Genomic DNA, 57,671 nt, shown 5'->3' with positions numbered 1-57,671 from the left:
CACTCATACCTCTAGGATTAGGAATTTTTTCTCTATTCCAATTGAATACATAACGTTTATCATTAATTGATGTATATCCTGAAGAAAGTTGAAATGAATCACATGGAATATTATGAATTCTGCATAAATCTACAAATTTCTTTAATTGTTCTTGCGCATCTGGTGCATCAGTATAATGCATTGTTGAACCACTATAACCTAGACTCCATTTAGGTCCGAAAATAGTTCCTCCTGTTAATGCACAATATTTTTTAGTTACATCTAAGATTTTAGGACCTAATATAAAATAATAATCTAAATCTCCATCTTCTGAACGATATGAACGATATGCTGCATGATAATTATCTAACTCATTTCCTAAATCAAACCAACAATTAGCCAAATTATCATAATAAATGCCATAACTAATATTAGAGATATTAGTGATATAAAAAGGAATATGTTTATATAATGGATCCGTTTTTTCTGCATTATATCCCATCGCATCTAAATTCCTCATTTCAAAACGACGGCCTTGACGATTTAGATTTCCAGCTTTCTCTCCTAAACCATAATAACGATCCATTGCTGTTCTTTGCATAAAATGAGAAATTTTATTTTGAGATACTCCTAATAAATAAGCACCACTCTTTCTATCTTGAGCAAATGTTTGCCATCCGTTTTCTGTATAACATTGCCATTCAAGCCACAAAGGTTTATGAATTATTACTTTCAACCTATGTGTTGAAATTTCAATACTAGATTCATCATGATGAAATTTATATTCTGGTAAAGTGAATCCATCTGTTGTCCATTTATCTCTACCCGTCCATGCAATATCTTTTTTATTTGGAGTTATTGCCCAAGTGTGTGGTACACGAAATTCATTATTACGAGAAAATGCAACTCTGAAAATATCTTCTTCTAACACAAAAATATGTAATTTAAAATTATGTTCACATTCAATATCAATTTGATTATTAGCTTGTTTTTGATATATCCAATTTTTCAATGTTTTCATTTTTTCTGCCTCTTATAAATTAATAACCTAATAAAACTCTTGGTAAAAAGAGACTAATATCAGGAATGTAAGTTACTAAGAATAATGTCAGTACCAAAACAGCATAGAAAGGTAAAAGAGGTTTAATTACTTGATTAATCTTAATTCCACCAACAGAACATCCTATAAATAATGCACTACCGACTGGTGGTGTGCATATACCAATAGAAAGATTAAATGCCATTAGAACGCCAAAATGGACAGGATCCATACCTAGTTCTGTAACAATAGGCAGAAAAATTGGGGTAAAAATAAGAAGTGCTGGAGTCATATCCATGAAGACACCAACAACTAATAGAATCACATTAATAATAAGTAGAATAATAATTGGATTATCAGAAATAGATAATAATGCATCACTAATAGTATAAGGAATATCTGCATTCGCCATAGCCCAAGACATACCCATTGAAGTCCCAATTAACAACAATACGATTGCAGTAGTAATAACAGAATCAAGGATAATTTGAGGTAATTCTTTTAATTTAACTTCACGATATACTACCATTGCTAGAATAAGAGTATAAACAACTGCAAAGGCGGAAGCTTCTGTAGCCGTAAAAATACCTCCTATAATTCCTCCCATAATGACTACAATCAATCCCAAACTCGGCAATGCATCTAATGTTTTCTTTAATGCTTCACTATACGTTGGTTTAGGTGATACTGGATAATGACGTTTTTTAGCAATAAACCCTATTACTAACATGATAGATAACCCCATCAATATCCCAGGTATATATCCTGCTAAAAATAACGCACCTATTGAAGTTCCACCAGAAATTAAAGAATAAACAATAAATGTGTTACTTGGTGGAATTAGTAATCCTGTAGGACAGGATGCAATATTAACTGCTGCAGAAAATGCGGGATCATATCCCTCTTTTTTTTGCAATGGAGACATAATACCACCCATTGCAGCACCAGAAGCTACAGCTGATCCTGAAATAGACCCAAACATCATATTAGCTAATACATTCACATGAGCAAGAGAACCAGGTAGTCTTCCACCAATCACTTTTGCAAATTCAATTAACCTCAATGCAATTCCGCCTCGATTCATAATATTTCCAGCTAAAATAAAAAACGGAATTGCTAATAAAGAAAAACTATCTAATCCTGAAGCCATCTTTTGTGCAATAACAGCAATTGCCGAATCTACAGGAAGTGACAGCATAATTGTTAGTAATGATGCGATACCAATTGAGAATGAAATTGGTACACCAATAAATAAAAATACAAAGAAACTACCACTAAGAACAAGGACTGTTGACCATTCCATAATAATATTCCTTATTAATGAGAGAATTGTTTAAAGTTTTCTAAAATATCTCGAACCAAATAAATCAGCATAAATATTCCACTAATAGGAATAGCCAAATAAACTATTCCCATCTGAATACCTATGACTGGAGAAATTTGGCCATTAGCAATAGTGTCTTGTACTAATCTCATACCGCCATAACACATAATAGAAAGCGTAAAAACAACACCAACAATATTGATACACAAATTCAATACATTTTGTTTACTTGGAGATGCTTCCAATTTTGTAGCTAATAAATCTATCGCTAAGTGTTTTTTCTGTCCTAATGCGTAAGCAGCGCCAATTAACCCTACCCAAATAAATAAAAATCTAGCCATTTCATCTGTATAAGTACTTGGTGTATTTAAGACATATCGAGAACATACTTGCCACACTATGCAGATAACTAGCACTGAACATAGCACTACACACATACTAGAAAGAATTCGATTAATAATATTAATGAATCTATTCATATCATTTACCTCTTTATATCAATTTTGGTACTCCAATTTTGATTAAAATAAATCAAATATCAATAAAATTATCTCGAATTTGTGATCTGGTTCACCAGTTAAGAAAAATTGGATTGAACTATCTAATCTTATGGCTATATTTACACCAACAATATGAACGATATTGTGAATAAACGAAAATTGGTTTACCTATTTTCAAAATAGTTAAATCATCTTATTTATTAACTGGCAGGAGATCTTTTTATGAAGAAGACTATTATTTCCGTAGCTTTAACTTCTTTACTCTCTATGGGAGTTGCATTTTCAGTTCAAGCTAAAACTATATTAAAACTTAGCCATAATAACGACAAAACACATCCTGTACACATCTCAATGCAGCATATGGCAGATGAAGTCAAAAAATTAACTAATGGAGAAGTTATTATCAGAATTTATCCAAATAGCCAGTTAGGTACACAACGTGAATCAATGGAGTTATTGCAATCTGGTTCACTTGATATGGCTAAATCAAATGCAAGTGAAATGGAAGCATTCGAACCATCTTATACTGCATTCAATGTACCTTATCTATTTAAAGACAGGGAACACTACTATCGTACTTTAAGTGATTCAGAAGTCGGTCAAAAAATTCTTCTAGTATCTAAAGATAAAGGTTTTATCGGTTTAACCTACTATGATGGTGGCGCTAGAAGTTTCTATGCTAATAAACCAATAAAAACCCCAGCAGATCTTAAAGGGATGAAGATTCGTGTACAACCTAGCCCTTCAGCTGTAGAAATGATGAAATTAATGGGGGCATCACCAACACCTTTGGCATATGGTGAACTCTATACTGCATTACAACAAAAAGTTGTAGATGGTGCTGAAAACAATGAAACTGCTTTAACTTTGGCTCGTCATGGCGAGGTGGCTAAATATTTTAGTGAAGACCAACATACTATGATTCCAGATGTTTTATTAATCAGTCTAAAATCTTGGAATAAACTTACTCCTGAACAACAAGCTGCATTAAAGAAAGCTGCTGATGAATCAATGTTATTCCATAAAGAACTTTGGACAAAAATGATTGCAGAAGAAGTTGAAAAAGCAAAAAAACAATTGAATGTTCAATTTATACAAGTGGACAAACAACCATTTGTGGAAGCAGTAAAAAGCATGCATGATGCCGCTAGACAAAATCCTACAATTAAATCATATATTGAAAGAATAGATGAATTAGGTAAATAAACTTATTCAATCTAATCACCTATTAGCGGCATTTACCAAAATGCCGTTTATTTTAATAAAAACAAGGAGTTGAATCATGAATATAGCAAAAAATCATAATTTGAAAAATAAACTGATCGTTATTTCTGGTGCTGGTGGTGTACTTTGTGCTTTTTTAGCTAAAGAACTGGCAAAAACACAAGCAAAAATTGCTTTGCTAGATATTAATTATGATGCAGCAAATAAAGTAGCGGAAGAGATTAATCAAAATGGGGGTTGTGCAAAAGCCTATAAAACAAATGTTTTAGAATTGGAAAGTATTCAAGCAACCAGAGATCAAATTCTTACAGATTTCGGTACTTGTGATATTTTAATTAATGGTGCAGGCGGTAATAATCCAAAAGCAACAACCGATAATGAATTCCATTTATTAGATTTACCAGAAAATACCAAAACCTTTTTTGAATTAGATAAATCTGGTATTGAATTTGTATTTAATCTTAATTACTTAGGTACTCTATTACCAACCCAAGTATTTGCCAAAGACATGATCGGTAAGTCTGGCGCGAGCATTATCAATATTTCTAGCATGAATGCATTCACTCCATTAACAAAGATTCCTGCTTATTCTGGTGCAAAAGCTGCAATTAGTAATTTTACTCAATGGTTAGCGGTTTATTTTTCTAAAGTGGGTATTCGTTGTAATGCAATTGCACCAGGATTCTTGGTTAGCAATCAAAATCAAGCTTTATTATTTGATGAAAATGGTAAACCAACAGCCAGAGCCAATAAGATTTTAACTAATACTCCAATGGGACGTTTTGGAGAACCGGAAGAATTACTAGGTACCTTACTATTTTTAATTGATAGTGAATACTCTAGTTTTGTAAACGGTGTTATTGTCCCTGTTGATGGTGGTTTTTCTGCTTATAGTGGAGTGTAAAATGAAACCTTTTATGGATGAAGATTTTTTATTATCAACAGAAACTGCAAAACAGTTATATCATCAATATGCAGCACCTCAACCTATTTTTGATTACCACTGTCATTTAAGTCCTAAGGATATTGCTGAAAATAGACAATTTAAGGATTTAACAGAAATATGGTTAGCTGGAGATCATTACAAATGGCGTGCAATGAGAACAGCTGGTATTGATGAAGAACTGATTACAGGTACAGCTAGCAATTATCAGAAATATCTTGCATGGGCAAAAACTGTTCCACTTTGCATTGGAAATCCGATTTACCATTGGACACATTTAGAATTACGTCGTCCTTTTGGTATCACAAATATATTATTTAACCAAGATTCTGCTGAAAAAATTTGGCATCAATGTAATGAGTTATTGCAACAACCTGAATTTTCTACACGAGGTATCTTGCAACAGATGAATGTCAAACTGATAGGAACAACTGATGATCCTATCGATTCTCTTGAATATCACCAGAAAATTACCAAAGATTCAACATTTGGAATTCAGGTTGTTCCAAGCTGGCGACCAGACAAAGTATTTAAGATCGAATTACCTAACTTCATAGATTATATTGCTGATTTGTCGGAGATAAGTAATGTAAATATCCACTCTTTTTCTACTTTGAAACTAGCACTAATAAAACGATTAGATCATTTTGATAAACATGGATGTAAATCAGCAGATCATGGTATCGAAATCGTCCGTTTCGCTTCTATCCCTAACGAACAAACATTAGACCATATTTTACAAAATCGTTTACAAGGGAAAGAACTGTCTGACTTACAAATAGCTCAATTTAATACTGCAATTCTAGTTTGGTTAGCACAACAATACTCAGAACGTAATTGGGTTATGCAAATGCACATTGGTGCTCTACGTAATAATAATACGAGAATGTTTAAATTACTTGGACCAGATAGTGGTTTTGATTCTATTGCAGATCGATGTTATGCAGAATCATTATCCCATCTTTTAGATCTTATGGATCAAACAAATTGTCTTCCTAAAACTATTCTGTATTGTTTAAATCCTAGAGATAATGAAATGATCGCTAGTATGATTGGTAATTTTCAAACTGGAGGAATCCCTGGAAAGATCCAATTTGGTTCAGGTTGGTGGTTCAATGATCAGAAAGATGGTATGGAACGACAACTACAACAATTGTCTCAATTAGGTCTATTGAGCCAATTCATTGGTATGTTAACTGATTCTCGTAGTTTCTTATCTTACACTAGACATGAATATTTCAGGCGTATTCTCTGCGAGATGATCGGCAAATGGGTAGAAAATGGAGAAGCACCAAACGACATTAACCTATTAGGAACAATGGTAAAGAATATCTGTTTCAACAATGCTCAGAAATATTTTAAATAATACTTCTAACAAAAAAACCGCCATTCCGGCGGTTTTTTATTGCTAAATGATTAATTATTTAGAGATATGAGCAACTAAGTCTAATACTTTGTTTGAGTAACCAGTTTCGTTGTCATACCAAGAAACAACTTTAACGTAAGTATCAGTTAATTGGATACCTGCTTTAGCATCGAAAATAGAAGTTAATGAGCAGCCATTGAAGTCTGTAGATACTACGTCATCTTCTGTATAACCTAAAACGCCTTTTAATTCATTTTCAGAAGCACGTTTCATTTCTGCACAGATTTCAGCATAAGTTGCTGTTTTTTCTAAGTTAACTGTTAAGTCAACAACAGATACGTTTGGAGTAGGTACGCGGAATGCCATACCAGTTAATTTACCATTTAATGCTGGGATAACTTTACCTACTGCTTTAGCAGCACCAGTTGATGAAGGGATGATGTTTTGAGAAGCACCACGACCACCACGCCAGTCTTTAGCTGATGGACCATCTACAGTTTTTTGAGTAGCTGTAGTTGCGTGAACAGTTGTCATTAAACCGTCTTTGATACCCCATTTGTCATTTAATACTTTAGCAATTGGTGCTAAGCAGTTAGTTGTACAAGATGCGTTAGAAACGATATCTTGACCAGCATAGCTATCAAAGTTAACACCATTTACGAACATTGGAGTGCTGTCTTTTGACGGACCAGTCATAACAACTTTTTTCGCACCTGCAGTGATGTGTTTACGAGCTGTTTCATCAGTTAAGAATAAACCTGTTGCTTCAACTACTACATCAACACCGATTTCGTTCCATTTTAAGTTTGCTGGATCACGTTCAGCAGTAACACGAATTGTTTTACCGTTTACTACTAAGTTACCATCTTTAACTTCAACAGAACCGTCGAAACGACCGTGAGTTGAATCATATTTCAACATATATGCCATGTAATCAACATCGATTAAGTCGTTGATACCAACAACTTCGATGTCATCACGATGTTGAGCTGCACGGAAAACGATACGACCGATACGGCCAAAGCCATTAATACCAATTTTAATTGCCATAGTATTTTTACCTATATTAAATGTTAAACAAAAATCTAATTAAACCACGTTTAATCCTATAAAAATAAAATTAACCATGGTGTAACTGCGGCGAATTATAGCATAAACTTCTTTTTTACGAAAATCCGCCATTGTGCAATCGCAAGATAACAGATAACTTTTTTGTGATCTACATCAAATTTTATTCATTAAAGTTTTCTGGCAAATGTTGTTGCATAGATGACCAGATTAATCCACTTTCAATTCCATATTGACGGATACATGGTCTGACCTGTTCTACCTCGCCAGCCTGACAAATTGCATGTAGCTGATGATAAAATTTTAAGGCCAATTCGCGACTTAATGGATTAGAAAAATAAAAACGTCCTACACGCTCATATAAGCTTTTTAAACTATTTAAAATTAAGCCATACACTGGATTATGAGATGCAAACGCCAATTTGCGAAATAAATCATAATCAAATGCAGTATAAGCTTCTGCTGTATCTTTAAGCTTAGCTAATGGTTCAAAAATCGTGAGAGATTCTTCCTTAGCAATACGAAATGCTTTACTAATATAAATTGCAGAGATATTCGTTCTTGCAGAGAGAATATTGGCAATAATTGTTGGTACACGCGTACCGTCCAATTTAATCAAGGCTTCTAAAATATTCAGCCCTGAAGTTTCCCAAATATCATTAACTCGAGTTGGCTTACCATGCTGAATACTTAGCCAGCCATCGCGCGCTAAGCGTTGCAAGACTTCACGCAACGTTGTACGTGTTACGCCGATTTTATCCGCTAATTCTCGTTCCGCTGGAAGATCGCTCCCCGGTGGGAAATGATTATTCCAAATACTTCTAATTATGTACTCTTCCGCCAATCCAGCTGGACTATGTGCTTTGATGACATCATTATTTACTGCCGCCATTACCTTACCTTGTTGTTCTATTTCAACATAGAGAACTGATAAAACCTTTTTCTTTACAACTATTACTAAAAAAGGATTATATACTGCTCTTTATTACTTATATTTTGTGCGTTTCACACTATAAATTGCTCATAGTAAATGAAAAAGATAAAAATCTTTGATCATTCACAAATAAACCTAACATCGAGTGAAATAAATTTGCAAGATTGTATTACAATCGGGCCAGTTGTAAATTAAAAAAACACAACATTTTGAGAAATATAATCTAAAGTCTATGGAGATGACGGTATGACCTATTTGCAAGCAGGTATGCAAAATTTTTTAGGGCAAAGTCCAAATTGGTACAAATTACTAATTATCGGCTTCTTAATTATTAATCCTCTTATTTTCTACGTTGATCCCTTTCTAGCTGGATGGCTGCTTGTAGCAGAATTTATCTTCACGCTTGCCATGGCATTAAAATGTTATCCATTACAACCTGGCGGCTTACTTGCTCTAGAATCGGTCATTATTGGAATGACGACACCAGAACATATCAAACATGAAATTATGGCCAATTTTGAAGTGATTATGTTATTGATGTTTATGGTGGCTGGTATCTATTTTATGAAGCAATTATTGCTGTTTCTCTTCACTAAATTGTTACTCGCTATTCATTCTAAAATCACCTTATCTTTAGCTTTCTGTATTAGTGCCGCTTTCCTCTCTGCTTTCCTTGATGCTCTAACCGTTGTCGCTGTTGTTATTAGTGTATGTATGGGCTTTTATGGTGTTTATCACAAAATAGCTTCAGGAAATAAATTTGATGATTCCACTGATATTACTAATGATGACAAAATTACTAGCGCTAAGAAAACATTAGAAGAGTTCCGCGCATTTTTACGCAGCTTAATGATGCATGCTGGAGTAGGGACAGCATTAGGTGGCGTAATGACAATGGTGGGCGAACCACAAAACTTAATTATCGCTGAACAAGCTGGCTGGCATTTTGGTGAGTTCTTCTTCCGTATGGCACCAGTCACCATACCCGTATTAATTTGTGGTTTATTCACCTGTTACATTTTGGAAAAATTTAAATTATTCGGTTATGGTGCACATTTACCGCGTCGTGTTTGGTTAGTGTTAGCAATTCTAGATCGCAGCCAAAGTGAAAAAATGACTCGCAACGATCGTATTAAATTGGCAATCCAAGCCATTATCGCAGTTTGGTTGATTATTGGTCTTGCTTTCCACCTTGCTGCAGTAGGCTTAATTGGTTTAACCATTATTATTCTTACTACTTCATTCTGTGGTATTACCGATGAACATACTATTGGTCGTGCCTTCCAAGAATCATTACCATTTACTGCATTACTCGTTGTCTTCTTCACAGTTGTTGCAGTAATTATTGACCAACATCTTTTCGGTGGCATTATTCAATTTGTATTAAGTGCTAATGAAAGCTCACAATTAATGTTGTTCTACATTTTCAACGGACTATTATCCTCTATTTCAGATAATGTTTTCGTTGGTACCGTTTATATTAATGAGGCAAAAGCGGCATTAGAGGCTGGCAAAATTACCCTTTCCCAATTTGAAAACATTGCCATAGCTATCAACACTGGTACTAATCTACCGTCTGTTGCAACACCAAATGGGCAAGCTGCATTCTTATTTTTATTAACTTCATCATTTGCCCCATTAATTCGTTTATCTTATGGTAGAATGGTGCTTATGGCGTTACCTTATACTATTGTGTTATCTCTTGTAGGCTTAATTGGCGTTGAGTTCTTCTTACCGGAACTTGCTGCATTATTTACACAATGGGGATTAATTCCAGCACCACATATTCCACCAGTACATTAAAAAGGATAGGCGATGCTCACTTTATTTAAATCTTGGTCTTTAACACGAACAGCTTGGCTAATTATGGCGCTATCCGGTTTAGCGCTTGAGGGTACAGCCCTCTATTTTCAACATGGTATGGGATTACATCCTTGTGTTATGTGTATTTATGAACGTGTTGCATTGCTTGGCGTAATTTTTGGTGCATTAATTGGTGCTATTTATCCTGCTTCTTTATTAGTTAGGATCGCAGGCATTGTTGTCGGAGCGTGGGGTGCAATTAAAGGTCTATTATTAGCATTAGAACATGTTGATTTACAACTTAATCCTGCGCCTTGGAAACAATGTGAATTCCGTCCTGACTTTCCACAAACCTTACCGCTAGATCAATGGTTTCCACAAATTTTCCAAGCTAGCGGTTCTTGCAGTGATATCACATGGCGTTTTCTTGGTTATACTATGCCGCAATGGTTAGTAGTTGTTTTTGCTATCTATATTGTTATCTGGCTATTCGTTGCATTAAGCCAATTTAAACGTGGTTATTCAACACGCCAAAGACGCCTATTTAAATATTAATATTCCTAAAGAGATAAGGATAAATTTCATATATGAATTTATCCTTTCTTTTTATGTTTTCATTGCCAAGGATAAAATATGATTGATGTCAGACACTCAGTACAAAAATATATTGATTGGGTTATTCGGTTAGGACGTTTACGTTTTTCCATTCTCGGTATTGCGGTATTAGCTGTCTTTGCGCTCTGTGTGCAAATTCTGCTTAGCATTTTTGTTACTGGACAAATCTATTGGATGGACATCATTCGCTCCATTAGCTTTGGTTTAATTTCAGCGCCTTTTGTTATCTATTTTTTCAATGTTATCGTAGAAAAATTAGAACGTTCTCGTCAGCGTTTACATGAATCCAATCAAGAACTCTCTAGAACTCTCGTACTATTAGAGAAAGAGATCAAGGAAAAAAATAAAGCACAACTTGCCTTGCAACAAAAAGCTGATTTTCTACGCTCATTTATTGATGCTTCACCCGATCTAGTCTTTTCTCGTTCAGAAAATGGTAAATTTCTCGAATGTAATCGTGCCATGGAATTATTGACTGGAAAAAGTGAAAGTGACTTAAAAGGTTTAACCATTGCCGAAACCTTTCCAAAGGATATTGCAAAATATATTGAAGGTACTGATAAAGCCGTATTAGAAAATAATATTGGTATGACTTATGAACAATGGTTTAAATATCCAAATGGCAAATTAGCCTGTTTTGAAATTAGGAAAGTCCCTTATTATGACCAAATTAATCAGCAGCACTGCTTGCTCGGTTTCGGTCGTGATATTACCGAACACAAACGCTACCAAGAAACTATCGAAAAGGCGAATCGTGATAAATCGACACTGATGGCAACCATTAGTCACGAATTACGTACTCCATTAAATGGTATTATCGGTTTAAGCCGTATTCTTTTAGATAGCCAGCTTAATGAAAAACAACGTAATTATTTGCACACTATCAATGTAAGCGCCGTTTCACTTGGTCATATTTTTAGCGATATCATTGACTTAGAAAAATTAGACTCACGCCGAATTCAGCTCTATAAAAAAGAAACGGATGTATTACGTCTATTAAGCGATATTGATAATTTTGCTACCTTTATGGCAAACCAAAAAAATCTCTATTTCAAATTAGAGTACGATGATAACTTGCCAAATTTCTTAATGTTGGACTATGCACGTATTTCACAAATCCTATGGAATTTAATCAACAATGCCGTTAAATTCACTACGGTGGGTGGTTTAACATTACGTTTTTCTCGTTTAGATCAACAGACTTATAGTTTTGCACTCACCGATACCGGCGTTGGTATCCCACAATCTGAACAGAAAAAAATCTTTGCTATGTATTATCAAGTCCGAGCCGGTAATCAAAAAGCACTTGGTAGTGGTATTGGACTATCGATCTCAAAACGTATTGCCAAACTAATGAATGGTAATTTGACGGTACAGAGTGAACCAGGCAAAGGTTCCACATTTACCTTTACCTTCAAAGCGGAAGAGGCGATTAAATTGCCGCCGATTGTCACTATTCCGGAATTACAACATCTCTCTATCTTATTAGTGGAAGATATTGAAATTAATGTTATTGTTGCTCGCTCGGTCTTAGAGAAACTAGGTTATCAAGTTGATGTAGCTATGACGGGTAAAGATGCCATCAAAATGTGCGAAGAAAAACAATATGATTTGGTATTACTGGATATTCATTTACCAGATATGACCGGTTTTGAAGTTGCAGAATATTTACATCAACAATATGAACAAGAAAAATATGATTATCTGCCACCATTAGTCGCCCTCACTGCAAATGTTGTTGCAAATAAACAAGACTACTTTAAGCATGGTATGGATGATGTATTACAAAAACCACTTTCACTCGATGCACTCAACCAATGTTTGCTTTCTTTATTTGATTTACAACCACAAACTGTCGAATCAGAAGAATCTGTTACAGAGCCTACAATACTCAACAAAACTAAAGATTCAGAACTTTGGCAAAAATTAGATGTAATGATGTTGAATGAGTTATCCAATATTCTTGGTAAAAAGACGATTCAAAACAATCTCAATTTGTTCTCATCAATGATGCCAGACTATATGCAAGAGTTAGTACATTTAGCAGAAGCTTACCGTCAAGATCAGCAGCATAAACAAGCGCTTTGTGAAATTGCGCATAAAATTAAAGGCGCAGCTTCGTCCGTAGGTTTAAAACAGTTACAAGAAATTAGTAAACATATTCAAGATGGCGAAGAGCCTGATTGGGAACAGCATTTAAACGAACGTATTGAGCAATTACAGCAATGGCAGCAACATACTGAATACTTACAACACTGGCTCGATCAAAAGTATTAAGTGAAATATGCAAAACTTTATTTTTTTACATGGTTTTCTTGGTTCCAGTGAAGACTGGAACGCTGTTGTAGCACACTTACCTAATAAGGTACGTTGTTACTGTTTAGATTTACCAGGACATGGCAAAAATACCCATATTCAAGTCAAAGATTTTGCCAACACCGCAGCGTGGTTATCGCAACAAATTTACCAATGCGTGCAACAACAACCTTATCATTTGATAGGATACTCTTTGGGTGGGCGCTTAGCTGCCTACTTTGCGACACAAACTGCCTTTCCAGTATATGCTTTACAAAAAGTGTGTTTAGAAGGGGCGAATTTAGGGCTTACTTGCCAACAAGAACAAGATTTACGTTGGCAAAATGATCTATCTTGGGCTACTCGTTTTGCTGAAGAACCAATTTATACGGTATTACAGGATTGGTATCAGCAAGCTGTATTTGCTGATCTTAACGATCAACAACGCCAACAGTTAATTCAATTAAGAGCGAATAACCAACCACAATCCTTGAGTAAAATGTTATTAGCAACATCATTAGCTAAACAACCTAAATTATGGCAAATCATTCGTTCACAACCAGAAAAATTTCACTATTTATGTGGTGAAAACGATCAAAAATTTCGCCAACTCGCCGAAAAACAACAATTAAACCTAACATTAATTAGTAAAGTTGGGCATAATGCGCATGTTCATCAGCCAACCGAGTTTGCTGCTAAGTTGGCTACCCTATTTTGTCAATAAAAAAGGAAAATCTATGTTATATCCAAGTGAAGACTTTTTATATGCACCAGTTGAATGGCAAGATTGCAGTGCAGGTTATACCGATATTTTGTATCACAAATCTACTGACGGTATCGCTAAAATTACGATTAACCGTCCTCAAGTTCGCAATGCGTTTCGTCCACAAACCGTTAAAGAGATGATCCAAGCTTTTGCTGACGCACGTTTTGATGAAAAAATCGGTGTAATTGTACTAACTGGACAAGGTGAAAAAGCCTTCTGTTCAGGTGGCGATCAAAAAGTGCGCGGTGATTACGGTGGTTATAAAGATGATCAAGGGGTACATCATTTGAATGTACTTGATTTCCAACGTGATATTCGTACCTGTCCAAAACCAGTAGTCGCAATGGTAGCTGGCTATGCGATCGGCGGTGGTCATGTTTTACATATGATGTGTGATCTAACCATTGCTGCAGAAAATGCCATTTTTGGTCAAACAGGTCCAAAAGTAGGTTCTTTTGATGGCGGTTGGGGTGCTTCTTATATGGCTCGTATCGTAGGACAAAAGAAAGCTCGTGAAATTTGGTTCCTTTGCCGTCAATACAATGCGCAAGAAGCGCTAGATATGGGGCTCGTTAATACTGTGGTGCCATATGCTGATTTAGAGAAAGAAACGGTGCGTTGGTGTCGTGAAATGTTACAAAATAGCCCGATTGCATTGCGTTGCTTAAAAGCTGCACTTAATGCAGACTGCGATGGACAAGCTGGCTTACAAGAGCTGGCAGGTAACGCAACAATGTTATTCTATATGACTGAAGAGGGACAAGAAGGCCGTAATGCCTTTAATGAAAAACGCCAACCTGACTTTAGTAAATTTAAACGTAATCCTTAATCTGATAAGTGGTCAGCAAATGCTGACCATTTATTTTCTATAATTTTCATACAAAGCAAGGATCAACTATGACTATACGCAAATACTTATCCTATCAACCACAACTTGGTGAACATGTTTATATTGATGAAGCCGCCACAGTAATCGGGAAAGTATGGTTAGCTGATCAAGTATCAATTTGGCCAGGTGCAGTATTACGCGGCGATGTTAATGATATTCGCATTGGTGCGCGCAGCAATGTTCAAGATTTAAGTGTTTTGCATACTACGAGAAGCAGTGAAAGCAATCCGCAAGGCTCGCCTTTACATATCGGCGAAGATGTCACCATTGGTCATCACGTGACACTACATGGCTGCACCATAGGCAATCGCGTATTAGTCGGTATGGGAACGATTATTCTTGATGATGCAATTATTGAAGATGATGTCATTATCGGCGCTGGTAGTTTAGTACCACCAAGAAAACGTTTAATAAGTGGTTATCTTTATCTAGGTTCACCAGTTAAACAAGTGCGACCATTAACAGAGAGTGAGCGTGCCTTTTTACCTATTTCAGCACAAAATTATGTGACTACTGCCGCTGAATATCAGCAAACTGATCAATAAAATTTATCACTGAAATTTTCTAAAAATGCTAAGTACCTTAACTACAAAATACTTAGCATTTTTACCATTATTTATTCCTTACCTCGCAAAGAGATCTCTCCAATCGCAAAAGCTTTAATCTCTCCTTGTTCAGTTTGCAACAACAATTCTCCTTGTGCCGTAATACCTTGTTCAATACCGCTCAATTGTTGCTTCTCCAATAATAATTTTACTGGTTGCTGATAAAAAAGATCATATTGCTGCCATTCTGCTAACAACGGTGTTAACCCCTGTTCACTAAATAGATCCAACACACTATTTAACTGCAAAATTAACTCTTTAATCACTAGATTACGATCGATTTTTTGCTGCTGGCTCAACATTGCAATCGGTTGATCTAAAGTAATTTCCGTTGGCAAAGCTACATTCAAACCTATACCAATCACTACTTGGTAATGTGATAAATCGGAATGTTGCTTCATCTCAATCAGAATTCCACCCAATTTCTTTCCCGCTAGCCAAATATCATTTGGCCATTTTAATTGCACTTGTTGGAAATTTAACAGTGTCAACGCTCTGGCTACCGCAATTCCAATTGCTAGGCTTAAGCCTGATAAAGGAATATCTTTAGCAAAGGTACGATAAAAACTTAAAATCACTTGTCCTGCAAAAGGTGAAAGCCATTTACGGCCACGCCGGCCACGCCCTGCTGTTTGATATTCTGCTAAACAGACACTGTTATTTGCTAATTCCCGTAAATGATCTAAAACATACTGATTAGTCGAATCAATTACCGGTTTAATAATAAGATGATTGTGTGGTAATGCTTGTTGTAAAAAATCGCGATCTAATAATTCAGCGGTTGGTAACCAATAACAATGTTGCTCTTCTTTGATTAGCTGAATTCCCGATTGTTGTAATTGTTCCAACTCCGTCATTAATGTTGCACTGTCTAGCGCTAAAGTTTGACAAATTTGCGAATAAGTATGTGGTTTAGCGTCTGCCAATAAAGTTAATAGGGCTATATTCATTATCTATTTTCACTCGTCCAGCTTCTAACAATGCAGAAGCTATAATTCCTATCGAAAATGCGTATAATACATGGCATTTGTGTTTATCTCTAACAATTATGAATAAAGTATCACAAACCACATTAGTACCGCATAGCGCTGAACAAATGTATCACTTAGTGAATCAATATCAACTCTATCCTCAATTTCTACCTGGTTGTGTTGCTAGCCAAACCTTGCAACAACAAGGTAATGAATTGGATGCAGAGTTAGTGGTAAGTAAAGCAGGGATTCGTTTAGCCTTTACTACACATAATACAATGACTCCTTACCAATCAATCCAGATGAAATTGGTTAAGGGGCCATTTAAACAACTACAAGGCGAATGGCGTTTTTTACCCTTAGATGAATTTTCATCACAAATCAGCCTGCAATTACAATTTGAATTCAGCAACGCTTTAGTGGAAAAGATGTTTGGCAAAATATTCCAACAACTTACCTCACAAATGGTGCAAGCCTTTAAGCAACGTGCCAAGGAGATTTATCATGGCTGAAATTAATGTTGAAGTCACATACGCACTACCACAACAATTTTTCTTAAAAAAAGTCCGTTTGCCAGAGGGCTGCAATGTACAATCAGCCATTTTACAATCCGGCGTATTACAAGTATTCCACGATATTGATCTACGCGAAAATAAAGTCGGCATTTTCGGTCGCTTAGCGAAATTAACTGACATTTTGCAAGAAGGAGATCGCGTCGAAATTTATCGTCCTTTATTAGCCGATCCAAAAGAAATTCGTCGTAAACGTGCTGCACAGCAACAATTAGAACAACAGCAACAGAAAGAATTGGAAAAACAACAACGTAAAGAAGAAAATGCTAAGGGAAATGCCTAAATGTCTAAGCAAAAAAACGCTTCTCTACATAAACCGGCGATGATTATTTTTGTCATATTGTTACTCATTATCATCGTACCTTATGCAATATCAATTCAACTTGGCTGGTTATTACCGGAATGGCTGGCCTTTATTTACAGCATTGTCATTGTCTTATTGACTGCTCCGACATTAATGTTTCATTTACCATTACAATCCGCAAACTTAATTCCTTTACCACACTCGGTTTTAGGCTGGAGCTTAGGTATTTTCCTATTATTATTCTGCCTTTATAGCCTTAGTTTAGCGCTAACACTTATGACCAGTTTTAAAATATCAAAAGAGAAAAAATAATATGAATACTATTCCTTTTTGCCTACCAAAACAGATTACTCCAGAAATTTTCTTACGCGATTACTGGCAAAAACAGCCATTACTCATTCGACAAGGGTTACCACAAATTGTCGGTATGTTTGAACCACAGGATATTATCGAATTAGCACAAGAAGAAGAGGTAACAGCACGTTTAATTCAAACGCACCAACACAACGGTGAAGAAAAATGGCAATTGAAAACCAGTCCGCTGAAGGCAAAAGATTTTAAAAATTTACCTGAAAAGTGGTCAGTATTAGTACAAAATTTAGAACAATGGTCGCCAGAGCTTGGCAAATTATGGCAAGCCTTTGCCTTTATTCCGCAATGGCAGCGTGATGACATTATGGTTTCCTTTGCCCCGAAAGGCGGTTCAGTGGGTAAACATTATGACGAATATGATGTTTTTCTAGTACAAGGTTATGGACAACGCCGTTGGCAATTAGGTAAATGGTGCGATCCTTCTACTGAATTTAAAGCGAATCAGCCTATCCGTATTTTTGATGAGATGGGTGAATTAATCCTTGATGAAGTGATGCAACCCGGTGATGTGCTATATGTGCCATCTCGTTTATCGCATTACGGTGTGGCAGAGAGCGATTGTCTTACCTTCTCTTTTGGTTTACGTTACCCAAATGCTAGCGACATTTTAGAAAATTTCTGCAAAGCACTAGAACATCATAGTGAACAACTTAACAGCAGTGATTTTGCCATCCCATTTCGTTTAGCACCGAATCTACAAAATAATGGCTTACTCTCTCCAGAAAATATCGCAACATTAAAACAACAACTTATTTCACTCTTACAAAACTCTTCACAATTTGATGACCTATTTAGTCAAGCGGTAGCAACCACAGTCAGTACGCGCCGTTACAATTTATTAGCGACAGAAGATGAATATTATCCGGAAGAGTTACAAGAAGCCTTACAACAAGGCGATATCATTATCCAAGATGCGAATAGTAAGATTATCTATACCGACAATGGCAATATTTTTATTAACGGTGAATGGATTGATGAATTAAATGACACCGAGTGTCAGCTATTAGCTTATCTTGCTGATGGCAACGCATTAGATTGGCAGACTTTACAACAATATGTCAGCCAAGATATTCCGCTCAATTTATTATTAGATAGCTTGTGTGACTGGCTTGACAATGGTTGGTTGCTATTAGATACGGAATAACTACGATGATGCTGAACCAAACTAATCCGCCAATTTTATCTATTAGCCAACTTAACCGTTGTGCAAAAGAGTTATTGGAACAGCAATTAGGATCATTATGGCTTACTGGTGAAATTTCTAATTTTACGCAACCTGTATCAGGGCATTGGTATTTCACGTTAAAAGATAATGATGCACAAGTGAGAGCGGCAATGTTCCGTATGCGTAACCTGCGTGTTGCATTTAAACCGCAAAACGGTATGCAAGTGCTTGTCAAAGCTAGTGTTAGTTTATATGAACCCCGCGGCGATTATCAGATTATTGTTGATAGTATGCAGCCAGCAGGCGAAGGTTTATTGCAACAACAGTTTGAACAACTGAAAATGAAATTAGCCGCTGAAGGATTATTTGCACAACAATGGAAAAAGCCATTACCTTCTGTCTGCCAACGAATTGGTGTGATTACTTCTTCTAGCGGTGCAGCTTTACACGATATTTTGCAGATTTTGCGAAGACGTAACCCGAGTTTAGAAGTAGTGATTTATCCAACTCTGGTACAAGGTAAAGAAGCAGCACAAGATATTGTACGCAGTATTGAAATTGCTAATGTTCGTCAAGAGTGTGATGTTTTAATTGTTGGACGCGGTGGCGGTTCATTAGAAGATCTTTGGTGTTTTAATGAAGAAATTGTAGCTCGTGCGATTTTTACTTCATCTATTCCGATTATCAGTGCTGTTGGACACGAAACAGATGTGACGATTGCTGACTTTGTCGCAGATTTACGCGCCTCAACACCATCAGCTGCCGCTGAATTATTAAGTCGTGATCAAAAAGAACTATGGCAAAAAATTGATTATTTACAGCAACGACTTGAGATAGCGTTTAATTACCTTATCAATCAGGCTCGCCAACGCCTAGAAAAATTGCAACTACGCTTACAAAATCAACATCCTCAAACTCGTTTAGCATTACAAAAACAGCAATATCAATATCTGAATGATCGTTTGTATAAAGCTATCCAACTTTACTTGCAAAAACGACAACAACAGCAACAACGATTACAACAACGTTTATGGCAAATTCGCCTTAGTGACAATATTTTGTATCAACAACAGAACTTACAACAATGGCATTATCGTTTAACCGCTGCAATGAATATGCTGTTACAACAACAACGTTATCAGTTATCTCAACTTAGCAGTCGTTTAGACAGTATTAGTCCATTAAAGGTGCTACAACGTGGTTATACTGTGACAACAACAGAAAACCATCAACTTATTACGAGTGCAAAACAAGTTGCCATTGGGCAGATGTTGGTGACCAAAACCAATAATGGAGAGATCTTAAGTGTAGTAAAACAGATCAAGGAGTGATCAAACTACATTTTTTCAAATGACTATCGCTTAATTAAGCAAGGAGAGCACAATGTCAAAGCCTTATTACCAAATCGCTTTATTCTTTAATGCAAATAAAGTTTACGATCGTGAAGTAATGGCAGGAATTGGCGAATACATTCAAGCTTCTCGTGTTTCTTGGAATGTTTTCTTAGAAGATGATTTTATTCATCGCGAATTAGCTTTAGATCCACAAAATTTAGATGGCATTATTGCTGACTTTGATGATCCAGTCTTAGTCCAAAAACTCATTAATAGCGATATTCCTGTGGTAGCAGTGGGTAGCTCTTATCAAGATGAAAATAATTATCCGAAAAATATTCCCTATGTTGCCACTGATAATAATGCCATCCTTCAATTTGCATTTGAGCACCTGCAACAAAAAGGGATTAATAATTTTGCCTTTTACGGTTTACCCGATCCGGGATTTCAACATTGGTCCACTGAACGCAAAATGGCGTTTGAACGTATTATGGCTAAAAACAATTATCAACCAGAAATTTATCTTGGTCATGAAACACATTCCCAAAATTGGCAGCAAGCCCAACAAGAATTAACCGAATGGATTCTCTCCTTACCTAAACATACCGGAATTATTGCGGTTACCGATGCTCGCGCTAGACATTTACTGCAAACCTGCGACTTATTAGATATTCCAGTACCTGATCAACTTTGCATTATTGGTATTGATAATGAAGAACTCATTCAAGCATTTTCACGTGTTCCTTTATCATCAGTTCGTCAAGGAACAAAAAATATGGGATATCAAGCTGCTAAATTACTACATGCATTAATTGAAAATCGTCCAATTAAGCATAGCCCATTTTTAATTCCACCAATCAATGTTGAAGCCAGAACCTCAACAGATTATCGCTCTATTCAAGACCCTTTAATCATTCAAGCACTACATTATATTCGCTTAAATGCTTGTTCTGGGATCAAAGTGGAACAAGTTTTAGACTACGTTAAGGCTTCACGTTCTAATTTAGAAAATCGTTTTCGTATCGAAATGGGGAAAACTATTCATCAAGTTTTACATGATGAAAAAATGAATAAAGCAAAACAGTTATTAAATGACACCCAAATTCCAATTCAAGAAATTGCTGAAATTTGTGGTTATCCCTCTGTGCAGTATTTTTATTTTGTTTTTAAGAAAGAGTTTCAACAAACCCCAAATGAGTATCGAGCAAAGTATAATTCAGAGGCATTAGCTTAAATCGTAAAAAACATACTGGCTACTGTCAGTATGTTTTTTATCTATCTTCTTTAATTACAAATACTTAACACGTTGATATAGCTGTTTAAACTTCTCGTACTTTTCACGATAATGTTTAAATTGTTGTGGATCAGGTGTATAGCGTGCTTCTAATTGTAATGGTGGACAAAAATCGGCAACATCTTGTTCTGGATGTAATGCCATTTGTGCTAATTTAGCGGCACCTAATGCCGGCCCTACATCGCCACCGACTCGATATTCAAAGGTTTTACCACTAATATTCGCTAATAACTGGCGCCAAAAATGACTCTTCGCACCGCCACCAATTAAAGTGATGGATTCAGCAACAACACCTGTTTCATGTAATACTTCAATCCCTTCTGTTAATGCAAAACTGACCCCTTCAACCACAGCTCTTGCCATTTCTGCTTGAGTTGTATCATGATGCAATCCCCAAAAAACACCCGTTGCATAAGGATCATTATGCGGTGTACGTTCTCCGGAGAGATAAGGTAAAAATAACACATCCTTACTACTTTGTGCTTGTTCAGCCAATGCAAAAAAGCGAGAAATATCATTAATGCCCAACGCTTTATTTGCCCAGTCAATGCAAGAAGCAGCACTCAACAAAACAGACATTAAATGCCAGCGATTTGGTAATGCGTGGCAGAAACTATGCACTGCTTTACTTGGATTACTCAAATATTTATCAGTAACTACAAAATAAACACCTGATGTTCCTAACGATAACATCGCCTGTCCAGCTTGATATAATCCAACCCCTATTGCTCCTGCGGCATTATCACCACCACCAGCAACGACAGGTACCGAATTCATTCCCCATTGTTGTGCTAATTCAGGCAATAAATAACCTGTAACCTGATTTCCCTCAACTAAACGAGGCATCTGTTGTTCAGTTAAATGACAAGCCGACAATAATGTTTCACTCCAACATCTTTTTCCGACATCTAACCACATTGTTCCGGCTGCATCAGACATTTCACTCACATAATCGCCCGTCATCAACAATCGCAAATAATCTTTTGGCAATAAGACTTTCGCAATTTTCTGAAACACATCAGGTTCATGCTTTTCAATCCATTTCACTTTTGGCGCAGTGAATCCTGGCATCATTAAATTACCTGTAATTTCTCGAGAATTTGGTACTAGTTGCTCTAACTCATGACATTCAGCAAAACTACGACCGTCATTCCATAAAATCGCAGGATAAAGCACTTCATCATGCTGATCCAACATCACTGCACCATGCATCTGTCCAGTTAAACCAATCGCTTTTACTTTAGTAAGATCTTGTTCCAAGGCTAATTGAACAAAACATTGTTGTACTGCTTGCCACCAATCAGCAGGATCTTGCTCCGACCACAATGCTTGTCGCCGAGTTACTGTCAATCCAACAGTACTAGTCGCAACAATCTGTTGTTGTTCATCCAATAATACTGCTTTAATACCTGATGTTCCTAAATCAATACCGAGATACATAAGTACCCCCTCATCTCTACCCAAACCAATAACAAAAATAAAGGGAAAGAAACCGCCATTATTCTTTCCCTGATCTCCTTTTATTATTTATAAATATAAGAGTTCACAATATTTTCTAATAATTCTTGGCGTCCAGAAACTGGTGCTGGTGCAAGATCTTTCTCAGTAACATATTGGGCCAAATCAGCTAATGAAAGTTTACCATTAAGAATGTCTTGACCAAATTGTGCATCCCAACCAGCATAACGTTGATCTTTTAATGCTTGTAAACGGTCATTTTCGATCATCTCTGCAGCAATCAATAAAGATTTAGCTAAGACATCAATACCACCGATATGAGCGTGTACAAGATCATAACGATCAATACTTTGTCTGCGGATTTTCGCATCGAAGTTGAAACCACCGGTACCTAAACCACCAGCTTTCAAGATTTCATAAATGACTAATGCATTTTCTTCAACACTGTTAGGGAATTGGTCTGTATCCCAACCAAGTTGTGCATCACCACGATTCGCATCGATTGAACCCAGAATACCTAATGCAGCAGCAGTTGCTACTTCGTGTTGGAAAGTATGACCTGCTAAGGTTGCATGGTTGGCTTCAATATTAACCTTGATTTCTTTTTCTAAACCAAATTGTTTTAAGAAGCCATAAACTGTCGCAACATCATAGTCGTATTGGTGTTTAGTTGGTTCTTGTGGTTTTGGTTCAATTAACAATGTACCGTTGAAACCAAGTTTATATTTATTTTCTACTACTAACTGCATAAAACGGCCAAGTTGTTCACGTTCACGTTTTAAGTCAGTATTTAACAAGGTTTCATAACCTTCACGTCCGCCCCATAACACATAGTTTTCACCGCCTAATTTATGAGTCGCTTGCATAGCGTTGAATACTTGAGTTGCTGCACAAGCAAATACTTCCGGATTCGGATTACTTGCTGCGCCTGCCATATAACGTTTATTGGTGAAACAGTTCGCTGTACCCCATAACAATTTAATGCCAGTTTCTGCTTGTTTTTGTGCTAATAAATCAACAATAGTTGAGAAATTATAGATATATTCTTTAAAAGAATTGCCTTCTGGTGCTACATCTACATCATGGAAACAGTAATAAGGCACACCTAATTTTTTAATAAATTCAAAAGCAATATTCGCTTTTTCTTTTGCTGCTTCTAATGCAGTTGGATTTTTTTGCCAAGGTCTATCCAATGAAGCAGTACCAAACATATCTGTACCATTCCAACAGAAAGTATGCCAATAACATACTGCTAAACGTAAATGTTCCGCCATTGTTTTACCCAGCACCACACGATTTGTATCGTAATAACGATATGCGAATGGATTGGTTGATTGAGGGCCTTCGTATTTTACTTGTTCAATTTGATCGAAATAAGTTGTCATTTTTGATTCTCCTTGCATGAGTAATGAATTGAGATGTGCAAAGAGTAAATATGAAAAAATATCTCTTCAATTACGTTATTTTCTTTTGCCATTTAGATAATTGTTTTTTGTGATAAATATCACACAATCAATAAAATAGACTTATTTTCAATATTGTGAGAGTTATCACAGAAACTAAAAATCGTAATTGCAAAACAAAATTTATAAATTGTTCCGCATGTAGAAATTATGAATAGTAATAGCCGCTGTAATACTTATCCCTTTAATTAATATGAGGTGGCTCAAATGAAATTGAAAAAAACTTTATTATCTATTGCAATTATTTTAGGTTGTATGAGCAGTGTATCTAATGCAAAAGATTTAACTATTGGTATGTCTATTGATGATTTACGCTTAGAGCGTTGGCAAAAAGATAGTTCAATATTTAGTAAAAAAGCGGAAGAGTTAGGTGCAAAAGTATTTGTACAATCTGCAAATGGTGATGATAGTGTCCAAATTTCTCAAATCGAAAATATGATTAATAGAAATGTCGATGTATTAGTCATTATTCCACATAACGGTGATGTATTAAGCAATGTAATTGAGGAAGCTTCTCGTTCTGGAATTAAAGTATTGGCTTACGACCGTTTAATTAATAACGCTAATATTGATTTCTATGTTTCATTTGATAATGAAAAAGTTGGGGAATTACAAGCAGAAAGTTTAGTTAAATTAAAACCTAAAGGAAATTATTTTTTAATGGGTGGTTCACCAACTGATAATAACGCAAAACTTTTCCGTAAAGGACAAATGAAAGTTATTCAACCATTAGTTGATAAAGGTGATATTAAAATTGTTGGTGACCAATGGGTAGATTCTTGGTTACCAGAAAAAGCATTACAAATTATGGAAAATGCACTCACTGCAAATAATAACAAAATTGATGCGGTAGTCGCTTCTAACGACGCGACTGCAGGCGGTGCAGTACAAGCATTACAAGCTCAAGGATTGGCTGGTAAAGTTGTTATCTCAGGACAAGATGCTGACCTAGCTGGTATCAAACGTATCGTTGCTGGTACCCAAACTATGACCGTTTATAAACCAATCGCTAAATTAGCGGCAACTGCAGCAGAAATTGCAGTGAAACTTGGTAAAGGTGAAAAAATTGAAAGTAATGCGGTCTTAAATAATAGCCTTAAAGATGTCCCATCTTATTTATTAACACCAATTGTAGTCACTAAAGATAATATTGATGAAACTGTCATCAAAGATGGTTTCCATACTAAAGATAGTGTTTATAAATAATAAATTATGAGGGAGTTTCTTCTCCCTCAATTTATTTAAGGTGGTTCCTATGGATGTTTTATTAGAAATGAAAGGAATAGTAAAAAAATTTGGTGATGTAAAAGCACTAGATGATATTTCTATTTCTGTTTCACCTGGTGAAGTTCTCTCTCTTTGTGGAGAAAATGGATCAGGAAAATCAACTTTAATGAAGGTACTTTGTGGTATTTATCCTTATGGTGATTACGAGGGCGATATTTATTTTTCCGGTGAATTATTAAAATCAAAAAATATAAAAGATACGGAAAGCAGAGGTATTGCCATTATTCACCAAGAATTAGCTTTAGTGAAAAATATGACTATTATGGATAATATTTTTCTTGGCAATGAAATTACTAATTATGGTATTGCAGATGAAAATGAAATGTACCTTCGTTGTCAGAAAATGTTATCTCAAGTACAACTTAATGTTGATCCTTATACTGTTGTCGGAGAGCTAGGCTTAGGAGAACAACAATTAGTCGAAATAGCAAAAGCATTAAATAAAAATGTACGTTTATTAATATTAGATGAACCAACTGCTTCTTTAACTGAAAAAGAAACTGATATATTGCTCGATTTAATTCGTAATTTAAAAGCTCATAATATTGCTTGTATTTATATTTCTCATAAATTAAATGAAGTAAAGGCAATTTCGGATGAAATTTGTGTAATTCGTGATGGTAAACATATTGGGACTCGTTCAGCTTCTGAAATGACAGAAGACGATATCATTACTATGATGGTAGGTCGTGAAATTACTTCTCTCTATCCACACGAACCTCATCAAATTAGTGAAACGATTCTAGAAGTAAAAAACTTAACAGCTTGGCATCATGTTAATACTCATATCAAACGCATTGATGATGTTAGTTTCCAACTCCATAAAGGCGAAATTTTAGGTATCGCTGGATTGGTGGGTTCAGGTCGTACTGAAATTGTGCAATGTATTTTTGGCGCTTACCCAGGTAAATTTACAGGCGAATTTATCTTAAATGGCAATACGGTAAAACATAAAAATTGCGCTGAAGCGATCAAAAATGGCATTTTTATGGTACCAGAAGATCGTAAACGCCACGGTATTATTCCAATTATGGGCGTTAATAAAAATATTACCCTTTCAGCATTACCAAAATATTGCAGCAAAGGTGCAGTTATTAATGAGGCCTTGGAAGAAACTGTGATTCAACAATCAATTCAAGATCTTAAAGTAAAAACTCCAACTCCTGAATTAGCTATCGCTCGTTTAAGCGGTGGTAACCAACAAAAAGCGATTTTAGCGAAAGCGTTATTACTTAATCCACAAATTCTTATTTTGGACGAACCAACTCGCGGTATTGATGTGGGGGCAAAATATGAAATTTATAAATTAATCAACGAATTGGCGCAAAAAGGTGTTGCGATTATTGTGATTTCATCTGAATTACCTGAAGTATTAGGAATCAGCGATCGTGTGCTCGTTATGCATCACGGCAAATTAAAAGGAAATCTAATCAATGATCATCTTACTCAAGAAAAAGTAATGGAAACTGCACTCAAGGAGTAGTCTATGAAAAACCTTAAATCCATTAATTTACAAGTTTATATTATGCTGATTGCAATTATTGTAATTATGCTATTTTTCTCTTTTGCCACTGATGGCGCATATCTTAGTGCAAGAAATATTTCCAATTTATTACGTCAAACTTCCATTACCGGGATTCTGGCCATTGGAATGCTCTTTGTCATTATTGCTGCTGAAATTGATCTTTCAGTTGGTTCATTAATGGGCTTATTAGGCGGTTTTGCTGCTATTACCAACGTATGGTGGGGTTGGCCATTACCAGCAACTATTTTCGCAACGTTGATTCTTGGTGTTATTTTTGGTGTTTGGAATGGTTATTGGGTAGCTTATCAACGTGTACCTTCATTTATTGTTACTTTAGCTGGTTTGTTAGCGTTTCGTGGTATTTTGATCGGTATTACTGATGGTTCAACTGTTTCACCAACTACACAATCAATGACTTTAATTGGACAAGGTTACATTCCTGATGTGTGGGGACTTGGTATTGGTTGCTTAGCTGTAATTGCCTTTATACTTTGGAACAGTCGCCAACGCCATGCACGCCAAAAATTGCAATTGCCTGTTCCAACTATGTCAAAAGATTTTCTCACCTATGCAGCACTTGCAGTTTTACTACTTGGTTCTATTTATTTACTAAACGATTATCGTGGTATTCCATTCCCTGTTTTACTGTTAGCTATCCTTGCTGTTATTGGTTATTTTGTTTCCAAGAAAACAGCCTTCGGACGCTATATTTATGCAATCGGTGGAAATATTGATGCAGCGCGTTTATCAGGTATTAAAGTAGAAAAAATTAAATTAGCCATCTTTTCAATCAATGGCTTAATGGTTGCAATAGCAGGTTTGATTTTAAGTGCTCGTCTTGGTGCAGGTTCACCTTCTGCTGGTCAAAATGCTGAATTAGATGCTATCGCGGCTTGTGTTATCGGTGGTGCAAGTTTAGCCGGCGGTGTTGGTAGTATTTTTGGTGTCATTATCGGTGCATTAATTATCGCTGCTTTGGATAATGGTATGAGTATGTTAGACGTACCAACCTTCTGGCAATATATTGTCAAAGGTGGAATTTTATTACTAGCAGTATGGGTTGATTCTATTAGTAAGAAAAAAGAATAATTGAAATTCCCTCTTCTCTAAAAAATATATAATACCCTGTGTTATAACAGGGTATTATTATTTATAATAAAGTTAATTTAAATACTATATTAAATATAACCCCTATCTAAACTAAAATTAGTTACCCTTCCTCTCACATTATTTAATTTAATTTAATTTAATTTAATTTAATTACTATATTAAAAAACCACTTTTAAAGAGTACATATTTACTTATCTTATACTATATTTTTATTGTGACATTCATCACAAAAACCAAAAAACGTAATCGAGAAGAAAAATTTATAAATTGAGGATAAAACATAAATAACAATAATAAAATTATCTTAATATTTTAACATAGGAGATATTTATGTCAGACACTCCAAGTCTTAATAACGAATTTGCTAAACTTTCATTAAAAGAAAAAATAGCATATGGTTCTGGCGATCTAGCACAAAATTTAATATTTGGGACTATTGGTGGTTTCTTATTAGTTTATTTAATCACCGTAAATACACTTTCTACTGCTGCAGGTGCAACTATCTTCTTCATTGTAAAATGGATTAACGTCTTTTGGGATCCTTGGGTTGGTACTGTTGTTGACAAAAGTAAAATCACTAAAAATGGAAAATATAGACCCTATATTTTAAGATTTGGTATTCCATTAACAATTATTGCTGCATTTTTATTTTTACCAATAGAGGCAACTAAAGGTAGTTTCTTATATGCCTTTCTCTCTTACTTAGCAACTGCATTAATTTATTCTTTTGTGAATATCCCATATGGCTCATTAAATGCTTCCTTAACCAGAGATAATAGTGAAATTACCGAAATTACAACAATTAGAATGACAATGGCTAATGTTGCAAATTTATTAGTTTATACATTGTTCCCATTATTTATCCAATTAGCTTCACCACATCAATCTTTACGTGATATTGGATTTTTTGGCATTCAATTAAATCTTGGTAATTATATGACACCAGATGCCGGTTTTGCCTGGTTCAAAGTATATGCTGTTTATATGACCATTGGTTTTATTGCTTTAATATTCTGCTATTTTGGTACTAAAGAGCGTATTTTCCCTAAGGAAAATAGTGAAAGTAAAATTAGATATATTGATCTTATTTTAGAGTTAAAAAATAATTATCCACTCCGTATATTAGGATTATTCTTTCTAATTTCTTTCATATTTATGTTCTTTGGTAATACTGTTTGGCCATTTTATATGAATTATAATATTGGACATCAAGAATGGATGGGAACTATAGGCTTAATTGGTTCATTACCCGGTATCTTTCTTGTTGCATTATGGCCTTATTTAAGAAAAACCTTAGGCAAAAAAAGATTTTTCTTTGTTTTCTTAGGCATCTTTATTATTGGACAATTATTACTCTATATTTGGCAATTTGATTCCTTCAAAGATTCTCCAACACTTGGTTATATCGGTAGATTCTTCCAACAATGGGGATTAACTTCAGCTACTGGATTTATGTGGGCTCTTGTTCCGGAAGTTATCAACTATGGAGAATTTAAATCGAAAAAACGTGTCGCAGGAATTATCAATTCATTGATGGGATTATTCTTTAAAATTGGTCTGGCTTTAGGCGGTATTATTCCTGCTTATATTAATGCTTTCTTTGGCTTTGATGGTACAAAAGAATCACAAACTCTCCAAGCTTTATCTGGTATCAATATTTCAATGATTTGGATGCCAATTATCCTTGCCATTATTGCTGGTTTTGTTATCTCTCTTTATCCATTATCCGATGAAGAAATTGAAAAAATGAATATTAACATTACAACAAATAAATAATTCAGGAGATATGCTATGAAAATAAAAAACCCAATACTTACTGGATTCCATCCAGATCCTTCGATTATTCGTGTTGATGATACTTATTACATTGCAAATTCTACCTTTGAGTGGTTTCCCGGTGTTCGTTTACATCAATCAAAAGATCTATTGAATTGGGAATTACTACCTTCCCCATTATCAACAAAAACATTACTCGATATGAAAGGAAATCCCTCTTCTGGCGGTATTTGGGCGCCGGATCTTTCTTATGCAGATGGTAAATTTTGGCTTGTCTATACTGATGTAAAAGTCACAGAAGGTGCATTTAAAGATATGACCAACTATCTCACAACTGCAGAGAATATTTTAGGGCCTTGGTCAGATCCAATTAAATTAAATGGCGTTGGTTTTGATGCTTCTCTCTTTCATGATGATGATGGTAGAAAATATTTAGTCCAACAAACTTGGGATCATCGTGAATATAAACATCCATTTAACGGTATTACTCTTACAGAATTCGATACCGCAACGATGAAACTAAAACCACAGACAGCAAGAACCATTTACACCGGCACCGATGTAAAATTAGTTGAAGGTCCTCATTTATACAAAATTAATGGCTATTACTATCTTTTTGCTGCTGAAGGCGGTACTGTATATACTCATCAAGAGGTGGTTGCAAGATCCAAAACTCTTGATGCATATAGTTTTGAAACCGATCCTGATGGTGCATTTATTACGAATTTTGATACACCTAAGTTTGAATTACAAAAACAAGGACATGGTGCATTAGTAAACACACCTGAAGGCGAATGGTATTATGCTAGTTTATGCGGTCGTCCATGGCATCATAGTACAGAATCCATTACAGATCCTCGTGGCTGGTGTACTTTAGGTCGTGAAACTTCTCTACAAAAAGTGTATTGGAATGATAATGGCTGGCCAAAAGTAGAAGGTGGCACTGGCGGACAAATTTATATTGATCTACCACAGGGTGTTACAGCTCAAACAAAATCTACTGTAAATGATCAATTTGATGACTTCACTTCTTCCGAATTAAGTCCAAATTGGAATACATTACGCGTACCATTCTCTGATTATTTTGGTGAAGTAGGTAATGGTAAACTCTCATTAATTGGTCGTGGTTCTCTTGCCAATACACATGAAGTATCAATGATTGCAAGACGTTGGCAGCATTTCTATTTTGAAGCTGAAACAAAAGTCAAATTTGATCCTTTTAGTTATCAACAAATGGCTGGTTTGACTAATTTCTATAATGATCGTCATTGGTCTTTTGTCTTTATTACATATGATGAGCAAAAAGGTCGTGTGATTGAGGTAGCAGAAAACAATCGAGGACAATATCGGTCATTATTACAAGAAAATGCTATCCAAGTTCCAGATAACATTGAATACATCTGGTTAAAAACCATTGTAGAAAAACAATTTTATCACTATGAATATTCATTCGATGGTCAGCAATACACCCGAATTCCAGTAAAACTAGACGCTAAAATACTCTCCGATGATTATGTTTTACAATCTTATGGCGGATTCTTCACAGGTGCATTTGTCGGTCTAGCTTGTATAGATTATTCTGGTTATGAATTAACTGCCGAATTTACTCATTTCCGTTATAGAGAAAATATAAATCAACAAAAATAGTTATATTCTCATCATAACAAAGGCACATATCCACCACTATATGTGCCTTTACTTTTTTAAAAAGATCAAAATTTAATCAAAATATACCCATAACTAGGTATTAAAAATAAAATTCTTAATTCATTGATATTATTCACTTTTCTAACACTTAATAGGTATAAATAGTGATTCTGATCCCATTTCTAACTATTATGGCTAAAACTTTTTGATTAAACTCAAAAAACAGCTATATAACCTTAGAATTATTGTGATTATTTGATAGAGTAGCTATCGTTCATAACTCTATCTTGCCTGTGTTCATAAGGGATTAGGAACATTTAATTTATTCAATTTTTGTTATTTATTTAATAACTTTTATGTTGGGGTAATTATCGTGAAAACTTTCAAGCAAGCTATGTTGCTACTACTAGCTGGTACAGCAACGATGGGTATTTCTACTGCTTATGCAGCAGAACAACCAGCAACTAAACCAGTAATCGATCAAAATCAGATCAATAATGATAAATTTAAAGATATGAAGTTTGATATTGATGCTAAATCTGTCCGTAATGACCTTTATGCAGAAAAATACCCTTTACAATATCAATCTTGGCTTAGTACAAAAAAATCAGAAAAAATTGGTGATGCTTTAGCTGAAGATCCTCGTTTAGTTGTGTTATGGGGCGGTTATTTATTTTCTGTAGAATACAATCATCCTCGTGGACACTACTATGCCATTACTGACGTACGCAATATTTTACGTACTGGTGCTCCAAAAGATGAAACTACCGGTCCTCAACCGGCTGCTTGTTGGACATGTAAAAGCCCCGATGTTGCTCGTTTAATCACTGAAAAAGGTGAAGATGGTTATTTTGGTGTGAAATGGGCTAAATGGGGTAATGAAATTGTTAATCCTATTGGTTGTGCTGATTGCCATGATACTAACTCCAAAGAATTTGCTGAAGGCAAGCCAGCATTACGAATCGCTCGTCCTCATGTATTACGTGCATTAGATAAAGTTGATTGGAACTTTGAACGTTCTGATCAAACTGATAAACGTGCTGCAGTCTGTGCAAACTGTCACGTTGAATACTTCTTTGCCGGTGATAAGAAGACCGTTACTTTCCCATGGCAAAATGGTATGAGTGTTGAACAAATGGAAAAATATTACGATGATCTTCAATTCAAAGATTGGGTTCATTCACTTTCTAAAGCTCCTATGCTTAAAGCACAACACCCAGATTTTGAAATTTGGACTATGGGTATGCATGGTAAAAATGGCGTAACCTGCGTAGATTGCCATATGGCAAAAACTCAAGCTGCCGATGGTCGGGTATTCACCGATCACAATATCGGTAATCCATTTGATAACTTCCAAAATACTTGTGCAAATTGCCACGATCAAAGCAAAGAAAAATTACAAGGCATTGTTAACTCTCGTAAAGAACGCGTAACTCAAATGTTGATTAAATTAGAAGATCAACTTGTACATGCTCACTTTGAAGCTAAAGCGGCTTGGGATGCTGGTGCAACAGAAGATGAAATGAAAGAAGTGTTACAAGATATTCGTCATGCACAATGGCGTTGGGATTACACTTCTGCTAGCCATGGCGCATATGTACACGCACCAGAAGTTGCATTAAATGTTTTAGGTTCTGGTTTAGATAAAGCAGCTGATGCTCGCCGTAAACTTGCCGTTATTTTAACTAAACACAATGTGGCTCAACCGGTTGCAATTCCGGATATCTCTACCAAAGAAAAAGCACAAGCTGCTATCGGTATTGATATGGAAAAACATAAACGTGAAAAAGAAGAGTTCTTAAAAACTGTTGTTCCTCAATGGGATAAAGAAGCAAAAGAAAAAGGTTTATTACCTGCTGATGCAAAATAAATCTCAGTATAAGGTTGCCTCTCTTAGTGAGGCAACCAACAGAATCTGTACTTATTTGAGGAAAGAACAATGAATTTCTACAACATTTTTAAAAAAGGACTGTTTAGCAGTATTGCAGTAGGATTGTTCGCATTTGCCTTCCATGCAACAGCGGATAATGCGACTGCCAGTGCTGCAAATGAAAAGACAGCAAATACGTTGACTTATCAACCACAATTGGAAAATCAACGTGATCCGAACCAATATTGTGCAAAATGTCATAAATTTAATAATCAACAATTTCATGGCACACATTTAAGCAAAACAAATCCGAATACTGGTAAACCAATTAATTGTGTCAGTTGCCATGGCAAAATTTCTGAAGACCATCGTCGTGGTGTGAAAGATGTTATGCGTTTCCATGGTGATATTTTTGATGGCAAAACACCAATGTACACTGCACAAGAACAAAACCAAGTTTGTTTTGCTTGCCACCAACCTGACAAATTAAGAGAGAAATTCTGGGCACATGATGTACACGCAATGAAATTACCTTGTGCTAGCTGTCATACTCTGCATCCGGAACATGATGCAATGAAAGATATTCAACCAAAACAACGTGTAAAACTCTGTGTAGATTGTCATGGAAAGCAACAAGCGATTCGTGAAGAGAAAGCTAAACAACCGAATAAGGATACACAATGAATTGTTCACGCCGCAATTTCGTTTCAGGGATTGGAGCGCTAGTGTTGGTGGCTGGAACAAGCAATAAAACATTAGCGACCGCACTGTCTGAAACCGAAGAAAAAAATAAACGTTATGGAATGTTACACGATGAGCGTAGCTGTATTGGTTGTACTGCTTGTATGGATGCTTGTCGTGAAGTAAATCAGGTACCAGAAGGCGTTTCTCGCTTACAGATCATTCGTAGTGAACCTTATGGTGAGTTTCCTGATGTTGAATATGAATTTTTCCGTCATTCGTGTCAGCATTGTAGTAATGCACCTTGCGTACATGTATGTCCAACTGGCGCTTCTTTTATTGATGCCAAAACAGGTATTGTTGATGTTAACGCAGATCTTTGTGTTGGCTGTCAATACTGTATTGCGGTTTGTCCATATCGTGTCCGTTATATTGATCCCGTAACGAAGGCTGCAGATAAATGTAATTTCTGCCGAGACACTAACTTAGCAAAAGGTAAGTTACCTGCTTGTGTCGAAGCTTGTCCTACTAAAGCATTAACTTTTGGTGATCTCAATGATCCGCACAGTGAGATTTCACAAAAAATTCGTCAAGAACAGGTTTACCGTACTAAAGTAGAACTTGGTACAGAACCGAATCTTTATCATATTCCAAGTAAACGCGGGGAGATCAGACGATGAATAATCCATTTCATTTCCCATCTCTCGTGTGGGACGAAATTATTGCTATTTATCTCTTTTTATTAGGGATCTCTGCTGGTGCTACGATGTTGGCAGTACTATTAAAGCGTAGCGGTCTTGCAGGAACAAACCCAGATCAAAATAATATCATTCGCTGTGCAGCAATCATTGCTCCAGTTACCATTATTTTAGGTTTGGTTATTTTGATCTTCCATCTAACTAAACCTTGGACGTTCTGGTATTTGATGTTCAATTATCATCACACTTCCATTATGTCTATGGGGGTAATGTTATTCCAAATCTATATGGCATTTTTATTGTTGTGGTTAGCTTTTCTCTTCAAAGGATTAATTGCCCAACTCATTGCTCGTTTTATGCCTAAACTTGTTTTTGTTAATCACATTATCGCTAAGTTAGAACGCTTCAATTCCCCTGTTGAAATCATTTTGATTTTCTTATCTGTGTTGCTAGGGGCATATACTGGTTTCCTACTTTCAGCATTGATCAGTTATCCAATGCTAAATAACCCAGTATTACCAGTATTGTTCCTTGCCTCAGGTACTTCTTCAGGAATTGCGGCACTAATGTTGGCAACAGTATTATTTACCAAAGAAAGCACACATTCACCAGCACTCAACTTTGTGCATAAGTTTGAATTACCGGTAGTTTTAATTGAAGCCTTCTTACTCTTTGCATTCTGTATTGGGCTCTATTTAGGTGGCGGTCAAAAAACTGTTGCATTATATAATGCTGTTGGCGGTGGTTTTTGGTCTTACGTATTCTGGATTGGGCTAGTGGGAATTGGTTTAGTATTGCCAACTTTCCTAAATGCTGTCATGCCACAAGAAATTAAACACCGTAAAGGATTTATTATCCTTGTAGCCAGTTTAAGTTTAATCGGTGTGCTATGCCTACGTTTCTGGGCGCTATATGCAGGGCAAATGACACTTGCTTAATGAAAATAACTTATTGATATAACATAGAAAAATGATATGTTGGCCACCAACATATCATTTTAATTTTTATAACAGAGAACTTAATACTTTATGCTAGCAGAATTAGGATTTATCAGCTTACTCTTAACCGTTGGACTCACTTTCTTTTTATGGTTATTACCAGCTTACGGTTTATGGCAAAAACAATCTATTTTTTTCCAATTAGCATTCCCATTAAGTTATCTCTATACTATTTTTACTGTTATTACTTTAGTCTTACTTGCCTACGCTTTTGCTACCAATGACTTTTCATTGGAGTATGTTGCTCAACATTCCAATTCAAACTTACCCCTTTTCTATAAAATTGCCGCAACATGGGGTGGTCATGAAGGGTCTATGCTGTTTTGGTTATTTTCTCTCTCTGTATGGACTGGATTATTTGCTTGGTTAAATCGCCACGCTGACCAAAAAATTATCTGTACTGCACTGATAATAATGGGGTTAATTAGTTTTTGTTTCGCTTTATTTATTTTATGCCTATCTAATCCTTTTCATCGTTTGTTTCCAATTCCATTAGAAGGACGAGATTTAAATCCTATGTTGCAAGATATAGGCTTAATCGTACATCCACCTTTACTCTATTTGGGCTATGTTGGTTTTGCAGTTAATTTTTCCCTAGTGATTGCTGCCCTTATGTATCAACAATTCAATGCTGCTTTTGCGCGTTTATGTCGTCCTTGGGTATTAGCATCTTGGGCTTTTCTGACTGCAGGAATTATTTTAGGTTCTTGGTGGGCTTACTATGAACTCGGTTGGGGTGGTTGGTGGTTTTGGGATCCTGTGGAAAATGCTTCACTAATGCCATGGCTCCTTGCTACCGCATTATTGCACTGCTTAATTGTTTATGAAAAACGGGGAATATTGCTTTATTGGGTAATGCTTCTTTCTATTTTTACTTTTGCCCTCAGTTTACTAGGAACCTTTATTGTCCGTTCAGGTGTATTAGCCTCTGTCCATGCATTTACCATTGATCCACAACGTGGTCATGCTCTTTTGCTCATTTTTTTCTTATTCGTTATTGGTGGTCTAACATTATTTGCATTACGCGCCAATACTCCACCTTCTATTGTACGCTTCCAATGGTTATCTAAAGAAAGCGCTATTCTTATCAGTAATATTGTATTTACCTTAGCAACCTTAATTGTGTTTGTTGGTACCTTCTATCCCATGATTTTTACTATGATGGGTTGGGGAAGTATTTCTGTAGGAACGCCTTATTTTAATCACCTATTCCTGCCATTATTATTGATTGTCTTATTACTGATTATTTTTTCACCACAATTCACTTGGCAGCGAATAACACTTTCACGTCTGAACAAAGCAAGCTTGCTGCTAATTCCTGCAATTTTGCTTACCATTGCGCAAATCTTGTATGAAACAAATTTTCAATTAAAAGCAATTTCACCTGTGGCTTTTATACTACTAACTTTGTCATGGTGGCTATGCTTTAATACTTTATTTTCACACTGGTTACGAGATAAAAAGCAGTGGGGTATGCGTTTTGCTCATATAGGCTTAGCGATCAGTATTATCGGTGGAACAATGAGTAATTATTATGCCGAAGAAATGAGTGTGAAAATGAAAGCTGGCGATACACAAACCTTACACCAATATCAATTTACTTATCTTGGTTATCGCAATGAGATTGGTCCAAACTATACTGCGGAACGTACTTTTTTTAATATTAGCCATAACAATAGCAACATTGCACAAATTAGTGCTGAACGACGTTTTTATGATGTACGTACAATGAATATGAGTGAAGTGGGTATTTTATGGGGTTGGACACACGATCTTTATATCGTAATGGGCAATAAACTCTCACCTACTGAATTTGCTTTCCGTTTACACTATAAACCATATATTCGCTGGCTCTGGTTCGGTGGTTTATTAGCTATGTTAGGTGGTTTCTTTGCAATGTGGCAAGCAAGAAAACCGCGTCAAATAAATCAGGTATCACTATGAAACGTTGGCTGTTATTCATTCCCCTTATTATTATTTTTATTTTTGCTGTAATGCTCTTTCTTAGCTTAAATCAGGATCCATTACAAAAAATGAAAGATCATCTCAATAAACCATTACCAGCTTTTACCTTATCTGATCTTCAAGAGCAGAATCGTATTTTGCACAATAACGATTTTCCACAAGGCGAGGTTTACTTAATCAATATTTGGGGCAGTTGGTGTCAATTTTGCCAACAAGAATTTCCATTACTGCATAAAATTACACAACAATATCATGTACCAATTATTGGCATTGACTATTTAGACAAGCGTGAAAATGCCTTACAAACATTACAGCAGTTAGGTAACCCATTCAAACTGAATACCTATGACAGTCAAGGTATGTTTGCTGCAGAACTAGGTATCAATGGTGCGCCCTATACTTTCATTATTGATAAACAAGGAATTATGCGCTATTTCTTTGATGGTGGAGCAATTAACGAAACGATTTGGCAAACAGAAATGTTGCCATTAATTAAAAAACTACAAATGGAAAACAAATGAGATTTATCTTGCTACTTATTCTTGGTTTTAGTTGCTTTGTACAAGCTGAAATTGTTGATACATTTCAATTTAATTCACCTGAAGCACAGCAACGTGCTATTGCCTTAGCTAAAACCTTGCGTTGCCCACAATGTCAAAACCAAAACTTAGTCGAATCTAATGCAGCTGTCGCTTATGATTTACGTCTTGAAGTGTATCAAATGGTAAATCAGGGAAAAAGTAATGATGAAATTGTGCAAACAATGACAGAACGTTTTGGTGATTTTGTACGTTATGATCCACCATTAACAACAAAAACTTACTTCTTATGGTTATTACCACTACTTGCATTACTAATTGCGATATTTTCTAGTATTTTTTATCTCCGTAAACGTAAGAAAAATACTCTGCTCAATGCTGAGGAACAACAACAACTCAAAGCTTTTTTAGATCAACAGGAACAACATGAATAATATGATTTTCTTTGTCGGTATCACTATTTATTGTGTATTGATCTTAGCCATACTATATTTTTACAAGCCAACTACACGAGAAGATTTAAATAATAAAAAGCTTAATCAACAACTACTTAATCAACAATTAGCGCAAGGTAAAAAGCAGCAAAATATCATTTTAATCAATGAAACTGCCTATCGTTTTATGCAAGAGCAACAAAATAGCGCAAAAAATCCTCTTCTTTATGCAAAAACTATCGCAATTTCTTTTGCTCTACTGTTAATTTTATTAGTGTTTGGTTACTACTTTACAACTGAACGTTTTTCACAATTACAACAACAGCAACAAATTACAAGCCAGCACATCAACCAAACAGATAACAACAAAAATCCAAATGAAGAAATGATTATTGCTGTACAGAATAAAATTCGTACTAATCCCAATAATGGTGAAAATTGGTATGAATTAGGCTTAGCTTATGCTCAAAATAATGAATTTGACAATGCAATAGAATCCTATTCTAGAGCAACTATTTTATTAGGCAGAAAATCTTATATTCTTGGCGCTGCTGCCACTGCACTTTACTACAAATCTAATCAAACCATCACCCAACAAGTACAACAGTGGTTAGATGAAGCACTAGAACTCGATCCACAAGATACAGCAGCTTTATTACTGCTTGCTAATGATGCCTTTAATCAACAACATTTCTCACAAGCGATTGATTTATGGCAGAAAATTTTAGATAGTCAACGTAAAGTCGATCGTAAGTTATTAATCAAAATGATGAATATTGCTGAGGAAAAAGCTAGAGTACAATAAAATTGTACTCTAACTATAACAATTAACGAATTCTCGCAAAGCCCGCTGCTAAATCGGCAATTAAATCTTCAGGATCTTCTAAACCAACATGGATACGTACTAAACTGCCCGTTAATTTACGCTGAATATTAGGACGGATTCGTGCAATTTCTTCTGGTTGGTTAATTAAGATTAATGATTCATAACCACCCCATGAATATGCCATAGTGAATAACTTGAAGTGATCTAAAAATGCAGCAACTTGTTGTTCATCAAGACGTTGTGTCAATTCAAATGAAAATAGGCCACTTGCCCCACTAAAATCACGTTTAAAAAATTCATGCCCTGGGCAACTTGGTAATGCTGGATGATAAACGGCTTTAACTTCTGGTTGTTGTGCTAACCATTCTGCAATTTTAATGCTACTTTCACCATGTTGTTTTAGACGCAACGCTAAGGTACGAATACCTCGTGCTGTCATATACGCAGTATCCGCATCTACCATTTGTCCCATTAAATAGGATTGCTCGCGTAATTGATCCCAGGTACGCTCATTCGCCACCGCCGTTCCAATCATCGCATCAGAATGGCCTACTAAATATTTTGTTCCTGCCTGAATTGATATATCAACATCATGTTGTAATGCTGGAAATAATAATCCACCAGACCAAGTGTTATCGATCATAATAATCATCTCAGGCTTTTTCGCACGCACTGATTTAACCATCGTTGGAATATCGCCAACCTCCATAGTCAATGAACTTGGTGCTTCCAAAAAGACGACTTTTGTATTTTCTTGAATAAGATCTGAAATATCTGCACCAATCATTGGATCAAAAAAAGTTGTTTCTACACCTAATTTTTTTAATATCACCTGACAAAATTCTTGTGTCGGTTCATAAGCTGCACCAGTCACTAGAATATGATCGCCTTGCTGTACAAATGACAATAAACTATTACTGATTGCAGCAGCGCCACAAGGATACAGATAACAGCCTGCGCCACCTTCTAATTCACACATCAAATCTTGTAATGCAAAATGGGTTAATGTGCCACGACGGCCATAAAATAATGCCTGTTTTGCACGTTGACGAGTAGCGATTTTTTTATCAGCGACAGTTTCAAAAACTAAAGAAGATGCACGTTGGATAACTGGATTTACACTACCTTGAGTAACTCGATTTTTACGACCGGAATGGATAAGTTGCGTGTTTTTTTGTTGTGATTGCGTTACCATTATTAAACCTCTCTTGGTAAATATATGGTTTAACATTAATTGATTTGATAGATAAAAACAACTGTATATTTAATAGGGAAAGCGGTATCTTTTACCACGTCAAAACAACGAGCTTTGTTATTATTTCGTTGTTTCAATCTTAATCATTAATTAGATACTCACAAGGAGATAGTTATGGTATTAGTAACTCGTCAAGCACCAGATTTTACTGCATCAGCAGTATTAGGTAACGGTGAAATCGTTGATAATTTCAATTTCAAAAAACATGTTGAAGGTAAAGCTGCAGTAGTATTCTTCTGGCCTTTAGACTTCACTTTCGTTTGCCCATCAGAAATCATTGCATTCGATCACCGTTATCAAGAATTCAAAAAACGTGGTGTAGAAGTTGTTGGTGTTTCTATCGACTCTCAATATACTCACAACGCATGGCGTAAAACTCCAGTAGATAAAGGTGGTATCGGTGAAGTTCAATTCGCTATGGTTGCTGATGTTAAACATGAAATCGCTGAAGCATATGGTATCGAACACCCAGCAGCAGGCGTTGCATTACGTGCATCTTTCTTAATCGACAAAAATGGTGTTGTTCGTCACCAAGTTGTTAACGATCTTCCATTAGGTCGTAACATCGATGAAATGCTTCGTATGGTTGATGCTCTTGCATTCCACGAAGAACATGGTGAAGTTTGCCCAGCACAATGGTCAAAAGGTAAAGAAGGTATGAAAGACAACCCAGAAGGTGTTGCTGCATACTTGAAGAAAAATGCTGATCAACTTTAATCTTTGATTGTTACAAGCCCCGTTCTTTTACGGGGCTTTATTTTCACCTAGCTAAAACAATCCTTCTTTTCATTTTTGACTATTTTCTACATAAAAATTGATCTAATACGAGCAATTTTTTCAAGATTTACCCTCTTAAAATCTATTCTTAGGTATTATATTTAGATACAATAGACGCCATTTATAAAAATAGGGGACAGATAAAATGCCTAAAATACTTCTTGTTGACGATGATATAGAATTTACAAATTTATTAACTGAAGTCTTAGTGATGGAAAGTTTCGATGTTGATGTCGTCTATAATGGTGAAGAAGCGCTAAACAAGTTAGATCCAAGTTATGATCTTATTTTATTAGACATTATGATGCCAAAACTCAATGGTATCGAAACCTTAAAACAAATTAGACAAAAATATACCACGCCAGTATTAATGCTCACAGCAAGAGGCGATGATGTTGATAGAATTTTAGGTTTAGAATTGGGCGCAGATGATTATCTATCTAAACCATTTAATGATCGTGAGTTAGTTGCTCGTATTAAAGCGATCTTACGTCGTGTTAAAACCAACTCAACCACCAATACTATCGGTACTAATATTGAAATTAATACTTCCGATGACTCCAAAACCTTACAATTCGATGATATTACTCTTCACCCAGGACGCCAACAAGTTATCTATCAAGGCAGAGATCTTGAATTAACTGGTACAGAATTTGCGTTATTACATATGTTAATTCGTAATCCTGGATTAATTCTTTCTAGAGAATTACTCTCTATTGAAATTTTAGGTAAACGCTTAACGCCTTTTGATCGTGCAATCGATATGCATATGTCTAATTTGCGTAAAAAATTACCACCAAGAAGAGATAATTTACCATGGTTCAAAACATTAAGAGGACGAGGTTATCTCTTAATTACAGATAAATAAACTTATGGTACGTTTATAAAAATTGATAAAGCCCTCGTTTTCCATGAGAAATGAGGGTTTTATTTTTAAGTTATCGAGCTATTTATGAAAAAAAGCATAATAAAACTATTTTCTTCATTAACAGGGCAAATATATCTTTTCTTCATTCTCGTATTTTGTATCTCATTTATTATTGCCGTTGTTCTACCATCTTTTGATGCCAGAAATTATTCAATACTAAACGATAAAGAAATTAATTATTACAATAATATTGTGTTTGCGATGATGGAAAAAACGGATGCTAATAATATTTTTGAACTCCAATCACAAGTAGAATTTATCGAAAAAGAGAGGAAATTAAGATTTGCTCTTGTTAATCAAGCCGGAAAAATTCTAAACGTAAATTACCAAGACTATACAAATATTAAGGAATTTATTTCACGCTCCAACAACCCACTTTATCCACAAGAAAAACAATTCGATAATTCTGAAATTGTTGGACCTTTTTTAATTAAACTTTCTGATGGTAGCGATAAACTTTCTACATATTACGTTTATTTCATCAAGAATGTACCGCCAACTCACCCTTTTATTAAGAAATTCTTTGATAATTATCTAATAATGCTGCTCGTCATTATTGTGATGACTGCACCGCTATTACTTATTCTTTCCTATCGTATCACCAAACCAATCGTGAAATTACGTAAGGCTGTCAATAACGTTGCTATGGGAAATTTCACCATCAATCCCGACTTAGAAAAAGAAGGACCAATAGAAATTCGTGCAGTAGGAAAGAATTTTAATCAGATGGTAGCTGCGCTCGAAAACTTATTAACTTCACAAAAAAGAATGTTGTCCGATATTTCGCATGAATTAAGAACACCTTTAGCGAGATTAAAACTCTCTGCGGCAATTATCCGCCGTCGTCATGGCGAAACACCAGAACTTGCACGTATCGAAATAGAAGCTGAACGTTTAGAACAAATGATTTCAGATATATTAAATATTTCTCGACAACAAATTAGCCATCATTTTGAACATGAAATCTTTCCAATTAATGATATTTGGGAAGATGTGATTGAAAATACACGTTTTGAATTAGAACAACTTAATAAAGCACAAAATACTAATAAACAATTAATTGTTGAGAATAATATTGCCCACCCTGAATGCTATTTTATTAATGGCAATATTTCTGCTTTAGCTGGTGCATTAGAAAATATTATCCAAAATGCAAAAAAATATGGCGAACAAACCATAAAACTCTCTTTTTCTATTGTGAATGATTACCTCAATATTTCGATTGAAGATGATGGTAATGGTATTGACGATAGTGAATATAAAAATATTTTTGAGCCTTTTTATCGTGTTGATACTGCTCGCACTCGTGAATCTGGCGGTTTTGGTTTAGGCTTAGCAATTGTATTTAATACTGTAAAGCAACATCATGGTACCATCGAAGCTCAACGCAGTGAATTAGGTGGTTTATTAGTAAAAATGCAATTACCTTTATGGTTTGACTAGGAAAATACAAATTTTGTGATACAAATTACAAAAAAAGGATTTAATCATTAAATAATATAAAATTCTTGTTCTTTTTATGATTAGGTTATGTTATGGTTGCGCGCATTTGCTAATCTTATAACAAAATGGGGTTTATGAATGGAAGCCTTTCATAATCTAATCAATCAAATTAATGAGCCGCTGTGGAATATTGTTATTATTACTTTATTAGGAACAGGGCTTTATTTCACTTTATCACTCTTTTTTGTCCAAATCCGTTTATTACCACAAAGTATTCGCGAGATGCTTGGCGGTAGAAATGTCGAACGTAAACATGCCATTTCGCCATTTCAGGCTTTTGTTACTGGTCTTGCTAGCCGAGTTGGTGTCGGTAATATTGCCGGTGTATCAATCGCTATCACAATGGGTGGACCTGGTGCCGTCTTTTGGATGTGGGTGACAGCATTACTTGGTATGAGTAGTGCTTTTGCTGAATCTTCTCTCGCTCAACTATTTAAAGTTAAGGATCTTGCTGGGCATTTTCGTGGTGGTCCGGCTTACTATATTACTTCAGGATTAAAACAACGCTGGTTTGGCTGGATATTTGCCATTTCACTCATCATTACTTACGGCTTTGTTTTTAATGCCGTTCAATCCAATACCATTGCCGAAGCAAGTAATGGTGCGTGGGGTTTCTCGCCGCAAGCTGTTGGTGTTGCATTAGTTATTTTAACTGCGCCAATGATTTTTGGTGGTATTCGTAGAATTTCACGCATTGCTGAAGTGCTTGTACCATTAATGGCATTACTCTACTTAGCAATGGCAGTTTATATTCTATTCAACAACCTAAGTATTGTGCCGGCAACAATAAGTTTAATTATCTCTTCAGCCTTTAATTTTGATGCCGCAGCAGGAGGATTTTTCGGTGCAGTATTCTCTCAAGCGATGATGTACGGTATCAAACGTGGTTTATATTCTAACGAAGCTGGTATGGGTTCGGCACCAAATGCTGCCGCGAGTGCAGATGTTAAACATCCTGTGAGTCAAGGCTTAATTCAAATGCTTGGTGTGTTTGTTGATACTATTATTATCTGTACCGCAACTGCCGTTATCGTATTGCTTTCCGGTGAATCCCTTACTTCTGGCGTGACTGGTGCACAACTTACTCAATTAGCAATTCAACATCAAGTTGGTGCTTGGGGAAAAGATTTTCTTGCAGTGATCCTGTTTATGTTTGCTTTCTCTACTATTATTGGTAACTATGCTTACGCTGAGGGGAACATTCAGTTTATTAAAAATAATCCTACCGTTATTATGGTTTTCCGTATGGCAGTATTAGCGATGGTTTATTTTGGGGCGGTACAAAAAATGGCGCTAGTATGGGATATGGCTGATACCTTTATGGGAATTATGGCAATGATTAACTTAATTGCTATTTTGTTACTTTCTCCGGTGGTATGGTTGTTACTCAAAGACTATCAGTCACAGCTAAAAACAACCAAAGAACCTGAATTTAAAGTAGAAAATTACCCTGAACTAGCGAAAAAAGTTAAGCCAAATATTTGGCGCTAAAATCTAACATTAGATACAGAAGCCTAGCAATTGCTAGGCTTCATCATTTCACATTCACTACATCCTGACTACACATCATTTAACAAAAAATGTAATAAATTGCTCTCAATCGGACTTAATGATTTATTCTTCAAATGTGCTAATCGTAACACTCGATTCAACGTTGGTTTTAAACGAACAAATCTTAATGCTTTAGCTTCCACTAAACTCGCCACTGCAGATTTCGGTAAAATAGTGGCATATTTACCTTTTTGCACCCAATATTGATTTAAATTCAAACTATCCGACTCAATCGCCCAATCTAAACGAATCCCTAGACCTAAACAGTGTTGATCAATAATCATACGCATACCATTGCCTTTTCTAGGTAATACTAAATTGAAATTTCTTAAATCCAACCAATTCAACTCTTTAATACTATCTTCTATTAAAGTCGGGCTAATCACCAACCCCATTTCTTCCTCTTTTTGCAAAGGATAATGTACTACCCAACGTGAATCCGCTTCGACAATGGCAATATTAATTTCATTGTTGCGTAAACCATCAATTAAATAACGATGACGTTCTTCAACAATCTCCAATTTCACATCAAGATGTTTTTGCTGCCAAATATCCACTTGTTCGACAATCATCTTGATCAGAGTACTTTTTGTATCAATGCTAGGCAAAATACCTAATACAATGCTTTTATTATATAAATGCTTATAGCGTTCACATTTCTCCGCTACATAATCTAGGATTTCACACAACGCTTCACATAATTCAGTAAAAATCTCCCCTTTACTGGTCATAAGTTGTTTATTCTTACCAACACTGCGCTGTAATAATTGTAAATTCAAATTTTTTTCCAATTGTTTTAATTGGATGCTGAGAGCAGATTGCGACATATATAACTGTTGCGCAGCCAATGAAATTGAACCTGCTTTGATCGTCCTATAAAAATATTGCCAATGTTTTAGTTGAGAATGCGTTTGCCAAGAAAATTTCTGTGTTTCAAAAAAGCATTTCTGATAAATATCGATAAAATCTTGCATGATAGGATTATAACTATCTTGCTTAATGCCTAAACAACTTTTAGGCAAATCCTCGATATAACTAATTTGCCACTCATCAGAAAGCTCAATCTGATCAATTAATAAGCTATTTAACAAATAATAATTTTGCTCATTATCCGTAAAAAAGACCTTCTTATAATCAATGTTTAGATATTCTATATTGAGCTGATATTGCTCACTTAATGCGGAAATCTGTTGTAACAGCTTCCAAGGAATTCTAGGCAGTAAAATCTTCTGTTCTTTGATTTCATTGATACTGATATTTTTGGCTAAGGAATAAGAATAGCGACTTAATAAACACCATTTCCCTTCTAAGTATTGATTGTCTGCGATTTCTTCTGTTAGCCAATCTAACTCTATTGTGCCTAATTTTGTCCATGATGGTTGCCATTGCAAATCTTGCACAGGTCTGATATCAAAACTATCTGAACTTTGCGGCCAAAATAAAACATTAGGATAGCGTTGCTGACAATATTGGATTGCCTGTTCCAATGCTCGGCAAATACGATGTCCATAAAAGTGCAATGGAAATTTTATATTTACCCAATACACTTCTGTATCCTCTCGATATAACTGCGCAGCAAAATTTTCCAACACCATCATCGGCATAATATATCGAGCTAAATATAAGCCCGCTTCATTCACGTAAACCTTTTGATGTTCACGTTGTAATAAAGGTAAAGCTAACAACTCCTCCAATCTCGATAAGCGTTCACTCATCGTTGATCGGGAAACTTGCATAAATTTAGCACTAACACTTAAATTGTTGGTTTGGCACACCGATAAAAAGCTAGCAAACTCTATCCATTCGGCACGTTTGAATTTTGTGGGAAATATTGGTTCTTTCATTGATACAAATTGAAAAATAACTGTGGTTAAATCATCAATGAATGTTTTGCATCCACATTTTCACTAACCACAGTTAAATTCTATTATAAGAAAATAAACACAAACTATATCACGTTACTCGCAACATATTGTTATTTATTATTCAATTTAAACATAAATTGCATCGCAATTAACGCCACAACACTTGCAAATGCCAAATATAGTGATGGTGATAACACATGTATCTCTTTTGTTGCCCAAGTTAACAATGCAGGCGTAAAGCCGGCGAAAAAGATTGCTGCTGCATTATATGAAACGGACATTCCTGTCGAACGAATCGATACCGGATAAATCATTGCTAATGCAACTGGTGCTGTTCCTGCAAAAATAGAAACCATCACGCAGAATAGGATATGCACAATAATAAGATGCGAGAATACCGGCTCGCTGTGTAACCATAAAAGCAATGGATAACTACCTACCGCTAATAAGATTGTTCCAAATCTTAGTACTTTAGTAACACCCAATTTATCCGATAGCTGACCAGATACCAAACAGATAATCACCATAAAAATATTACCAATAAAGGAAGCAGTAAACGCCTCATTCTTAGTAAAACCTAACCCAATCACAGGTGAAGCGTAATATGTCGGCATATAGATAATTAATGTATATACACAAACTGTCCATAAAATGGAGAACATAAAACCTAGAATTAAGTGTTTTGGATATTCTCTAAGAATGGTAATAAAAGGTACATGAGCCTTGTTCTTTTGTTGTTCAACTTGGAAATCTTCTGTTTCGTCTAAATTCTTACGAATATAGAAACCTACAGGAATAATTAATAAACCAATAATGAATGGAATTCTCCACGCCCATTGTTGGATTTCTGATTCACTGAACAACGATGTTACTGTTACACCAACTAATGCCGCAATAATGTTTGATAAGCCCATACTTGCTTGTAACCACGAAGCATATCGTGCTTTTTTATCTTGCGGTGCAGATTCCACCAAGAATGCTGTCGCACCACCAATTTCACCACCGGCAGAAAATCCTTGTAATACACGACCAACCAATAGCAAGATTGGAGCACCTACACCAATCACAGCAAGCGGCGGCGCTATCGCGATAATAAAGGTACCAATTGCCATTAATGCAATAGTCAATGTTAATGCAGCTTTACGTCCTGCTCTATCGCCATACAAACCAAGGAAAATCGCTCCCAGCGGTCTTGCAATAAATCCTACTGCGAAAACAAGAAATGTTTTAATTAACGCTGAAGTATCATCGCCATCGATAAAAAAACCATGACCGATATAAGCCGCAAAAAAAGCAAATACACTAAAATCATACCACTCTAATGCATTACCAATGGACGCCGCCGCAATTGTGGTTCCCGTTTTTTGTTCTTTTTTAATTGTTGTTGTTTGCATATCTCACCTTCCTGATACCTTTATTATTTTTAAACCAAAGATATGTAATTGATCTTTTTCTTGACTACTTCATCTAAGGCTTCTGGATAACCTGCATCGGCATATCTCATCACACCAAGACTAGTGTCATTAGTCATACTCAACTGCAATCTTTCTTTCGCCTGCTCAGTACCATCAGCAATAACGGTCACACCTGCTGAAGTCATATAACCGCTATAACCGCCACCGCCAGAATGAATTGCCACTAAATCAGCTTGTGATGAACAATTCACCATTGCATTAATCAATGGCCAATCGGCAATTGCATCTGAGCCATCTTTTAAGTTTTCCGTCATAATATTTGGATGTGCCATCGCACCGGCATCCAGGTGATCACGCGTAAAAGCAATAGGTGCTTTTAATACACCTTTAGCCACCATTTCATTAACAGCTAAAGCTAAACGGGTTCTTTCTAAATGACCTAGCCAAGCAATACGTGCAGGTAATCCTTCAAATGGAATATATTTCTTCGCCAAGTTGATCCAATTCGTCACAGTTTTGTTTTCAGAGAAATGCGTCAAAATATAGTTATCAATGATCGCAATATCATTAGGATCATTGGATAAAGCGATCCATCTAAATGGCCCAATCGCTCTACAGAATAGTGGTCGTAAGAAAGCTTCTGTAAAAATCGGAATATCAAAAGCATTGTGAACACCAGCATTGTAAGCGTGTGTTCTGATCAAATTACCATTGTCAAAAACAATTGATCCTTGCTTTTGGAAACCAACCATCGCAGTCACGTGTTTTTTAATACTTGCTAGGCTAGCAGCCATTAAAGTTTTTTGATCCGTTTTACGTAAGTTTAGAATCTCTTCTTTGCTTAAACCTGCTGGAACATAACCATAAACCAAGTCATGCGCCGCAGTCTGATCAGTAACAATATCTGGAATAATGTTACGTTTTAGTAATTCAGGATAAACATCTGCGGCATTACCTAACAATCCTACAGAAATCGCTTTTTTCGCTGCTTGCGCCTCGCGAATAAGAGCTAATGCTTGATCAAGATCGGTAGCTTTTTGTTGCAGATAACCAATTTTCATGCGCTTATCAATTCGTTCTTCATCAACTTCAACCACTAAAGTTGCTGCATTTGCCATAAATCCCGCTAATGGTTGAGAACCACCCATACCACCTAATCCAGCAGTTAAAATAAATCGTCCTGTTAAATCATGATTGAAATAACGCGCTGCAATTTGGTTGAAAATTTCATAGGTACCTTGGATCACACCTTGAGAACCAATATATTGCCAATCTCCAGCCGTTAATCCGCCCCAACAGATCAATCCTTTTTTCTCTAATTCATAGAAAATTTCGGCTTTTGCCCACTGACCGACCATATTACAGTTGGCCATAATTACCAATGGTGCTTTCTCATGAGTTTTTAACAAGCCGATTGGTTTTCCTGATTGAATAATCAGTGTATAGTCCTCTGTCATTGTTTTAAGGGCATGCACAATTGCATCGTGACTTGGCCAATCTCGTGCCGCTTTACCTAATGCGGCATAAACCACCAAATTATCGGGATCTTCCCCCACAGCTAACACATTTTCTAATAAACGCAACAAAGCCTCTTGTCGCCAGCTACGACAACGCAAAGTTGATCCGCCTGTTACTGTAAATTCTGCTTTCATTATGATCCCCCTACTAATTTCCATTTAACGCATAATCACTTAAATTAATGCCTAAAATTTCTTCAACATGTGGATAAACGCTCGGATCAACCACACTAGAAGACAATGGAATTTTGTTTTTAGGAATATGGAACACCAAAATCTCACTGCCTTCTTTTACACTTCCTGCACTAATTGGTTGTCCATTTCTATCTAATGTTGTGATTACATCAGGATAAGTTGCTAATCTTTCACCTTCTCCATTGGTGACAGCCATATGTTCATTCATCACGTGAATTCGAACCAAATCTTTGCCTTGACCAATCTCAATAACGCCTACATCAAACGCTTCATCGGTATAACGCAAAGTATTAGCCGTTACTTTTCCAGCAGCTAAGATCGAACCACCAGTTTCTTTACAAATCGCATCAACTACCGCATTACCACCTTTCGGTTCCGCCGCACAAATTGCTTGTCCTAAACTTAATGCTTTTGAAATACCGCCTAACGCTGCATGTTGTCTGACATACGAAGCTCGTAACGGATTGCGGCAACTTGCAATAAAACCACCTGACATATCTGACGCTTTACGTAAAATTGGCGAAACTTTCGCTGTAGCTCCTCGTGTTACTAACTCGATATATTGATTATTTTTGCGGTTACCGCCTACTGCGGTCTGAATCATCTGCTCTGGTGAGTTAGCCATACCGATTGAACCCATATCACCTGTTGGATGAGCACGAATATCACCTACCGCATCAATCACTTTGGTACCTAATAACGCTGAAGGTAACCAAGCATTTAAAGTCGAGGACATTCCATTCTGTCCGATAATGAGTCCGTATAGTTTTTCACCTAACGCATCTTGTAATAATTGCACTGCTTTTACGTAATCTACTCCGAGCATTTCCCAATCGGTTAAGCCGCCAGGAGCACCAATTGCCGCGGCTGTTGCAATCCACGCATCATCATCTACTTCATCTAAGCTCACCAATTCGGGACGTCCAATAGTGACCGCTAAAGTACCAAGCTCTCTCCCATGATGAACCCAACCACCACCACCGCAAGCGAAAATAGAACCGCCTTTAATGGCAAATTCAACATCTTGTAAAGTTAAAATTCTGGACATTATTTGCTCCTTTTTAATTCATATTGGTTATAAATGACGATCTAAATCCAACAAGGTATGCAGTAATACTTCTATCCCTTTGCTTAAATCAGCTTCTTCCGTCCACTCTTCTGGACAATGGCTTTTACCTGCCACACTCGGGACAAAAATCATTGCTGCTGGTGCAATAAGACTGAGGAAAGCACTGTCATGTCCTGCACCACTTGGCATCTTGCGATAACTATATTGGTAGTGTTGACACATAGCCTCTAAACTATCCATCAACTTTTGATCACAATGTGTTGGATAGGTATCAGTTAAACGATCGAATGATCGCAAAGTGAGTCCACGTTTTTGCACAACTTGGTTAATCACACTTTGCAACGCAACAATAAATTCATCCATTAATTCACGTTTATCCGAACGGATATCAAAGACAAGTTGAGTTTCACCAGCAACAACATTGCTAGCATTAGGTTGGTTGAAAACCTGTCCACAAGTAGCCACAAAATAGCCATTTTTATTCTTTGCAAAATCTTGTGCGATCTGTTCAGCTGCAACAACAATCTCCGCTGCACCAACTAAGGTATCCTTTCTTAGATACATTGGTGTTGTTCCTGCATGTGCTGCCTGCCCACCTAATAAAATGCTCAAGCGAATAATGCCGACAATACCAGTCACAATCCCAATATTGAGCTGTTCACTCTCTAAAACTGAACCTTGTTCAATATGTAATTCTAAGCTGGCAGCAATATCGGTTCTTTTTTGCAGGTTAGTAACATCACCACCCATTCTGTTCACTGCATCAGCCAACGTTTCTTGCGTAACCGGATGAGGTGTACGTAATAATTCTTCGGAAAGTTTTCCCGAAATCCCGCGACTGCCAATACAAGAAATCCCCCATTCACTAGGTTCTTCAGCTAGGTAATCAATAATTTCTAAATTATGATCTAGCGAAATCCCTTGTTCTTGTAACACCTGAGCGCATTCCAATCCTGCAATCACCCCCGCAATCCCATCAAAACGACCGCCCGATGGTACAGAATCACTATGCGAACCAATAACAATGCTACCTAATTCAGGTTTATTACCTTGCTTCTTACCAATCAAATTACCTGCTGCGTCAACAGAAACAGTCAAACCCGCATTTTGCATCTGCTCGGTCAACCATTTTCTGCCCTCAAGAAATCGAGGTGAAAAAGAGCGTCGAGTGTAAGGTTTATCAGGATCTGTGATCTCACCTAACGCCATTAATTGTTGCCAATACCTACTACGATTAATAAGCATAAATTAATCCTCAAACGCTGGTGGTGACACAAATTGTCCATAACCTGGTTCGGCTAATACTTTGCCATCTTTATAAACCCATTGACCTCTGACCATGGTAGCTGTTACCTGATGATCAATTTTCATACCGTCATAAGGACTCCAATCTGAAAAATGGTAACCGCCCTCTTTCGCAGAATAGATATAAGGATCTTTTCTCACGACAACCAAGTCCGCATCTTTACCTACCTCTAACGCTCCTTTTACATGACTAATTCTGAATAATCTGGCAGGGTTATATGCCAATACTTGCGCCAATCTTGTCAAAGACACATTCCGTTTGATTGCACCATCAACTAATAAAGTGACTAATAACCCAAGCCCTGTTGCACCAGAAGCATTATCAAAAATATTGCTATGCTGTTTCTTATCTAAAGACCAACTCACATGGTCAGTAGAAACCACAGTAACATTGCCATTAGCTAAGTGTCGCCATAAAGCTTCTCTTTCTTGTGAATTTCTAATCGGTGGATTTACTTTTGCACGACCGCCTAGACGAGAAACATCTTCATCTTCTGATAGCACTAAATAGTGCAAGCAAGCCTCAATAGTGGTATCAAACCCTTGTTTTTGGAAACTGTTACAGATGTCATAACCACGACTGTTTGAACAGTGGACAACATGCGCACGACAGCCTGTTTCTGCACCTAATTCATAGATTTGTTGTACTGCTAGGTTTTCAGCATAAATCGGACGCGACGCCGAGTGCGCGGTATAGTCGGTATATTGTTTTGCCTTACACTCTGCGATTAAACTCTTCACTGTTTCATCATCTTCATTGTGTACGCCAACGACTAAATCATAGTTAGCAATTTGCGCCATACAATCGTGCATTAAACGTGGGGAAATTCGCGGAAAACGTTCTGGATCAGTACCAAAAGTGGAAAATTTAAAACCTATTGCACCTGCTTTAATAAGCTCATCAATTTTTTCCGTTCCCTCTTCTGGATGAACGGTGGCATATAACGCAAAATCTACTCTAGCTTGTTCGGCTGCCGACTCTTTTTTTGCAGTAAAGCGTTCTTTATTACAAATTAAACAACCTGCGTCGTACGGCATATCAACAATCGTGCCAACACCTCCAACCGCAGCTGATTGTGTTGACCAAATAAAATCTTCCTGCCCTTTTTGGCTGCGACTATGTACTTGTGCATCAATTGCCGCTGGCAAAATATAACTACCACTAAAATCAATAATCTCTTTTGCCTCAGGTACACCTGCCTCACAAGCACCAACACGAGCCACTTTGCCATTGTTGATTGCTACATACCCATTTGCAATTTCTTTAAAAGGTAAAACAATATGCCCTAAAATAAGTTGTTGATAACCTGACATCTAAGCTCTCCTCTTTTCTCTAACCAATAAAAATAACTTACTGATTAACTCAAGATTTGTCTTATATTTTTTTCTGCCAAATTACATTTAAAAAATCGAACACATTAAATAGATATAGATGTAAATAATAAAATTACACTAAAAAATGAATAATTATCTAAAAATAAACAGTTTTTTTAGATAAAAAATAATTAAATAAGAATTTATATATAACGTTTCTATATATTAAAAAACAAAATAATATAAGAAAATGGAATATACTGAATGAAGATAGGATAATTTAACAGTGCTTCACAACGAGGAATTCACCATTACGACATAAAAAACAGACTGATTTACCATAACGATAAATCAGTCTGTTCACTTGTTAAGACAAAATTATTTTGTTATTAACGCGCAATGCCTTTATGACGCAATAACGCATCCAACTTCGGCTCTCTACCGCGGAAACGTTTAAACAACGCCATTGGTTCTTCAGATCCTCCTTGCGTTAAAATATTATCCAAGAAAGATTTGCCTGTTTCTGCATTAAAAATACCCTCTTTTTCAAAACGTGAGAACGCATCCGCAGATAACACTTCCGCCCATAAATAACTGTAATAGCCTGCTGCATAACCGCCTGCAAAAATATGACTAAAGCTATGTGGTGTTCTCACCCATGTTGGCACTTTAATCACTGCCACCTCACGTTTCACTTCCGCTGAAATCGTGGTGATTTGATCAGTTTTCGCTGGATCAAATTCATAATGTAAACGGAAATCAAATAGACCAAACTCAAGCTGACGCAATACAAACATCGCCGCTTGGAAATTTTTCGCCTTAATTAATTGCGCCAATTTCTCTTTCGGTAAAGATTCGCCTGTTTGATAATGTCCTGAAATAAAACGTAAAGCCTCTTCTTCCCAACACCAATTTTCCATAAATTGGCTCGGTAACTCTACTGCATCCCAAGGCACACCATTGATACCAGAAACATCATCAGTTTCAATTCTGGTCAACATATGATGAATACCATGACCAAATTCATGGAATAACGTCGTAACTTCATCATGAGTAAAGAGTGCCGGTTTATCGCCGATTGGACGATTAAAATTACATACCAAATAGGCGACCGGTTTTTGTAATGAACCATCGGCTTTACGTTTACGGCTAATGCAATCATCCATCCACGCTCCACCGCGTTTATGTTCACGAGCGTAGAGATCGAGATAGAAACTACCTCTAACCTCATTGTCTTCATCAATTAAATCAAAGAAACGCACTTCTGGATGGTAAGTATCAACATCAAAACGCTCTACTGCCTTGATATTAAAAATACGCGAAACAACTTCAAATAACCCTGATAATACTCGATCTTCTGGGAAATATGGTCTTAACTCTTCATCATTAATAGCAAATAACGCTTGTTTTTGTTTTTCACTATAAAACGGAATATCCCAAGGTTCTAGAGCATCAACAGCAAAATGCTCACGACAAAATTGTTGTAATTCAGCAAACTCTTTCTCACCTTGCTCCTTAGAACAATGTGCTAAATTTTGTAAAAAATCTAACACTTGACGTGGACTTTCCGCCATTTTTGTGGCTAAAGATAAATCGGCATAAGTCGCAAAACCCAATAATTTGGCTAATTCATAACGCAAGCTCAAAATTTCTTGCATAATTGGCGTGTTATCCCATTTACCAGCATTTGGACCTTGATCAGAAGCTCGAGTCGTAAAAGCACGATACATCTCTTCACGTAACGCACGATTTTCACAATAAGTCATCACAGGTAAATAGCTTGGAAATTCTAATGTGAAACGATAACCTGCAACCCCTTTGCTTTCAGCAGAAGCTTTTGTTGCTTGTAACGCACTTTCTGGCAAACCAGCGATCTCATTCACATCGGTAATCACTTTCTCCCAGCCCATAGTGGCATCTAAAACATTATTACTAAATTGTGAACTTAACTCTGATAAACGCGCCACAATCTCTGCATAACGCTGTTGTTGTTCTGCAGGCAAAGAAATCCCAGATAATTCAAAATCACGCAAGTTATTTTCAATCGCTTTTTTCTGATCTTTAGACAATTTTGCAAATTCTGGACTATTTTTTAATTGTAAATAAGCCTGATACAATCCTTGATGCTGACCAACCCAAGTGCTGTATTCTGATAATAATGGCAAACAAGCTTGGTAAACTTCTCTCAATTCCGCACTATTCTTCACCGCATTTAAATGCGCAACCGGCGACCAAGCCTTGCTCAATTTATCGTTTACTTCCGCCAATGGCAGATAAAAATTTTGCCACGTGAATTCTGTTTGTTTTAAAACTTGTTCAACAGTATCTCGACATTGTTGGATTAATTGACTAATAGCGGGTTGGATATGTTCTAATTTGATCTTTGAAAATTCAGGTAATCCTTGTGGATTAAGTAATGGATTTGACATGATATGATCCTTTATAAAAAAACACGCCCCTAGTTATTGGGGATAACAATAAGATTTCAAGAGAAACATTACCTTTGATCTTACATTATTTACGCATAATTTGTTGTAGCGTTCTATATCATACTCAATAAAAATGAAATTTCCTTTTCAAATCGTAAAGTTATCCCTTAGAATATTGTCTATATTTCACTCACTACTTACTCACAGAATATGAACAAATCAATCAAAGTTGAACAATTAGAAAATCAAATTCGGGAACGTTACGACAGTTTAAGTAAACGGCTAAAACAAGTTGCTAAATATATCTTAGATAACCCAAATAGCGTGGTTTTTGATACGGTTGCAGTTATCGCAGAACGAGCGGAAGTCCCACCATCAACATTAATTCGTTTTGCCAATGTGTTTGATTTCAGCGGTTTTAATGAAATGAAACAGGTATTCAAAGAAAGTTTGATGGAATCTACTGCAGACTATAAAGAGCGTGCTGAACTCTTTCATAAAATGGATGCGGATCATACTCAACAACATAGTCCTGAAAATATTTTAGCAGTTTTCTCCCACGCCAATGCAACCGCCCTCACGCAATTAGCAACCAATATTGATACAGCACAACTGAATAAAGCAGTTAAATTATTAGATGCAGCAAATAATATTTTTATTATTGGTTTAAAACGTTCTTACAGCATTGCATGTTATTTAAATTATGCTTTACATCACTTAAATCGTCGTTCTTATATCATTGATGGTTTAGGCGGAATGTTTGAAGAGCAATTAAATCTGATTAAACCAGGTGATGTCGTGGTGGCGATTAGTTTTGCTCCATACGCAAAAGAAACGCTCAATATTCTAGATTCTGTTGCTAAAGAAGGTGTGAAACAAATTGCAATTACAGATAGCCAGCTTAGCCCA

Annotated in this window: 49 protein-coding genes (2 of these 49 cut by a window edge); 33 read left to right on the top strand and 16 right to left on the bottom strand. The window is 36.1% G+C overall.

Annotated elements, in window-relative coordinates:
- The 3 genes in view from QS62_RS03440 to QS62_RS03430 are tightly spaced (at most 19 nt apart) and all read right to left on the bottom strand, a layout consistent with a single transcriptional unit that may run on beyond the window.
- Nucleotides 1-1,000, bottom strand: partial view of a glycoside hydrolase family 31 protein gene (locus QS62_RS03440; RefSeq protein ID WP_066105935.1) — the start only. 1,382 nt of this gene lie to the left of the window's left edge; the window shows 1,000 of its 2,382 coding nt (coding positions 1-1,000); the start codon lies at nt 998-1,000; its stop codon lies off the left edge, out of view.
- A 19-nt stretch (nt 1,001-1,019) separates the two neighbouring features.
- Nucleotides 1,020-2,321 (bottom strand): TRAP transporter large permease, encoded by a 1,302-nt coding sequence (locus tag QS62_RS03435; protein WP_066105932.1) that lies wholly within the window; start codon nt 2,319-2,321, stop codon nt 1,020-1,022.
- Between the two features lie 14 nt (nt 2,322-2,335).
- On the bottom strand, nt 2,336-2,821 hold the full coding sequence (locus QS62_RS03430) for a TRAP transporter small permease (RefSeq protein WP_066105929.1): 486 nt from the start codon (nt 2,819-2,821) through the stop codon (nt 2,336-2,338).
- Between the two features lie 243 nt (nt 2,822-3,064).
- Here QS62_RS03430 and QS62_RS03425 point away from each other — a divergent pair, with 243 nt between their 5' ends.
- The 3 genes from QS62_RS03425 to uxaC all read left to right on the top strand — a co-directional run bounded on the left by QS62_RS03425 (nt 3,065) and on the right by uxaC (nt 6,375).
- A complete protein-coding gene (locus QS62_RS03425) occupies nt 3,065-4,048 on the top strand; it encodes a TRAP transporter substrate-binding protein (RefSeq protein ID WP_066105927.1) in 984 nt (327 codons plus the stop codon).
- A gap of 76 nt (nt 4,049-4,124) precedes the next feature.
- Nucleotides 4,125-4,970, top strand: coding sequence for an SDR family oxidoreductase (locus tag QS62_RS03420; protein WP_066105924.1), 846 nt, complete (start codon nt 4,125-4,127; stop codon nt 4,968-4,970).
- Between the two features lies 1 nt (nt 4,971).
- Nucleotides 4,972-6,375: a glucuronate isomerase gene (uxaC, locus tag QS62_RS03415; RefSeq protein WP_066105919.1), complete on the top strand. Its 1,404-nt coding sequence runs from the start codon at nt 4,972-4,974 to the stop codon at nt 6,373-6,375.
- A 54-nt stretch (nt 6,376-6,429) separates the two neighbouring features.
- On the opposite strand, the gene gapA is transcribed toward uxaC, so the two are convergent.
- Nucleotides 6,430-7,425, bottom strand: coding sequence for a glyceraldehyde-3-phosphate dehydrogenase (gene gapA, locus QS62_RS03410; protein ID WP_066105916.1), 996 nt, complete (start codon nt 7,423-7,425; stop codon nt 6,430-6,432).
- Nucleotides 7,426-7,606: 181 nt separating this feature from the next.
- Complete coding sequence (gene fadR, locus QS62_RS03405) at nt 7,607-8,335, bottom strand: fatty acid metabolism transcriptional regulator FadR (RefSeq protein WP_066105913.1); 729 nt, start codon at nt 8,333-8,335, stop codon at nt 7,607-7,609.
- A 288-nt stretch (nt 8,336-8,623) separates the two neighbouring features.
- Here fadR and nhaB point away from each other — a divergent pair, with 288 nt between their 5' ends.
- The 6 genes from nhaB to QS62_RS03375 all read left to right on the top strand — a co-directional run bounded on the left by nhaB (nt 8,624) and on the right by QS62_RS03375 (nt 15,290).
- On the top strand, nt 8,624-10,180 hold the full coding sequence (gene nhaB / locus QS62_RS03400) for a Na(+)/H(+) antiporter NhaB (RefSeq protein ID WP_066105909.1): 1,557 nt from the start codon (nt 8,624-8,626) through the stop codon (nt 10,178-10,180).
- A 12-nt stretch (nt 10,181-10,192) separates the two neighbouring features.
- Nucleotides 10,193-10,735, top strand: a complete 543-nt coding sequence (gene dsbB, locus QS62_RS03395) for a disulfide bond formation protein DsbB (protein ID WP_066105906.1) — start codon at nt 10,193-10,195, stop codon at nt 10,733-10,735.
- A 78-nt stretch (nt 10,736-10,813) separates the two neighbouring features.
- A complete protein-coding gene (locus tag QS62_RS03390) occupies nt 10,814-13,072 on the top strand; it encodes an ATP-binding protein (RefSeq protein WP_066105904.1) in 2,259 nt (752 codons plus the stop codon).
- A 7-nt stretch (nt 13,073-13,079) separates the two neighbouring features.
- The gene (gene menH / locus QS62_RS03385; RefSeq protein WP_066105900.1) at nt 13,080-13,814 is read left to right on the top strand and encodes a 2-succinyl-6-hydroxy-2,4-cyclohexadiene-1-carboxylate synthase; all 735 of its coding nucleotides are present in this window, start codon (nt 13,080-13,082) and stop codon (nt 13,812-13,814) included.
- A 13-nt stretch (nt 13,815-13,827) separates the two neighbouring features.
- Nucleotides 13,828-14,685, top strand: coding sequence for a 1,4-dihydroxy-2-naphthoyl-CoA synthase (gene menB, locus QS62_RS03380; RefSeq protein ID WP_066105897.1), 858 nt, complete (start codon nt 13,828-13,830; stop codon nt 14,683-14,685).
- A gap of 68 nt (nt 14,686-14,753) precedes the next feature.
- Nucleotides 14,754-15,290 carry a gamma carbonic anhydrase family protein gene (locus tag QS62_RS03375; RefSeq protein ID WP_066105894.1) on the top strand — a complete coding sequence of 179 codons (537 nt, stop codon included), beginning with the start codon at nt 14,754-14,756 and terminating at the stop codon, nt 15,288-15,290.
- A 71-nt stretch (nt 15,291-15,361) separates the two neighbouring features.
- Here QS62_RS03375 and birA read toward each other — a convergent pair whose 3' ends face one another.
- Nucleotides 15,362-16,300, bottom strand: a complete 939-nt coding sequence (gene birA / locus QS62_RS03370) for a bifunctional biotin--[acetyl-CoA-carboxylase] ligase/biotin operon repressor BirA (protein WP_066105891.1) — start codon at nt 16,298-16,300, stop codon at nt 15,362-15,364.
- Between the two features lie 98 nt (nt 16,301-16,398).
- Here birA and QS62_RS03365 point away from each other — a divergent pair, with 98 nt between their 5' ends.
- The 6 genes from QS62_RS03365 to QS62_RS03340 are packed head-to-tail and all read left to right on the top strand — an operon-like array spanning nt 16,399 to nt 21,302.
- Nucleotides 16,399-16,833, top strand: a complete 435-nt coding sequence (locus QS62_RS03365; protein ID WP_066105886.1) for a type II toxin-antitoxin system RatA family toxin — start codon at nt 16,399-16,401, stop codon at nt 16,831-16,833.
- On the top strand, nt 16,826-17,176 hold the full coding sequence (locus QS62_RS03360; RefSeq protein ID WP_066105884.1) for an RnfH family protein: 351 nt from the start codon (nt 16,826-16,828) through the stop codon (nt 17,174-17,176). The genes QS62_RS03365 and QS62_RS03360 overlap by 8 nt, the downstream gene beginning before the upstream one ends.
- Nucleotides 17,177-17,509, top strand: coding sequence for a hypothetical protein (locus QS62_RS03355; protein ID WP_066105880.1), 333 nt, complete (start codon nt 17,177-17,179; stop codon nt 17,507-17,509).
- Nucleotide 17,510: 1 nt separating this feature from the next.
- Nucleotides 17,511-18,713 carry a ribosomal protein uL16 3-hydroxylase gene (locus tag QS62_RS03350; protein ID WP_066105878.1) on the top strand — a complete coding sequence of 401 codons (1,203 nt, stop codon included), beginning with the start codon at nt 17,511-17,513 and terminating at the stop codon, nt 18,711-18,713.
- A 5-nt stretch (nt 18,714-18,718) separates the two neighbouring features.
- Entirely contained in the window at nt 18,719-20,065 is a 1,347-nt protein-coding gene (gene xseA, locus QS62_RS03345) for an exodeoxyribonuclease VII large subunit (RefSeq protein WP_066105875.1), read from the top strand.
- 52 nt (nt 20,066-20,117) lie between these two features.
- The gene (locus tag QS62_RS03340) at nt 20,118-21,302 is read left to right on the top strand and encodes a XylR family transcriptional regulator (protein ID WP_066105873.1); all 1,185 of its coding nucleotides are present in this window, start codon (nt 20,118-20,120) and stop codon (nt 21,300-21,302) included.
- Between the two features lie 54 nt (nt 21,303-21,356).
- On the opposite strand, the gene xylB is transcribed toward QS62_RS03340, so the two are convergent.
- Together xylB and xylA are read right to left on the bottom strand one after the other, a co-directional pair.
- Nucleotides 21,357-22,802: a xylulokinase gene (xylB, locus tag QS62_RS03335; RefSeq protein ID WP_066105871.1), complete on the bottom strand. Its 1,446-nt coding sequence runs from the start codon at nt 22,800-22,802 to the stop codon at nt 21,357-21,359.
- Nucleotides 22,803-22,885: 83 nt separating this feature from the next.
- Entirely contained in the window at nt 22,886-24,205 is a 1,320-nt protein-coding gene (gene xylA, locus QS62_RS03330; RefSeq protein ID WP_066105868.1) for a xylose isomerase, read from the bottom strand.
- Between the two features lie 285 nt (nt 24,206-24,490).
- On the opposite strand from xylA, the gene xylF reads away from it, so the two are divergent.
- From xylF to QS62_RS03265, 13 genes are all read left to right on the top strand, one after another.
- Nucleotides 24,491-25,489, top strand: coding sequence for a D-xylose ABC transporter substrate-binding protein (xylF, locus tag QS62_RS03325; RefSeq protein ID WP_066105865.1), 999 nt, complete (start codon nt 24,491-24,493; stop codon nt 25,487-25,489).
- Between the two features lie 49 nt (nt 25,490-25,538).
- Entirely contained in the window at nt 25,539-27,053 is a 1,515-nt protein-coding gene (locus QS62_RS03320; RefSeq protein WP_066105862.1) for a xylose ABC transporter ATP-binding protein, read from the top strand.
- Between the two features lie 3 nt (nt 27,054-27,056).
- Nucleotides 27,057-28,184 carry a sugar ABC transporter permease gene (locus QS62_RS03315; protein WP_066105860.1) on the top strand — a complete coding sequence of 376 codons (1,128 nt, stop codon included), beginning with the start codon at nt 27,057-27,059 and terminating at the stop codon, nt 28,182-28,184.
- A gap of 351 nt (nt 28,185-28,535) precedes the next feature.
- Nucleotides 28,536-29,981 (top strand): MFS transporter, encoded by a 1,446-nt coding sequence (locus QS62_RS03310; RefSeq protein ID WP_066105858.1) that lies wholly within the window; start codon nt 28,536-28,538, stop codon nt 29,979-29,981.
- 15 nt (nt 29,982-29,996) lie between these two features.
- A complete protein-coding gene (locus QS62_RS03305) occupies nt 29,997-31,628 on the top strand; it encodes a glycoside hydrolase family 43 protein (RefSeq protein WP_066105855.1) in 1,632 nt (543 codons plus the stop codon).
- A gap of 394 nt (nt 31,629-32,022) precedes the next feature.
- Nucleotides 32,023-33,498, top strand: a complete 1,476-nt coding sequence (gene nrfA / locus QS62_RS03300) for an ammonia-forming nitrite reductase cytochrome c552 subunit (protein WP_197495474.1) — start codon at nt 32,023-32,025, stop codon at nt 33,496-33,498.
- A 69-nt stretch (nt 33,499-33,567) separates the two neighbouring features.
- Nucleotides 33,568-34,182: a cytochrome c nitrite reductase pentaheme subunit gene (nrfB, locus tag QS62_RS03295; protein ID WP_066105850.1), complete on the top strand. Its 615-nt coding sequence runs from the start codon at nt 33,568-33,570 to the stop codon at nt 34,180-34,182.
- Nucleotides 34,179-34,859, top strand: a complete 681-nt coding sequence (nrfC, locus tag QS62_RS03290) for a cytochrome c nitrite reductase Fe-S protein (protein WP_066105847.1) — start codon at nt 34,179-34,181, stop codon at nt 34,857-34,859. Before nrfB ends, nrfC begins: the two co-directional genes overlap by 4 nt.
- Nucleotides 34,856-35,815: a cytochrome c nitrite reductase subunit NrfD gene (gene nrfD, locus QS62_RS03285; RefSeq protein WP_066105844.1), complete on the top strand. Its 960-nt coding sequence runs from the start codon at nt 34,856-34,858 to the stop codon at nt 35,813-35,815. Before nrfC ends, nrfD begins: the two co-directional genes overlap by 4 nt.
- Before the next feature lie 90 nt (nt 35,816-35,905).
- Nucleotides 35,906-37,819 (top strand): heme lyase CcmF/NrfE family subunit, encoded by a 1,914-nt coding sequence (locus QS62_RS03280; RefSeq protein ID WP_066105839.1) that lies wholly within the window; start codon nt 35,906-35,908, stop codon nt 37,817-37,819.
- Nucleotides 37,816-38,361: a DsbE family thiol:disulfide interchange protein gene (locus QS62_RS03275; protein WP_066105836.1), complete on the top strand. Its 546-nt coding sequence runs from the start codon at nt 37,816-37,818 to the stop codon at nt 38,359-38,361. Before QS62_RS03280 ends, QS62_RS03275 begins: the two co-directional genes overlap by 4 nt.
- Entirely contained in the window at nt 38,358-38,813 is a 456-nt protein-coding gene (gene nrfF, locus QS62_RS03270) for a heme lyase NrfEFG subunit NrfF (RefSeq protein WP_066105833.1), read from the top strand. Before QS62_RS03275 ends, nrfF begins: the two co-directional genes overlap by 4 nt.
- On the top strand, nt 38,806-39,618 hold the full coding sequence (locus tag QS62_RS03265; RefSeq protein WP_066105831.1) for a TPR domain-containing protein: 813 nt from the start codon (nt 38,806-38,808) through the stop codon (nt 39,616-39,618). Before nrfF ends, QS62_RS03265 begins: the two co-directional genes overlap by 8 nt.
- 22 nt (nt 39,619-39,640) lie before the next feature.
- On the opposite strand, the gene metC is transcribed toward QS62_RS03265, so the two are convergent.
- Nucleotides 39,641-40,834: a cystathionine beta-lyase gene (gene metC / locus QS62_RS03260; protein ID WP_066105828.1), complete on the bottom strand. Its 1,194-nt coding sequence runs from the start codon at nt 40,832-40,834 to the stop codon at nt 39,641-39,643.
- A gap of 174 nt (nt 40,835-41,008) precedes the next feature.
- Between metC and QS62_RS03255 the strand changes: the two genes are divergently transcribed.
- The 4 genes from QS62_RS03255 to QS62_RS03240 all read left to right on the top strand — a co-directional run bounded on the left by QS62_RS03255 (nt 41,009) and on the right by QS62_RS03240 (nt 45,593).
- Nucleotides 41,009-41,611 (top strand): peroxiredoxin C, encoded by a 603-nt coding sequence (locus tag QS62_RS03255; RefSeq protein WP_066105825.1) that lies wholly within the window; start codon nt 41,009-41,011, stop codon nt 41,609-41,611.
- 205 nt (nt 41,612-41,816) lie between these two features.
- Nucleotides 41,817-42,539, top strand: coding sequence for an envelope stress response regulator transcription factor CpxR (gene cpxR / locus QS62_RS03250; protein ID WP_066105822.1), 723 nt, complete (start codon nt 41,817-41,819; stop codon nt 42,537-42,539).
- Nucleotides 42,540-42,623: 84 nt separating this feature from the next.
- Nucleotides 42,624-44,042, top strand: coding sequence for an envelope stress sensor histidine kinase CpxA (gene cpxA / locus QS62_RS03245; RefSeq protein WP_066105819.1), 1,419 nt, complete (start codon nt 42,624-42,626; stop codon nt 44,040-44,042).
- Nucleotides 44,043-44,180: 138 nt separating this feature from the next.
- On the top strand, nt 44,181-45,593 hold the full coding sequence (locus QS62_RS03240) for an alanine/glycine:cation symporter family protein (protein WP_066105816.1): 1,413 nt from the start codon (nt 44,181-44,183) through the stop codon (nt 45,591-45,593).
- 68 nt (nt 45,594-45,661) lie between these two features.
- Here the strand turns inward: QS62_RS03240 and QS62_RS03235 are convergent, their stop codons facing one another.
- The 7 genes from QS62_RS03235 to prlC form a co-directional block, all read right to left on the bottom strand.
- On the bottom strand, nt 45,662-47,497 hold the full coding sequence (locus QS62_RS03235; RefSeq protein WP_082966124.1) for a LysR family transcriptional regulator: 1,836 nt from the start codon (nt 47,495-47,497) through the stop codon (nt 45,662-45,664).
- Nucleotides 47,498-47,628: 131 nt separating this feature from the next.
- The gene (locus QS62_RS03230) at nt 47,629-48,912 is read right to left on the bottom strand and encodes an MFS transporter (RefSeq protein WP_066105810.1); all 1,284 of its coding nucleotides are present in this window, start codon (nt 48,910-48,912) and stop codon (nt 47,629-47,631) included.
- A 29-nt stretch (nt 48,913-48,941) separates the two neighbouring features.
- Complete coding sequence (locus QS62_RS03225) at nt 48,942-50,585, bottom strand: urocanate hydratase (protein WP_066105807.1); 1,644 nt, start codon at nt 50,583-50,585, stop codon at nt 48,942-48,944.
- 13 nt (nt 50,586-50,598) lie between these two features.
- Nucleotides 50,599-51,693, bottom strand: a complete 1,095-nt coding sequence (locus QS62_RS03220; protein ID WP_066105804.1) for a DUF917 domain-containing protein — start codon at nt 51,691-51,693, stop codon at nt 50,599-50,601.
- Between the two features lie 27 nt (nt 51,694-51,720).
- Nucleotides 51,721-52,959, bottom strand: coding sequence for a Zn-dependent hydrolase (locus tag QS62_RS03215; protein WP_066105802.1), 1,239 nt, complete (start codon nt 52,957-52,959; stop codon nt 51,721-51,723).
- A 3-nt stretch (nt 52,960-52,962) separates the two neighbouring features.
- Nucleotides 52,963-54,333, bottom strand: coding sequence for a dihydroorotase (locus tag QS62_RS03210; RefSeq protein ID WP_066105799.1), 1,371 nt, complete (start codon nt 54,331-54,333; stop codon nt 52,963-52,965).
- 389 nt (nt 54,334-54,722) lie between these two features.
- A complete protein-coding gene (prlC, locus tag QS62_RS03205) occupies nt 54,723-56,762 on the bottom strand; it encodes an oligopeptidase A (protein WP_066105796.1) in 2,040 nt (679 codons plus the stop codon).
- Nucleotides 56,763-56,972: 210 nt separating this feature from the next.
- Here prlC and QS62_RS03200 point away from each other — a divergent pair, with 210 nt between their 5' ends.
- A protein-coding gene (locus QS62_RS03200; RefSeq protein ID WP_066105792.1) for a MurR/RpiR family transcriptional regulator crosses the window boundary here: on the top strand, nt 56,973-57,671 show its 5' portion. 135 nt of this gene lie beyond the right edge of the window; only the first 699 of its 834 coding nucleotides appear in the window; its start codon is at nt 56,973-56,975; its stop codon lies off the right edge, out of view.

Origin of the sequence: Gallibacterium salpingitidis, from assembly GCF_001678495.1 — a bacterium.
In the GTDB taxonomy this organism is placed as follows: domain Bacteria; phylum Pseudomonadota; class Gammaproteobacteria; order Enterobacterales; family Pasteurellaceae; genus Gallibacterium; species Gallibacterium salpingitidis.
This window is presented reverse-complemented; position numbering and strand designations above follow the sequence as displayed.

Excerpts from the sequence above, each read along its gene's own strand:
- QS62_RS03420 (WP_066105924.1), top strand. The coding sequence starts at position 4,125 with ATGAATATAGCAAAAAATCATAATTTGAAAAATAAACTGATCGTTATT.
- metC (WP_066105828.1), bottom strand. The coding sequence starts at position 40,834 with ATGGTAACGCAATCACAACAAAAAAACACGCAACTTATCCATTCCGGT.
- xylF (WP_066105865.1), top strand. The coding sequence starts at position 24,491 with ATGAAATTGAAAAAAACTTTATTATCTATTGCAATTATTTTAGGTTGT.
- QS62_RS03280 (WP_066105839.1), top strand. The coding sequence starts at position 35,906 with ATGCTAGCAGAATTAGGATTTATCAGCTTACTCTTAACCGTTGGACTC.
- QS62_RS03240 (WP_066105816.1), top strand. The coding sequence starts at position 44,181 with ATGGAAGCCTTTCATAATCTAATCAATCAAATTAATGAGCCGCTGTGG.
- xylB (WP_066105871.1), bottom strand. The coding sequence starts at position 22,802 with ATGTATCTCGGTATTGATTTAGGAACATCAGGTATTAAAGCAGTATTA.
- QS62_RS03220 (WP_066105804.1), bottom strand. The coding sequence starts at position 51,693 with ATGTCCAGAATTTTAACTTTACAAGATGTTGAATTTGCCATTAAAGGC.
- QS62_RS03365 (WP_066105886.1), top strand. The coding sequence starts at position 16,399 with ATGAATAAAGTATCACAAACCACATTAGTACCGCATAGCGCTGAACAA.
- QS62_RS03360 (WP_066105884.1), top strand. The coding sequence starts at position 16,826 with ATGGCTGAAATTAATGTTGAAGTCACATACGCACTACCACAACAATTT.
- uxaC (WP_066105919.1), top strand. The coding sequence starts at position 4,972 with ATGAAACCTTTTATGGATGAAGATTTTTTATTATCAACAGAAACTGCA.
- QS62_RS03215 (WP_066105802.1), bottom strand. The coding sequence starts at position 52,959 with ATGCTTATTAATCGTAGTAGGTATTGGCAACAATTAATGGCGTTAGGT.
- QS62_RS03435 (WP_066105932.1), bottom strand. The coding sequence starts at position 2,321 with ATGGAATGGTCAACAGTCCTTGTTCTTAGTGGTAGTTTCTTTGTATTT.
- QS62_RS03265 (WP_066105831.1), top strand. The coding sequence starts at position 38,806 with ATGAATAATATGATTTTCTTTGTCGGTATCACTATTTATTGTGTATTG.
- nhaB (WP_066105909.1), top strand. The coding sequence starts at position 8,624 with ATGACCTATTTGCAAGCAGGTATGCAAAATTTTTTAGGGCAAAGTCCA.
- QS62_RS03310 (WP_066105858.1), top strand. The coding sequence starts at position 28,536 with ATGTCAGACACTCCAAGTCTTAATAACGAATTTGCTAAACTTTCATTA.
- cpxA (WP_066105819.1), top strand. The coding sequence starts at position 42,624 with ATGAAAAAAAGCATAATAAAACTATTTTCTTCATTAACAGGGCAAATA.
- nrfB (WP_066105850.1), top strand. The coding sequence starts at position 33,568 with ATGAATTTCTACAACATTTTTAAAAAAGGACTGTTTAGCAGTATTGCA.
- cpxR (WP_066105822.1), top strand. The coding sequence starts at position 41,817 with ATGCCTAAAATACTTCTTGTTGACGATGATATAGAATTTACAAATTTA.
- QS62_RS03255 (WP_066105825.1), top strand. The coding sequence starts at position 41,009 with ATGGTATTAGTAACTCGTCAAGCACCAGATTTTACTGCATCAGCAGTA.
- nrfD (WP_066105844.1), top strand. The coding sequence starts at position 34,856 with ATGAATAATCCATTTCATTTCCCATCTCTCGTGTGGGACGAAATTATT.
- menH (WP_066105900.1), top strand. The coding sequence starts at position 13,080 with ATGCAAAACTTTATTTTTTTACATGGTTTTCTTGGTTCCAGTGAAGAC.
- xylA (WP_066105868.1), bottom strand. The coding sequence starts at position 24,205 with ATGACAACTTATTTCGATCAAATTGAACAAGTAAAATACGAAGGCCCT.
- QS62_RS03315 (WP_066105860.1), top strand. The coding sequence starts at position 27,057 with ATGAAAAACCTTAAATCCATTAATTTACAAGTTTATATTATGCTGATT.
- QS62_RS03235 (WP_082966124.1), bottom strand. The coding sequence starts at position 47,497 with ATGAAAGAACCAATATTTCCCACAAAATTCAAACGTGCCGAATGGATA.
- QS62_RS03340 (WP_066105873.1), top strand. The coding sequence starts at position 20,118 with ATGTCAAAGCCTTATTACCAAATCGCTTTATTCTTTAATGCAAATAAA.
- QS62_RS03305 (WP_066105855.1), top strand. The coding sequence starts at position 29,997 with ATGAAAATAAAAAACCCAATACTTACTGGATTCCATCCAGATCCTTCG.
- fadR (WP_066105913.1), bottom strand. The coding sequence starts at position 8,335 with ATGGCGGCAGTAAATAATGATGTCATCAAAGCACATAGTCCAGCTGGA.
- xseA (WP_066105875.1), top strand. The coding sequence starts at position 18,719 with ATGATGCTGAACCAAACTAATCCGCCAATTTTATCTATTAGCCAACTT.
- dsbB (WP_066105906.1), top strand. The coding sequence starts at position 10,193 with ATGCTCACTTTATTTAAATCTTGGTCTTTAACACGAACAGCTTGGCTA.
- QS62_RS03430 (WP_066105929.1), bottom strand. The coding sequence starts at position 2,821 with ATGAATAGATTCATTAATATTATTAATCGAATTCTTTCTAGTATGTGT.
- menB (WP_066105897.1), top strand. The coding sequence starts at position 13,828 with ATGTTATATCCAAGTGAAGACTTTTTATATGCACCAGTTGAATGGCAA.
- QS62_RS03230 (WP_066105810.1), bottom strand. The coding sequence starts at position 48,912 with ATGCAAACAACAACAATTAAAAAAGAACAAAAAACGGGAACCACAATT.
- nrfF (WP_066105833.1), top strand. The coding sequence starts at position 38,358 with ATGAGATTTATCTTGCTACTTATTCTTGGTTTTAGTTGCTTTGTACAA.
- QS62_RS03355 (WP_066105880.1), top strand. The coding sequence starts at position 17,177 with ATGTCTAAGCAAAAAAACGCTTCTCTACATAAACCGGCGATGATTATT.
- QS62_RS03275 (WP_066105836.1), top strand. The coding sequence starts at position 37,816 with ATGAAACGTTGGCTGTTATTCATTCCCCTTATTATTATTTTTATTTTT.
- QS62_RS03425 (WP_066105927.1), top strand. The coding sequence starts at position 3,065 with ATGAAGAAGACTATTATTTCCGTAGCTTTAACTTCTTTACTCTCTATG.
- QS62_RS03210 (WP_066105799.1), bottom strand. The coding sequence starts at position 54,333 with ATGTCAGGTTATCAACAACTTATTTTAGGGCATATTGTTTTACCTTTT.
- prlC (WP_066105796.1), bottom strand. The coding sequence starts at position 56,762 with ATGTCAAATCCATTACTTAATCCACAAGGATTACCTGAATTTTCAAAG.
- gapA (WP_066105916.1), bottom strand. The coding sequence starts at position 7,425 with ATGGCAATTAAAATTGGTATTAATGGCTTTGGCCGTATCGGTCGTATC.
- nrfC (WP_066105847.1), top strand. The coding sequence starts at position 34,179 with ATGAATTGTTCACGCCGCAATTTCGTTTCAGGGATTGGAGCGCTAGTG.
- QS62_RS03390 (WP_066105904.1), top strand. The coding sequence starts at position 10,814 with ATGATTGATGTCAGACACTCAGTACAAAAATATATTGATTGGGTTATT.
- QS62_RS03320 (WP_066105862.1), top strand. The coding sequence starts at position 25,539 with ATGGATGTTTTATTAGAAATGAAAGGAATAGTAAAAAAATTTGGTGAT.
- QS62_RS03225 (WP_066105807.1), bottom strand. The coding sequence starts at position 50,585 with ATGAAAGCAGAATTTACAGTAACAGGCGGATCAACTTTGCGTTGTCGT.
- nrfA (WP_197495474.1), top strand. The coding sequence starts at position 32,023 with ATGTTGCTACTACTAGCTGGTACAGCAACGATGGGTATTTCTACTGCT.
- QS62_RS03375 (WP_066105894.1), top strand. The coding sequence starts at position 14,754 with ATGACTATACGCAAATACTTATCCTATCAACCACAACTTGGTGAACAT.
- birA (WP_066105891.1), bottom strand. The coding sequence starts at position 16,300 with ATGAATATAGCCCTATTAACTTTATTGGCAGACGCTAAACCACATACT.
- QS62_RS03350 (WP_066105878.1), top strand. The coding sequence starts at position 17,511 with ATGAATACTATTCCTTTTTGCCTACCAAAACAGATTACTCCAGAAATT.